General features: G+C 58.5%; 43 protein-coding genes, 3 tRNA genes and 1 pseudogene (1 of these 47 running past the window's edge). 22 read left to right on the forward strand and 25 right to left on the reverse strand.

Annotated elements, in window-relative coordinates; all coding sequences use genetic code 11:
• Window positions 1–283, forward strand: partial view of a TM2 domain-containing protein gene (locus QP109_RS02645; RefSeq protein ID WP_243381284.1) — the 3' portion only. It extends 77 nt beyond the left edge of the window; only the last 283 of its 360 coding nucleotides appear in the window; its start codon lies off the left edge, out of view; the stop codon is at window positions 281–283.
• A gap of 56 nt (window positions 284–339) precedes the next feature.
• Here QP109_RS02645 and recR read toward each other — a convergent pair whose 3' ends face one another.
• The 5 genes from recR to QP109_RS02665 form a co-directional block, all read right to left on the reverse strand.
• Window positions 340–936, reverse strand: coding sequence for a recombination mediator RecR (gene recR, locus QP109_RS02650; protein ID WP_101628513.1), 597 nt, complete (start codon window positions 934–936; stop codon window positions 340–342).
• Window positions 937–938: 2 nt separating this feature from the next.
• Entirely contained in the window at window positions 939–3,794 is a 2,856-nt protein-coding gene (locus QP109_RS02655; protein WP_101628512.1) for a DNA polymerase III subunit gamma and tau, read from the reverse strand.
• Between the two features lie 379 nt (window positions 3,795–4,173).
• Window positions 4,174–4,917, reverse strand: a complete 744-nt coding sequence (gene hemQ / locus QP109_RS09390) for a hydrogen peroxide-dependent heme synthase (protein ID WP_442822568.1) — start codon at window positions 4,915–4,917, stop codon at window positions 4,174–4,176.
• Between the two features lie 109 nt (window positions 4,918–5,026).
• Entirely contained in the window at window positions 5,027–6,289 is a 1,263-nt protein-coding gene (locus tag QP109_RS09395; protein WP_502929270.1) for a ferrochelatase, read from the reverse strand.
• Window positions 6,234–7,433: a glutamyl-tRNA reductase gene (locus tag QP109_RS02665; RefSeq protein WP_285023153.1), complete on the reverse strand. Its 1,200-nt coding sequence runs from the start codon at window positions 7,431–7,433 to the stop codon at window positions 6,234–6,236. The genes QP109_RS09395 and QP109_RS02665 overlap by 56 nt, the downstream gene beginning before the upstream one ends.
• A 152-nt stretch (window positions 7,434–7,585) precedes the next feature.
• Here QP109_RS02665 and hemE point away from each other — a divergent pair, with 152 nt between their 5' ends.
• The 6 genes from hemE (at window position 7,586) to hemL (ending at window position 14,707) form a co-directional block, all read left to right on the forward strand.
• Window positions 7,586–8,695, forward strand: coding sequence for a uroporphyrinogen decarboxylase (gene hemE, locus QP109_RS02670; protein ID WP_285023155.1), 1,110 nt, complete (start codon window positions 7,586–7,588; stop codon window positions 8,693–8,695).
• Window positions 8,692–10,242 (forward strand): protoporphyrinogen/coproporphyrinogen oxidase, encoded by a 1,551-nt coding sequence (locus QP109_RS02675; RefSeq protein WP_285023156.1) that lies wholly within the window; start codon window positions 8,692–8,694, stop codon window positions 10,240–10,242. Before hemE ends, QP109_RS02675 begins: the two co-directional genes overlap by 4 nt.
• 204 nt (window positions 10,243–10,446) lie before the next feature.
• Window positions 10,447–11,463, forward strand: a complete 1,017-nt coding sequence (hemC, locus tag QP109_RS02680) for a hydroxymethylbilane synthase (protein ID WP_285023157.1) — start codon at window positions 10,447–10,449, stop codon at window positions 11,461–11,463.
• Window positions 11,460–12,299: a uroporphyrinogen-III synthase gene (locus tag QP109_RS02685; protein ID WP_285023159.1), complete on the forward strand. Its 840-nt coding sequence runs from the start codon at window positions 11,460–11,462 to the stop codon at window positions 12,297–12,299. The genes hemC and QP109_RS02685 overlap by 4 nt, the downstream gene beginning before the upstream one ends.
• A 6-nt stretch (window positions 12,300–12,305) precedes the next feature.
• Window positions 12,306–13,289 carry a porphobilinogen synthase gene (gene hemB / locus QP109_RS02690; protein WP_285023161.1) on the forward strand — a complete coding sequence of 328 codons (984 nt, stop codon included), beginning with the start codon at window positions 12,306–12,308 and terminating at the stop codon, window positions 13,287–13,289.
• A 98-nt stretch (window positions 13,290–13,387) separates the two neighbouring features.
• Window positions 13,388–14,707 carry a glutamate-1-semialdehyde 2,1-aminomutase gene (hemL, locus tag QP109_RS02695; protein ID WP_285023164.1) on the forward strand — a complete coding sequence of 440 codons (1,320 nt, stop codon included), beginning with the start codon at window positions 13,388–13,390 and terminating at the stop codon, window positions 14,705–14,707.
• A gap of 342 nt (window positions 14,708–15,049) precedes the next feature.
• On the opposite strand, the gene QP109_RS02700 is transcribed toward hemL, so the two are convergent.
• The 5 genes from QP109_RS02700 to QP109_RS02720 form a co-directional block, all read right to left on the reverse strand.
• Entirely contained in the window at window positions 15,050–16,282 is a 1,233-nt protein-coding gene (locus QP109_RS02700) for an N-acetylglucosamine-6-phosphate deacetylase (RefSeq protein ID WP_285023165.1), read from the reverse strand.
• The gene (gene nagB, locus QP109_RS02705; RefSeq protein ID WP_101628502.1) at window positions 16,264–17,040 is read right to left on the reverse strand and encodes a glucosamine-6-phosphate deaminase; all 777 of its coding nucleotides are present in this window, start codon (window positions 17,038–17,040) and stop codon (window positions 16,264–16,266) included. Before nagB ends, QP109_RS02700 begins: the two co-directional genes overlap by 19 nt.
• Window positions 17,041–17,280: 240 nt before the next feature.
• A tRNA-Ser gene (locus QP109_RS02710) sits at window positions 17,281–17,369 on the reverse strand.
• A gap of 321 nt (window positions 17,370–17,690) precedes the next feature.
• A tRNA-Ser gene (locus QP109_RS02715) sits at window positions 17,691–17,777 on the reverse strand.
• A 171-nt stretch (window positions 17,778–17,948) separates the two neighbouring features.
• Window positions 17,949–19,289, reverse strand: coding sequence for an AGE family epimerase/isomerase (locus QP109_RS02720; protein ID WP_285023166.1), 1,341 nt, complete (start codon window positions 19,287–19,289; stop codon window positions 17,949–17,951).
• A gap of 233 nt (window positions 19,290–19,522) precedes the next feature.
• Between QP109_RS02720 and pgm the strand changes: the two genes are divergently transcribed.
• A complete protein-coding gene (gene pgm / locus QP109_RS02725) occupies window positions 19,523–21,193 on the forward strand; it encodes a phosphoglucomutase (alpha-D-glucose-1,6-bisphosphate-dependent) (protein ID WP_285023167.1) in 1,671 nt (556 codons plus the stop codon).
• A 521-nt stretch (window positions 21,194–21,714) separates the two neighbouring features.
• Here the strand turns inward: pgm and QP109_RS02730 are convergent.
• Window positions 21,715–22,005 (reverse strand): annotated as a pseudogene (locus QP109_RS02730) (alcohol dehydrogenase); the annotation flags it as partial.
• Window positions 22,006–22,155: 150 nt separating this feature from the next.
• Here QP109_RS02730 and QP109_RS02735 point away from each other — a divergent pair.
• From QP109_RS02735 to QP109_RS02745, 3 genes are all read left to right on the forward strand, one after another.
• Window positions 22,156–23,445, forward strand: a complete 1,290-nt coding sequence (locus QP109_RS02735) for an MFS transporter (RefSeq protein ID WP_285023168.1) — start codon at window positions 22,156–22,158, stop codon at window positions 23,443–23,445.
• 556 nt (window positions 23,446–24,001) lie between these two features.
• Entirely contained in the window at window positions 24,002–25,081 is a 1,080-nt protein-coding gene (locus QP109_RS02740) for a putative endonuclease domain-containing protein (protein WP_285023169.1), read from the forward strand.
• A 418-nt stretch (window positions 25,082–25,499) separates the two neighbouring features.
• Window positions 25,500–26,801: an App1 family protein phosphatidate phosphatase gene (locus tag QP109_RS02745; RefSeq protein ID WP_285023170.1), complete on the forward strand. Its 1,302-nt coding sequence runs from the start codon at window positions 25,500–25,502 to the stop codon at window positions 26,799–26,801.
• A gap of 438 nt (window positions 26,802–27,239) precedes the next feature.
• Here QP109_RS02745 and QP109_RS02750 read toward each other — a convergent pair whose 3' ends face one another.
• Window positions 27,240–27,935, reverse strand: a complete 696-nt coding sequence (locus QP109_RS02750; protein ID WP_285023172.1) for a LytR C-terminal domain-containing protein — start codon at window positions 27,933–27,935, stop codon at window positions 27,240–27,242.
• 146 nt (window positions 27,936–28,081) lie between these two features.
• Here QP109_RS02750 and QP109_RS02755 point away from each other — a divergent pair, with 146 nt between their 5' ends.
• Window positions 28,082–29,227 carry an acyl-CoA dehydrogenase family protein gene (locus QP109_RS02755; protein ID WP_101628722.1) on the forward strand — a complete coding sequence of 382 codons (1,146 nt, stop codon included), beginning with the start codon at window positions 28,082–28,084 and terminating at the stop codon, window positions 29,225–29,227.
• A 211-nt stretch (window positions 29,228–29,438) separates the two neighbouring features.
• On the opposite strand, the gene QP109_RS02760 is transcribed toward QP109_RS02755, so the two are convergent.
• The 4 genes from QP109_RS02760 to QP109_RS02775 form a co-directional block, all read right to left on the reverse strand.
• Window positions 29,439–31,013: a variant leucine-rich repeat-containing protein gene (locus QP109_RS02760; RefSeq protein WP_285023173.1), complete on the reverse strand. Its 1,575-nt coding sequence runs from the start codon at window positions 31,011–31,013 to the stop codon at window positions 29,439–29,441.
• A 163-nt stretch (window positions 31,014–31,176) separates the two neighbouring features.
• The gene (locus QP109_RS02765) at window positions 31,177–32,019 is read right to left on the reverse strand and encodes an anaerobic ribonucleoside-triphosphate reductase activating protein (RefSeq protein ID WP_285023174.1); all 843 of its coding nucleotides are present in this window, start codon (window positions 32,017–32,019) and stop codon (window positions 31,177–31,179) included.
• Complete coding sequence (locus QP109_RS02770) at window positions 32,016–33,935, reverse strand: ribonucleoside triphosphate reductase (RefSeq protein WP_285023175.1); 1,920 nt, start codon at window positions 33,933–33,935, stop codon at window positions 32,016–32,018. The genes QP109_RS02765 and QP109_RS02770 overlap by 4 nt, the downstream gene beginning before the upstream one ends.
• 279 nt (window positions 33,936–34,214) lie before the next feature.
• Window positions 34,215–35,204, reverse strand: coding sequence for a phosphatase PAP2 family protein (locus QP109_RS02775; protein ID WP_101628725.1), 990 nt, complete (start codon window positions 35,202–35,204; stop codon window positions 34,215–34,217).
• 305 nt (window positions 35,205–35,509) lie between these two features.
• On the opposite strand from QP109_RS02775, the gene QP109_RS02780 reads away from it, so the two are divergent.
• Genes QP109_RS02780 through QP109_RS02790 form a run of 3 tightly spaced genes read left to right on the forward strand, consistent with a single transcriptional unit; the run spans window position 35,510 to window position 39,143 of the window.
• Window positions 35,510–35,971: a YbjN domain-containing protein gene (locus QP109_RS02780; protein ID WP_285023177.1), complete on the forward strand. Its 462-nt coding sequence runs from the start codon at window positions 35,510–35,512 to the stop codon at window positions 35,969–35,971.
• Window positions 35,971–36,450 carry a YbjN domain-containing protein gene (locus tag QP109_RS02785; protein ID WP_285023179.1) on the forward strand — a complete coding sequence of 160 codons (480 nt, stop codon included), beginning with the start codon at window positions 35,971–35,973 and terminating at the stop codon, window positions 36,448–36,450. The genes QP109_RS02780 and QP109_RS02785 overlap by 1 nt, the downstream gene beginning before the upstream one ends.
• The gene (locus QP109_RS02790; protein ID WP_285023181.1) at window positions 36,447–39,143 is read left to right on the forward strand and encodes a DEAD/DEAH box helicase; all 2,697 of its coding nucleotides are present in this window, start codon (window positions 36,447–36,449) and stop codon (window positions 39,141–39,143) included. The genes QP109_RS02785 and QP109_RS02790 overlap by 4 nt, the downstream gene beginning before the upstream one ends.
• Window positions 39,144–39,746: 603 nt before the next feature.
• Here QP109_RS02790 and QP109_RS02795 read toward each other — a convergent pair.
• The 6 genes from QP109_RS02795 to QP109_RS02820 form a co-directional block, all read right to left on the reverse strand.
• Complete coding sequence (locus QP109_RS02795) at window positions 39,747–40,109, reverse strand: Rv3654c family TadE-like protein (RefSeq protein ID WP_243381318.1); 363 nt, start codon at window positions 40,107–40,109, stop codon at window positions 39,747–39,749.
• A 41-nt stretch (window positions 40,110–40,150) separates the two neighbouring features.
• Complete coding sequence (locus QP109_RS02800; RefSeq protein WP_101628747.1) at window positions 40,151–40,480, reverse strand: hypothetical protein; 330 nt, start codon at window positions 40,478–40,480, stop codon at window positions 40,151–40,153.
• Between the two features lie 212 nt (window positions 40,481–40,692).
• Window positions 40,693–40,938 carry a DUF4244 domain-containing protein gene (locus tag QP109_RS02805; protein ID WP_101628748.1) on the reverse strand — a complete coding sequence of 82 codons (246 nt, stop codon included), beginning with the start codon at window positions 40,936–40,938 and terminating at the stop codon, window positions 40,693–40,695.
• A gap of 164 nt (window positions 40,939–41,102) precedes the next feature.
• The gene (locus tag QP109_RS02810) at window positions 41,103–42,350 is read right to left on the reverse strand and encodes a type II secretion system F family protein (protein ID WP_285023185.1); all 1,248 of its coding nucleotides are present in this window, start codon (window positions 42,348–42,350) and stop codon (window positions 41,103–41,105) included.
• Window positions 42,347–43,642 (reverse strand): TadA family conjugal transfer-associated ATPase, encoded by a 1,296-nt coding sequence (locus QP109_RS02815; protein ID WP_285023187.1) that lies wholly within the window; start codon window positions 43,640–43,642, stop codon window positions 42,347–42,349. Before QP109_RS02815 ends, QP109_RS02810 begins: the two co-directional genes overlap by 4 nt.
• Complete coding sequence (locus tag QP109_RS02820; RefSeq protein WP_285023188.1) at window positions 43,642–44,679, reverse strand: CpaE-like family protein; 1,038 nt, start codon at window positions 44,677–44,679, stop codon at window positions 43,642–43,644. Before QP109_RS02820 ends, QP109_RS02815 begins: the two co-directional genes overlap by 1 nt.
• Before the next feature lie 231 nt (window positions 44,680–44,910).
• Between QP109_RS02820 and QP109_RS02825 the strand changes: the two genes are divergently transcribed.
• Window positions 44,911–45,711, forward strand: coding sequence for an HAD family hydrolase (locus QP109_RS02825; RefSeq protein WP_285023190.1), 801 nt, complete (start codon window positions 44,911–44,913; stop codon window positions 45,709–45,711).
• Window positions 45,712–45,805: 94 nt separating this feature from the next.
• On the opposite strand, the gene QP109_RS02830 is transcribed toward QP109_RS02825, so the two are convergent.
• Complete coding sequence (locus QP109_RS02830; RefSeq protein WP_285023192.1) at window positions 45,806–46,669, reverse strand: hypothetical protein; 864 nt, start codon at window positions 46,667–46,669, stop codon at window positions 45,806–45,808.
• Between the two features lie 66 nt (window positions 46,670–46,735).
• On the opposite strand from QP109_RS02830, the gene QP109_RS02835 reads away from it, so the two are divergent.
• The 3 genes from QP109_RS02835 (at window position 46,736) to QP109_RS02845 (ending at window position 49,921) form a co-directional block, all read left to right on the forward strand.
• The gene (locus QP109_RS02835; protein WP_285023193.1) at window positions 46,736–47,692 is read left to right on the forward strand and encodes a hypothetical protein; all 957 of its coding nucleotides are present in this window, start codon (window positions 46,736–46,738) and stop codon (window positions 47,690–47,692) included.
• Between the two features lie 55 nt (window positions 47,693–47,747).
• On the forward strand, window positions 47,748–48,890 hold the full coding sequence (locus QP109_RS02840; protein WP_285023194.1) for a hypothetical protein: 1,143 nt from the start codon (window positions 47,748–47,750) through the stop codon (window positions 48,888–48,890).
• 347 nt (window positions 48,891–49,237) lie between these two features.
• On the forward strand, window positions 49,238–49,921 hold the full coding sequence (locus tag QP109_RS02845; protein WP_040318335.1) for a Crp/Fnr family transcriptional regulator: 684 nt from the start codon (window positions 49,238–49,240) through the stop codon (window positions 49,919–49,921).
• A gap of 134 nt (window positions 49,922–50,055) precedes the next feature.
• Here the strand turns inward: QP109_RS02845 and sp36 are convergent, their stop codons facing one another.
• Together sp36 and QP109_RS02855 are read right to left on the reverse strand one after the other, a co-directional pair.
• Entirely contained in the window at window positions 50,056–50,217 is a 162-nt protein-coding gene (sp36, locus tag QP109_RS02850) for a Sp36 family protein (protein WP_006680451.1), read from the reverse strand.
• 91 nt (window positions 50,218–50,308) lie between these two features.
• Complete coding sequence (locus QP109_RS02855; RefSeq protein ID WP_101628756.1) at window positions 50,309–50,644, reverse strand: WhiB family transcriptional regulator; 336 nt, start codon at window positions 50,642–50,644, stop codon at window positions 50,309–50,311.
• A 160-nt stretch (window positions 50,645–50,804) separates the two neighbouring features.
• On the opposite strand from QP109_RS02855, the gene QP109_RS02860 reads away from it, so the two are divergent.
• The 3 genes from QP109_RS02860 (at window position 50,805) to QP109_RS02870 (ending at window position 54,204) form a co-directional block, all read left to right on the forward strand.
• Window positions 50,805–52,931 carry a transglycosylase domain-containing protein gene (locus QP109_RS02860; RefSeq protein WP_101628757.1) on the forward strand — a complete coding sequence of 709 codons (2,127 nt, stop codon included), beginning with the start codon at window positions 50,805–50,807 and terminating at the stop codon, window positions 52,929–52,931.
• Window positions 52,932–52,940: 9 nt separating this feature from the next.
• Entirely contained in the window at window positions 52,941–53,975 is a 1,035-nt protein-coding gene (locus QP109_RS02865; RefSeq protein ID WP_285023199.1) for a metallophosphoesterase, read from the forward strand.
• A gap of 155 nt (window positions 53,976–54,130) precedes the next feature.
• A tRNA-Pro gene (locus QP109_RS02870) sits at window positions 54,131–54,204 on the forward strand.
• Window positions 54,205–54,361 lie beyond the last annotated feature (157 nt).

Consider the following 54,361-nt stretch of genomic DNA (forward strand, 5'->3'; position numbering starts at 1 on the left):
GGGACAGCCGTACGGCCAGCCTACATTCGCAACCTCCGTTCCGGCGGGCTACCAGCAGAAGTCAAAGATTATCGCCGGTATCCTGGGCATTTTCCTTGGAGGTTTTGGCATCCACAACTTCTACCTTGGTCGCACCACCCGCGCTGTCATTCAGCTGGTTCTGACAATCTTCACCTTCGGTATTGCTTGCCTGTGGGGCTTCATTGAAGGCATCCTCATTCTGGTGTCCGCCCCGGGTAGCGAGTGGCACCGCGACGGCAACGGCATTGAGCTCACCGACTGAGTTTCTTCGTCTTTGTCGGACTTGCAGTTCGAACGAACCGCTCTGGGATGACACTGTCAGCCCAGAGCGGTTCGTCCTTCAAGGGCCCGACCCAAAGTCTTCGAGTCGGCGTATTCAAGGTCGCCACCCATTGGCAAGCCCATGGCAAGACGCGATGTTGAAACGCCGATGCTCTTCAACATTCTGACGATGAACGCAGCGGTTGCGTCGCCTTCGACATTCGGGTTGGTCGCGATAATGACCTCGGTAATCTGATCGTCTTCAAGACGCGACAGCAGTTGACGGATACGGAGTTGCTCGGGGCCGATGCCACGGATCGGGTCGATGACCCCGCCGAGCACGTGGTAGCGTCCGCGGAATACCCGTGACGCTTCGATCGCTTGGATGTCTTTCGGTTCTTCGACGACGCAGATCATTGTGGGGTCACGTCGGACGTCTCTGCAGATAGAACAGGTTTCTTCTTCGGTCAGATTCGCGCACACCGAGCAGTGGTGAACCTTTTTCCGCACTGCCTGAATAGCATCAACGAGTCGAGCAACGTCATCTGGTTCCGCATCCAATACGTGCATGGCCATGCGTTGGGCAGACTTCGGTCCGATTCCGGGAAGCTGACCGAACTCATCAATCAAATCTTGAAGAGCACCTTCGTACATGGTCAGCGTTCACTTCCGTTCGGGATTGTTTCAATGATCTTGCCACCAAGGACGTCGAGGACAACGGGGATTCCGACCATAGTTGTGGTTTCAATATCTTCGTCATCCATTGAGGGCAGGTCTTCACCCATGTCGAGCGGAGCGGAATCCTGACCGTCATCAATAGACCCATCATTATGGGCATCGCTACCAGCGCTATTGTCACCGTTAGCCCAGGAGTCATCTGCAGATTGAGCCGTATCGCCGAAGTCTTCAAAGCTCACCGAGTTCGTCTGAGCAACGGGAGCATCCGCCCACCCACTAGGCGTTGTCACCTGATCGTCGCTCGCATTTTGCGGGTCAAAATCGTCGTAGGTGAAGACGCTCATGGCGCGGCGTACCGGCCCCCCGGTACGCACTGGTTCTACCTGAGTTAAAGACTCGGAGTCTGCCTGATCGTCACCGCGACCATCGGAGGGGCGATCATCGGATGTTGCCGACGAATCCGAGTGAACCTTAAAACCCGGGCTAGAATCCGCAGGCGCCTCGGCGGGATCCGAATCCAACCACCTTGAAGCAGACTCAGCCCCAGCTGACCAAGCGTCATCACGGCTAGGTTGCGGGTCGTTGTGCACCTGTTGCGATTCGCTCAGACCATCCTGCGGTTCAGGTTCACGCGCTTGGGCTGGCTCTTCAACGTCTTCGTGCGGAGTGCGAATAACTACTTCACCCCACGGGTCATCCGACACTACCGGATCAGAGCCGACGTGCGGGGCTGGATTGGGGGAAACACGTGGCGCTGGATCGCCCACGGCCTGTGAACCAACGTCAGGAGCCTGGACAACGCGGTGCTCAAAAGGGGGCGGCTCCGAAACCCATCCAGCATCAGGCTGTCCAGCTCGGTTCGCGGTGTTGTTGAGTGGGACGTTCTGCGTCTGACCTGAATAGGACTGATTGGCGTGAGCCGGATCGGAATATGCATGGTGCGATGCGGGTGCCGAAGGTGCCGTTACTGCCGGCCCTCCCGATGCTTGTCCCACCTGTGCGCTGAGTTCATAGCGCAGACCAGTGACCTCGTAGATCGCGTCGGAGACGATCTGATGTCTGCCACCGCGTTCAAAGTTCGCCATGATTCCTTCGGAGGGGAACACCAACACAAGGTTCGACCCCTCAATCGCACCCAACTGCGCGTTCGTGTTGATCAGCGACCATGCGACGCGACTCATCGAGGCCAGACGGTCAAGCACTTCATTCCATCGAGCTCGAACGATGTCCGCCTGCTTCCCGCCGTTCTGACGTGGTGTCTGGCGAGCTGGTGCTTCAGTTGACGAGGCCGCGCCGACCGACTGAGGCTCTGCCTGTGGCGCAGGCGCGGGCTCTTCAAGCTCAACAGCGGGAGCACTGTTCTGAGACTGGGCGACCGACGAGTCATCCCACGAGGACGAAGCGGTCGGAGCCACATCGGGCCACGAGGAGCCCTGCTGAGGCATTGGGGTAGGAGCATCGGAAACCGGCGCCCCCTCGTAATGCGGAGACGAAGGAGCTTGGGCATGTGCTGCCAGATCCGCCGGCTGGTCCTGCTGGTTCGAATCAGGGCGCGAAGCGCGTTGGGCTGTCTGCGCCAACGCAGCGCGAGCCGCCTGGGGACCAGAAGCTGAAGGGGCGGCACCAATCGGCTTATTTCCAGCATAATCAGCACCGTGATGCTCCCTTGGAGCACCCCCACCGGGCATGCCAACCGTGCCGGGAACCGGCATATCTGCAACAGCCTGACCAGAAGGTGTCGGCACAAGAATGCGCCCAATAAGAAGCTCAAGCTGGAGGCGCGGTGATGTTGCACCGGTCATGGAACGAAGTGCCTCATCGGTCAGATCAGCTGCGCGAGACAGCGGACGCGGACCCCAGTTCACTGCCTGATGGCGCATACGATCAAGACGCTCAGCAGGGATGGATGTCAGCACATCGCCTGCGCCGTCACCTGCGACCGCGATAATCAGCAGGTCACGCAGCGTTTGAAGAAAGTCTTCAACGAAGCGACGCGGATCATGACCAGAATCCACCATGCGTTCAATAACGCGGTAAGCCGCCGCACCGTCGCCACCAGCGAGGCCATCAACAATCTCGTCAAGAAGAGCCGAGTCCGTGTATCCTAGCAGTGAAACAGCGGTTTCATACGTGACAGCTGAGTCGATGGAGCCTGCCATCAACTGATCAAGAACGGAAAGAGTGTCACGCACTGACCCACCACCAGCGCGCATAACCAGTGGCAGAACACCGGAGCCAATGTTGACGTGTTCTTCGTCCGCCAACTGCTGCAGGTAGGGTTCCAACACATCTGGCGGAACCAGACGGAACGGGTAGTGATGGGTACGAGAACGAATCGTTCCGATCACACGCTCTGGTTCTGTCGTTGCGAAGACAAACTTCACGTGCTCTGGGGGTTCTTCCACCAGCTTCAGCAACGCGTTAAAGCCCTGATTTGTAACCATGTGGGCTTCGTCGATGATGAAGATCTTGTAGCGATCACGCACGGGCGCGAAGGTGGCGCGCTCACGCAGGTCACGCGCATCATCAACGCCACCGTGGCTGGCTGCGTCAATTTCGACAACGTCGAGCGACCCCGAACCACCGGTGGCCAGTTCCACGCACGACGGGCAAGTTCCACACGGAGTATCAGTCGGTCCTTGCTTGCAGTTCAGACAGCGGGCCAGAATACGCGCTGACGTGGTCTTTCCACACCCGCGCGGACCCGAAAACAGGTATGCGTGGGTCACTTTGTTTGCACGCAGAGCAGCACGAAGTGGCCCCGTCACATGGTCTTGACCGATGACGGAAGCAAATGTGTCTGGACGATAACGACGATACAGAGCTGTGGTCACAGTCCAACCCTACGTGTACCCATGTAGAAATGCGTTTGTATGCCAGAAAAAATGGGGAGAACCACTCCTCCACATTCACCGTCATTATCGCCTCAATAGCAAGGAAAAGTCACTGTTCAGATTCCGTTTATTCAACGGACGAAAGAATAATCAGATTTCAGTGCTGACCCTTCGCTTTTTCGACTCGCCAGTAGCCCATAAACGCAACCGCACAACGGTCGACTCCCACACTTCGGTGGCCAGGTGCCTGGGCGCGGACTGTTTTCGCGACCATACACGCGAACTTCAAAACAATCGGGCTCGCACCACGGTAGTGGCACGAGCCCGAAAGATTATGTAGTCAGTTTATGTAGTCAGGGACTTCACCCCATCGGGGGTATCACGCCTGCGGCTGAACGTCGGCCCATTCGCCAAGCGAGACGCGGTGACCGGTGTAGAACGGACGGTCCTCGCGCACGTGCAGGCGAGCACGGGTGTAGCGCTGAGCGTGAAGCACACCCTCCAAGCGATCGAGCGTGTCAGCCTCGAATGCGAGAATCCACTCGTAGTCGGACATACCGAATGCGGACAGGGTCGAACCCTTGACATCCGGGTACTGGCTGAAGCCGTTCTTGCCATGCTCGGCCATGATGGCGCTACGCTCTTCGGGCTCCATCAGGTACCAGTCGTAGGAGCGGACAAACGGATAGACGGTGATCCAGTCGCGCGGTGCGACGCCTGCGAAACATGCGGGCACGTGGCGGGTGTTGAATTCTGCGGGAGTGTGCTGGCCCATGACGGACCAGACGGGGATCAGGTAGGCACCCAAGGGCGACGCGAGCAGACCGCGGTAGGCCTTCTGCAACGCGAGCGGATCGTCGGCGAGCCACCACACCAGCAGGTCAGCGTCGGCGCGCAGACCAGCAAGGTCGTAGGTGCCACGCAGTTCCACGCCCTCGGGGGTGATGGCTGCCAGGGTTTCCTCAACCAGAACCTTGCGTTCTGCTTCGTCGGCCGGTAGCGGTGCGCCGGTCTCGAAGACCGAGGTCAGGCCGTAGTGGAAACCGTTGTTGATGGCGTCGATATCGACATCGGTGGCGTCGCGCGGATCCTTGTGCGAGTAGGTCTTTCCGGTCTGGCTCATTGGTTCTCCTTTGATGTGAGCTTTGTGTGAAGCTATTTGATTGTTTGTTTCAGTTGGCGCGGTTGTTCAGCGGGCAGTTTCCTCTGATTGACGAGGCCGCCCACCGTTCTTACTCACGTGGCTTTTCTGGGGCGGGTTCGGTCGGGTGGTGTGCACCACGTGGGCGAGCGTGCGTGGGTAGTTCGCCATTCTTCGCGGCGGTTGGCCCTGCAACGACTGTCTTTCCCGTGTCGAGACCTTCGATCATGCGACAGCAGTGGCTTGTGCATTCGTCCGGCCACGCGCCCAGCGGAAGGGTCGAGGGTTGTTCTGGGTTTTCTCCGCGAGCGCGGGCTGCGCGTTCAAGGATGAGGTCGGCAAGGGATGCGATGAATGCGGGGTGTGTGTCGACGGTGTGCGCGCGGTCGTAGTCGAGTTCCAGGTCGGCCGCAGTTTGCTTGGCTTCGGTGTCGAGGTCAAAGACGACTTCCATGTGGTCGGAAATAAAGCCGATGGGCGCGCATGAGACGGCTTTGATGCCTTCGGCTTTGAGTTCTTCGAGCCGATCATTGATGTCGGGTTCCAGCCAGGATGCGTTCGGGTTGCCCGAACGCGAGCAGAAAGCGAGGTCGTTTTTCAGCGTTCCTGCTTTGAGTCCAAGCTTTTCTTCAACTGCGGGGACGATCAGTTCCATGAGCGCGAGATGCTGGGCCACGTAGTCTGAGCCGGTCTTGTCGGGATTACCGGATCCGCCCTGCATCGGGGTGGGGATGGAGTGGGTGACGAAGACGAGGTGCAAATCGTCGATCGCAATTCCACGATCGAGTAGCGTCTTCACTGATTCGCTAACAACGTCGATCTGGGCGGTAAGAAAGCCGGGAGAATCGTGGTACGAGCGAACCTTATCAACGGTAATGTCCTTGCCCCCATCGGGGAGCAGGGCGAGCGCGTCCGCGACATCTTCGCGGTACTGCCGGCATCCGGAGTACGAGGCGTAGGCAGAGGTCTGCATCATCAGGATTCTGCGGGCACCACCCTGGGCAAGTTCCGCGGTTGTTTCCGACATGAAGGGGTGCCAGTTTCGGTTTCCGAGGCCAATAGTGATGTCCGCGCCTCGTGAGTGCAGTTCCTCGCGCAGAGCTTCTAGCAGGGCCTCGTTGCAGGCGTTGATGGGACTGACTCCCCCGAAATGACCGTAGTGACCGGAGACTTCCAGCAGGCGCTCGTCCGGGATCCCCTTGCCTTTCGTGGCGTTACGCATGAAGGGGAGCACATCGTCGGGGCCGTTCGGGCCACCGTAGGAAACCACGAGAAGCGCATCGTAGGGTGCGGTCAGATCAGTCATTTTCTGCTCCAATTCCAAGGACTCGTTCAAGCGCTTCGAGGTATTCATGTGCATTTCCGTCTGCTACTGCTGCCCTGGCAGTACGGCAGGGCGCGTTCACCAAACGCGCCGCCAAATGGTGGAGGGCTCGAGCAGTGCGCGCGGCCTCGTCCCCAGAAAGGTGAGAAAGAGTGGCACATTCTTCTTCAACGATCGCGTCAACTGCGTTTCTGAGGTTCACAATCGCACGGTCGACATCCGCGCCATGGGCGACGTTGACGAAGGTTGTGACGGCGTCGGCAATGATGGCTTCGGCGATGTCGATGTCTTCGCGTTGGACTGCGGGCAGGCGATCAGAGACGTTGTCCAAGCCGATGCGAACCACCTGGTCTGCTTCGAAATCGTCGATTTCAATATCGGGAACCAACGCAAGATCGACAATGATCAGTGGGCTGTCGGCGCCTCGGGTAGATACGACCGCGCATATCTGCTCTGCGGTCAAGACTGGCTGACCACTGCCTCTGCACGAAACAATGAGGTCCGCGTGGGCAAGCTCGTCGTCAATGGTGTCGGAGACAATCGGGCGGGCGCCGTGCCCCTCACAGAACGCTTCGGCGCGCCCCGATGCTGAGTGGACTCCGATCTCGCGGACGCCATGGTCGCGCAGGGCACTGACAGTTGCACCCGCGTAGGACCCGGTTCCAAAGAGGATGGCGCGTTGGTCGCCGAGGTCGCCTCGCACTTCTTTCGCCAAGTCAAGCGCCACGTGAACAATGGAGCGCCCATGGCCAGCAAGGCTTGTTTTCGCAGCTACTTTGCGTGACACCGCGGACGAGGATTGGAAGAGGCGCGAAAGAGCGGGAGTGATCGTCCCCCGTTGCGTGGCCACTTCAGCTGCGCGACGGACTTGGCCGACAATTTCACGTTCTCCGATGACCATGGAGTCCAAGCCTGAGGCAACGCGAAACAGGTAGGCGACGGCATCGCGACCAGAGCGCGATGTCACCGCGTCGAGTCGCTCATTCAGCGTCACCGGGAATTCAGCGGAGTCAACAACAATATCGACGCGGTTACAGGTCGATATCGTGACCGCACCGTCGATTACTCCGGCTTTGAGGAATTCATCGACAATCGACGGGGTGGTGCGACTAGCCTCGGCCACGGCATCAAGGCCTTGGTCGGAATGGCTGACGGATAAAATATGAATTCCCATTTCGTCGCAATCAAACCATAATTAAACGTATGATTCACAATTTATGTGAAACATTTTGAAAACTCATTTAACGACAATTTGACAGATAAAATAAATGACACTTTGACATAAAAACTAATTGTTGAATCTGTCCCCACCATGTAAGGAAAACCGTGACCCTTTTGGACAACGCGCCCTTGGCGACGAAGGCCGCCACGTCACCCGTGTCCGAGTCTTCGTTCATGCAAGCAGTGTCGGGCCGTCGCCCAGCCACGACCCCCGTCTGGTTTATGCGTCAGGCTGGACGTTCTTTGCCCGAATATCGCGAGCTTCGCGCACGCTCGCAGGCATCAATGTTAGACGTGTGCCTGACTCCCGAATTGGCAAGTGAGGCGACACTACAGCCGGTTCGTCGCCACGGGGTTGATGCAGCGGTGTTCTATTCGGACATCATGGTTCCCCTGCGACTTGCGGGTGTGGATGTGGAGATAGTGGCGGGCGTTGGCCCCGTCATCGCGTCTCCGATTCGTTGCGCGAATGACGTTGATCGTCTGACAGAGCGCGGAGCATCGCTTTCAATCGCGCCCGGAATTGAGCAGATCCGCCAAGCCGTACACATGACGGTTGCCCAGCTCGGGTCCACTCCCCTCATCGGTTTTGGTGGCGCACCTTTTACCCTCGCCTGCTACCTGGTTGCCGGCCAACCTTCGCGCGACCATTGCGAAGCTCGAGCGTTCATGTATTCGGATCCTCAGTCGTGGGATCGGCTGATGACGTGGTGCGCAGATGTCACCGGAGCGTTTATCGCTGAGCAAGTGTCGGCTGGCGCATCAGCCACTCAGCTGTTCGATTCGTGGGTTGGCGTACTGGGCGAAGACGACTACCGGCGCTACGTGTCCCCCTATTCAGCGCGTGCGATCGAGGTTGCCGGTCGCGTCCTGAGTTCAACAACTGGAGCGCACGCCCCGATGATCCATTTCGGCACGGGCACACCGCAGTTGCTGACCGCGATGCATGATGCAGGTGGCGATGTCATCGGCGTTGACCAGCGCATTTCTTTAGACTCAGCATCCGCGCTTTTTGACAATACTGTTCCCCTGCAGGGCAATTTGGATCCCGCCTACCTGACCGTTCCATTCGACATTCTTGAAGAAAAGGTGCGTCAGATTATTCGTCAAGGTAAGGCCGCACCGTCCCACATTTTCAACCTTGCTCACGGCGTTCCAAAGGACACGGATCCAAGCGTTCTGACACGTCTGGTCGAGTTGGTGCATTCGCTATGAGCGCCAAAGATCGCACGATCTCATCGACAAGCGAATTGTCCCGCGATCACTGGGACACGATCGTGATCGGTGGCGGAATTGCTGGACTTGTTTCCGCCTGGGAATCCGTCAAAGCAGGCCAGGCGACCCTGCTTGTTGAATCGCGAGGCTATGTGGGCGGCCAGGTCGCATCGATGATGGTGGGCGCTGCTCACGTCGACATCGGCGCGGAGAGTTTTGCTCCACGAGGCACCGCGGTGACCTCTATGGCTGAAGAGCTGGGGCTGAAAGTCACTGCACCCGGTGGAGGACGCTCGCATTATTTCCTGCCGCCCGTTCCTGATTCTGTCCAAACCACGTGGGGTCTTCACCGGTTCCCATCGGGCTCGATGATGGGTATCCCTTCTAACCCGGCATCGGCAGAAGTCCGGGCAATTCTTGGGGCGCAAGGGGCGATGCGCGCATGCGAAGACTTGACTTTGCCTCCCCACGTCGGCGCCGAATGCGCCGACGTGGCCTCGTTTATTGAAGCCCGCATGGGGCGAGCCACACTTGATCGCTTGGTCCGCCCGCTGGTAGCTGGTATTCACTCGCAGGATCCTGAGAAGCTGGATGTCGACCGTGTACTACCCGGGATGCGCGCTGACCTACTCCATCACAAGAGCCTTGCAAAGGCTGTTGGCGCACGACTGGAAAAGTCCAGCGGGCCGCGTGGCGACGTCAGCATTGAGGGTGGAATGCAGGTTCTGATCGACGCCCTTACAGCTGAGATTCTGGCAAAGGGTGGCATGATTGCGACGCGTTGCGGCGCGGAAGCGATCTGTCGCACGCAGGTCAGTTCCAGCGACTCGAGCACCGTCCAATGGCAGGTGGATATTCGCAATACGACCCCAGCTGGAGCTCCTTCCGCAGAACCACGTCGCACGCCGGTCGGACGTCTACTAACAGCCAGTCGCGTCATTCTGGCTTGTTCGCACGCACCTGCTCTGCGCGTGCTGACCCCTTTGTTCCCGGAAGCCCAAGAATGCGCGTTTGCGCCGGGCGCGCCGATTGTGCGATCTTTCCTCGCTGTTCGAGCAGGCGCACTAGATAGCGCTCCGGTTGGTCCTGGATTGCTGGTTTCGCCGGATATTTCTTCCGTTGCCGAGTGCCCTGTAGGCGCGAAAGCACTTTCTCAGCTGGATGTGAAGTGGGCATGGATTGCCGACGAATTGCGCGAGGCTCACGGGGAGCACGTTCATCTTCTTCGCCTGTCTTACGGTCGACCCGGAGATGAAGATCGAACGCCATCACTGGGCGAGCTTCTGCATGACGCCAGCGTGCTGACCGGCACAGATCTTGGAGCCGAGGACGTGATCGATCACAGGGTGATTCACTGGAATGGCACTTTGGCGCAGGCGACGCCCAACTTGGCTCGTCGAATCAGTGCCCTGCGTCAGAAGGCGGAATCATTGCCCGGCTTGCTGATTTGTGGGGCGTGGGTATCAGGTTCCGGAATCGCCGGCGTGGTGGCAGATACACGTCAGCGCGTACGGGGTGAGAGGCGCTCATTCCTTTTCGACAGGTGAAAAGAATTCATTTAATCCCGAAACGCAAATTACGTAATTACCTATTGTCGAATATTTGTCACATAAATTCCGACTCCCCTACATAGTTTTTAATTCACTCTGTCATAAAAATGATTGAATCCGAAAAATTGCGTGAAGAGAACCGACTTTTGTCAATATCAATTATCGAATTACCCTCATCTCGTCTAATCTGCAATGGTGACCATGAACTCCCCTATCCCCGCTTCCGATACCCCCGTCCTCAAGCTGGGCACGCGGGCTTCGAAGCTTGCCCTCACCCAATCTCAGATGGTGGCGGACGCGATCGAAGAAGCTGGCGCAAATGCGGGCATCTCCGTCCGCGTGGAGCTTGTTCAGATCACGACTCACGGCGACGTTGACCCAACTCCCCTGTCGAAGCTGGGTGGAACCGGGGTATTCGTTGCCCGCCTGCGCGAATCTCTACTTGCTGGCGAATGCGATATCGCCGTGCATTCGTGTAAGGATCTGCCGACCGGCGATATTGACGGTTTGACCCTCGTCGCTATGCCACCGCGCGAAGATGTTCGTGACGCTCTCTGTTCACGAGGTGGCGTGCCGTTGGCAGAGCTTCCAGAAGGTGCAAAGGTTGGCACGGGTTCTCCCAGGCGTAGTGCCCAGATTCTGGCTACCCGCCCCGACATTCAGATCGTCGATATTCGTGGCAATGTTCCGACGCGCCTCGCACGCATCAACGAAGATCTGGACGCCGTCATATTGGCAACCGCAGGGCTCAACCGTTTAGGCATGTCAGAGGCGATTTCACAGTACCTTCCGATCAATCAGATACTTCCTGCCGCCGCCCAAGGGGCACTGGCTGTTGAAGTGCGATCCGACTGGGATCCCGCGTTGATCGCTCTTGTTGCGTCGTTGGATGACCCGGCAACACACATCGGCGTAACTGCAGAGCGCTCGCTCATGAACGCATTGGGTGCCGGATGCGCTGCACCACTTGGAGCGCTTGGCACAATCGACGACGGAGTATTGACCCTGCACGGGCGCGTGATCGCGACCGATGGCAGCCAGGTGCTTGAACGTGTGGCCTCGTGTCCCATTCCCCTGGCCCACGATTCCACGTCCGCGATCTCCACCGAGGCGCACGAGGCCGCAATCTTGCTGGGACGCACGCTTGCGCAAACCCTGCTTAGGGCGGGAGCCGAAGAAGTCGCTGACATACACGCCACGAAGAATCAGGCGAAATGAGCACCGACGCACACGTCTTCATTACGCGCCCACATTCAAAGGAGCGCCCCGACCCGTTTGGGCAGGCAATCGAAGCCCTCTCGACTCCGGACGTGCACGTTCACGCTGAATCTTTGGAACTCACTCGCACCACAGTGAGTGACGAGGAGTGCAAGCGTTTCGCAGATGATCTGATGACCTACGCGTCAACGGGTTCGTGCGGATGGATTCTGTTTACTTCGGCGCGCACGATTCGCGTATGCGCACATCGCATCGAGAGTTTTGTCGATTATATGAAGTGCGTGCACGAAAGAGGCGCGCGCATCGGCGTGGTTGGCCCCGCCACAGCGAAAGCATTGAAAGCGCTCGGCATCGACGCTGATCTGCAATCCGAAGGGTCCGGGGAGGACTTGGCGAACGCTGTTGTCGCTTTCGATCGCGAGCGCAGTGTCCAGACTCGCGAAGTACTACTTCCACAGTCGGCAATCGCCAGGGTTCAGCTTCGCCAGATGCTGAGCGAGACCGGCTATTCGGTCCGTCATTATCCGGTCTACACAACGGTGACGGTCGCTCCGCGTTATTCTCGCAAGCTTGCGACGATGTGCTCGTCCACCTCTGTGACCGCGACGGTCATCACCGCCCCGTCATCAGCACGGGCTTTGAAAGACGTTGCGCACTACTTCTTCCCGCATATTCCCGTCATTGTGTTGGGACAGGCGAGCGCCGCGACGATGGCAGAGATCGCTCCCGAAGCTCAGGTCATTGTCGCCGATCATCCCACTCCTGAAGCGGTTGCCGACTGTGTCAAGCGCATTCTTGAAACACATGCTGGTCATTCACCAAAGAAAGGGATCTGACTTTCCATGACTTCTCCCGCTCCATTCTTCCGCCCCCGCCGAGTTCGACAGTCTGCTGCGATGCGTGGCCTCGTCCGGGAAACTCGAGTGAGCGCTCAGCAACTGATCGCACCCGTGTTCGTCCGCGAAGGCATCGACTCTCCCGTGCCGATCACTTCAATGCCCGGCCAGTTCCAGTTCGACATTGATTCGTTGCGTCGCTACGCAGCCGAGTGCGCCGAAGCTGGCATCGGCGGAATTGACCTGTTTGGTGTGCCCGAGGTGCGTGATCCGAACGGTTCGCAGGCGTGGGCAGAAGGCGGGATTCTGAACCGTGGCATCACTGCCGTTGCCGAAGAAGTGGGCGATGCGCTCGTCATCTGTGCTGACACCTGCCTCGACGAGTTCACTGACCATGGGCACTGCGGTGTCCTCGACGAACAGGGTCGCGTTGACAACGATCCAACCTTAGATCTGTACGTCAAGATGGCTCTGTCTCAGGCTGAAGCCGGCGCCCACATGGTGTCCCCATCGGGGATGATGGACGGCCAGGTGCGCGCAATCCGCGAAGGGCTTGACGATAATGGGCACGCAGATGTTGCCATCCTTGCCTACTCGGCAAAGTACGCGTCCGCGTTCTACGGCCCATTCCGCGAAGCCGTCGACTCGACCCTGAAAGGCGACCGTCGCACCTACCAGCAGGATCCCGCGAACAAGCGCGAAGGCGTACGCGAAGTTCTGCTCGACATCGAGGAAGGGGCTGACATCGTCATGGTCAAGCCCGCGCTTGCCTACCTTGATGTTTTGGCTGAAGTCGCTTCACTGTCGAGCGTCCCAGTCGCCGCCTATCAGGTGTCCGGCGAATACGCCATGGTAGAAGCAGCCGCCGCAAACGGGTGGATCAACCGCGATGCCATCATTGATGAATCCATCACCGCGATCGTGCGCGCAGGCGCTGACATGGTCCTCACCTATTGGGCGCTTGAAGTTGCCACGCGTCTTCAAAAGTAAACCCACGCACCACCCAGAGACACCCGGCAACTGCGCAAAACTGAGCGGCCTCGTCAATTTCTATACAACGTTAGACTGATGAATATACGGAGAACCCGATGACCACCAACGAAGAACTATTCACCCGCGCTTTAGGCGTGATTCCCGGCGGAGTTGATTCTCCCGTGCGCGCGTACGGATCCGTCGGTGGCGTCCCGCCGTTCATCACATCCGCGCAGGGCGCATATGTGAAGGACGCGACTGGGCGCGAATACGTGGACTTGGTGTGTTCGTGGGGACCCGCATTGTTGGGACACTCGCACCCGGCAGTCATCGAAGCCGTTCAGAAGGCGGCAGCGAAAGGCTTGTCGTTTGGTGCGCCGACCGAGGCGGAAGTTGAACTCGCCGAACTGATCCGTTCTAGGGTGAGCGTCGCCGAGCGCGTCCGTTTCGTCTCCACCGGCACTGAAGCCACCATGACCGCCATGCGTCTGGCACGCGGAGCAACCGGTCGCGACCTGATCGTGAAGTTTGCCGGCTGTTACCACGGGCATTCTGACGCCTTGCTTGCGGCCGCAGGATCGGGTGTTGCTACCGGAGGTTTGCCCGGATCCGCTGGCGTGCCGGCTGCGGTCAGCGCTCAGACGATCGTGTTGCCCTACCACGACGAGGTGGCCCTCGAAGAATGCTTTGCCACCCGCGGTCAAGAAATTGCCGCCGTCATCTGCGAAGGTGCGCCGGCCAATATGGGCGTTGTTGACCCCGGATCGTTCAACCTAGCGATTCGTCGCGTCACTGAAAAGTACGGTGCGCTGATGATCTTGGACGAGGTATTGACCGGCTTCCGGGTTTCTGCCGGCGGAATGTGGGGCTTGCGTTCAGTATCCGAAGGTGGTTGGTCACCCGATCTTTTCACGTTCGGGAAGGTTGTCGGTGGCGGTATGCCACTGGCAGCGGTCGGCGGACGGGCAGATGTGATGAACCTGCTGGCTCCGCTCGGTCCCGTCTATCAGGCAGGAACCCTGTCCGGCAATCCGCTGGCGACCGCAGCCGGTATTGCCACCCTGAAGCTTGCCGATCAGGGCGTGTACGACCATGTTGACTCAGCCGCGCAGACGGTCATCGACATCGTGTCGTCTGCCCTTGTCGCCGAGGGTGTCCCCTTCGGCGTTCAGCGCGCCGGTTCACTGTTCTCCATCGCATTTGGGGACGAGGCCGCGCAGGCTCCACTGATCAACTACGCTCAAATGCAGGCGCAGGATACGTGGCGTCACCCGGCGTTCTTCCACGCTTTCCTTGATGCCGGTGTTTCCTTGCCACCGTCGCTCTTTGAAGCGTGGTTCGTGTCAGCCTCGCACGGCGAACGGGAGTTTGAAGCAATTGCCGCGGCGGCTCCCGTAGCGGCGCGCGCAGCTGCACGCGCCGTAAAGCCACAGTGAAGGCTCGCCTGCACCCCCACAATCTGACGAGAATGCCAGAGCACTACCCTTTGATAGGACGTGCCCGCTACCTGGTTTCCCAGGTAGCGGGCACGTTTGGGTATTAACCCCACATCTTTCTGCACGCTTCTTCTACGCGAGTATCTTTAGGGAGCTACGGCTTAGACGGGCTCGTAGAAGTCACGACTCATACATGCGCCGTAGCCCGCGGAAGCATTCCAACACGACACACAATTCGGGCATGAGGCCCACGTATGCCCTACAAGCCACGGTGTCCCCGCTGACGTGCTCGTCAACGGGGACACCGTGCGCTCAATGCGTGAAAACAGCGACCAGATTGGCCTACTTCAGACGCTGGCCTTCCCTGTAGACCTCAGCAACCTCAAAGTCCTCGGTAAAGACAACGGCATTCAGGACGACACCAGGCTCGAAAGTGAGGGTCACGCCAGCGCGTCCCTCGATTCCGAGCACCGTGGCGGGCGCACCAACGCCTGCGCGAACAACTTGTTCGATGCTCAAGAATCCGCCTCGCACCAAGCGTTGCAGTTCCTCGGCGATACGGGCCGTGCCACCGGCAATCGTGTCCGTTCCTGCAAGAACAGCAACACCGTCGGTGATATCCACGTCCAAGCCACCGAGCTGGTAATTACCATCGGGCATACCAGCGCCCGCCATCGCGTCGGTCACGAAGACAACGCCGTGCGGGTTTTCAGGCTCGACGAAGCGGACGACGTCGGACACCAAGTCAGCGTCCACGTGGATCGTGTCAGCAACCAGTTCAACGGCGACCTCACCCGCGCGAGCGGCAGCGAGCAATTCACGGACGGGACCGGGAGCGCGATGCGTGATCCCAGGCATTGCATTGAACAGGTGCGTCGCAGTCTGTGGCAGAGTCTTGAATCCGATCTGCTTCGCGTAGGCGGTCGTCTCGGCGATAACCTCGCGAGTACGAGGCCCCGACGACACCGTGTGCCCCCACGACGGGATTGCGCCATAGTCCAACAGGAGCTTTGCAGCCTCGGTAGCACCTTCCACTTCGGGAGCAATCGTCATCGTGCGAATGTAGCCCTTGCCCGCTTCAAGCCACGTGCGTAGCTCATCAAGGTCAGGGTTACGTACCGCTTCCGGATTCTGCGCACCGCACTTGTGAGGCGAAATGTACGGGCCCTCCATGTGAATGCCGATCAGATCACCGGACTCGCAGGCTACGACCAGTTCGCGGATCGCCGGCAACGGGTCCACCAACGACACCGTTGACGCCAGCATTGCCGTCGTCCCCATCTGACGGTGAGCATTAATCGCCGTCATGATCTTTTCAAACGTCGGCTCATCCGGGAACGAGCATCCCCCGCCACCGTGGCAGTGAATGTCAATGAAACCTGGAGTAATCCAGCCCTTCACGGACTCGTCATACGGCAGAACCTCGACAACGCGACCATCCTTCACAACCAGGCCGGAACCAAGCGTGTGACCGTCAGCGTCCAGTACCTGCCCGCTGAGAGTGACGACAGAGTCCTCGTCGACCAGTCCGCTGACTGAGAGTGCACCCGCGGAGCTCATCGCAGGATCTCCCACGCGTTCGTGTACACGTCCTTGTGGGCGAGCTTTGAGGCAGCTGCTTCGTCGAGCAGAACCGTGACGCTGGGGTGCATCTGGATGATGGACGCCGGCCAGAGAGCCGAAACGCCACCCTCGATCATCGCTGCAACCGCGTCAGCTTTGCCTTCTCCGGTGACGATCATCAGCAGGTGCTTCGCGTCCATGATCGTGCCCAGGCCCTGCGTCATGCAACGGGTCGGAACCTGGCTCATGTCGCCGTCGAAGAACCGAGAGTTGTCTTCGCGAGTCTGCTTGGTCAACGCATCAACGTGCGTGCGCGACACCAGCGAACCGCCCGGTTCATTGAAGCCGATATGACCGTCTGAACCGATGCCGAGGATCTGCAGGGTCACGCCACCGGCAGCCTTGATTGCCTCGTCATAACCCTTCGCTGCAGCCTCAAGATCGTCGGCGAAACCGTTGGGAACATTGAGGTTTTCTTCGGTCAGGCCGGTCTTGTCATCACCGACGAGCTCGCGGGACAGGACCTTACGGTAGCCCTCCGGATGGTCCTCGGCAATACCGACATACTCGTCAAGCGCGAACGCCTTGAAATCCGTCAGAGAGAACGTCCCCGCTGCATGAGCATCGCGAATACGAGCATAAAGAGCCAAGGGAGTAGAACCCGTAGCAACGCCCAGCGTCTTCACGTCGGCGACCGACAGGACATCAATCAATTCCTTGATAGCGACGTCTGCAACTTCGTCAGCCGTCTTAAAAATACCGATCTGCATGGTGTGGGACTCCTTTGATGACCTAAGTGCGTCTTTTAACCGGTGACATCAGTTTATGATTTGGACGATTATCGCGGAATACGTTCACCGCATGTACGAAGCGCGGTGGAATTATGTCCATAACGTAACGCCGATCATGCCACAGGAACCGGCGACCACAACAAACCCCGCCATTCGTTGAAATGGACTAGCCTCCAAAAGTTGGACTGGTTTAATTCTAGGCGGTTAGCGCTTCAAGGGCGGAGACGGCGGGATTCGAACCCGCGGTACGCTTCAACACGTACACACCCTTAGCAGGGGTGCGCTTTCAGCCACTCAGCCACGTCTCCAGTACGGAAGTACCCACTAATCCTAACGGGTTTCGATGCCGTGAGGGAAATTGGCGCATCGAAATCACATTACGAAAGCATTGGCACTCCCCGATGGAGAGAACTCGGCTCAGTCGAGCCGAGTTCTCTCCTCCTCAGGAACGTTCAACTGTTACGAACGTTCAACCGTTACCGAGTCTTCATCCTTGCGACGACGAGATGTCAGTGCACCAACACCCGCTAGAGCAATAAGCACTACCAGCACCGCCCCATCGACGACATACGAGGTGCACAAAAAAGTGTCGCGACATTGCACACACAATGTCGCGACACATATCAGAGCGGAGGGCGAGGGATTCGAACCCCCGGTGCCATTGCTGACACAACGGTTTTCAAGACCGTCACCTTCGGCCGCTCGGTCAGCCCTCCAGTGGGATTCAGAGTACATGAAAAACATTCAAAACTCAGAACCGAACAAACACCTGGGGCCGCGGAATGTATCACGATGACACAATCCGCGGCCCCACGGTCAGCGAGAAGATCAGTCAAGCGTGGCCGGCCTCGTCAATCAGTAACGGAACCAACACCCAACTGAGATTCTCAGTGGCGGAAGTGGAACAGGTTCCACGACTTCTTATCCGACGGTGCCTCTTCCGGATGATCCAACAGTCCGCGCGACAGGGAGGACGCGTAGGGCGGCCAGAGCGGAACTCGGACGGCAAGCATCGCCTGAACAGCGTGGTACACATCCCAGCGCGACGACTTCGCTGCAACAACGGACTGGTTGTGCGCGTCGAGGCGACGAACCCAGCGTCCCGGCTGAGAAATCAGATAGTCATTAGCGAAATCAAGGAAGGAACGGTAGCAGTGTTCAAAGTGCTCAACCTCGCCGGGAGTGACACCATCATCCAGGTAGGCACGACGTAGGGACGCCGCCGCGGTAATGCCTTCACAGACAACCCACTGCTGGTGTTCATCTTCTCCCGGGACGGGCTCACCCATGCCATCAACGCAGGTGGCGAAACCGGGTTCGCCGTCGCAACGTCGCCAGCCATCAACGCGGGCGCGTTCGAATAGTTCGAGGCCCATTTCCATCAGATAGTCGGGCACGGTGCGATCCATAGAGCGTAGGCCGGCACGAATCTGCAGGGCAAGACGCGACCACTGCAGAGCATGTCCGGTGACGTAGCCGTGGTAGACGCGACGCCCGTCGGTCTGCCCCTGAGGTTCTCCGGTCAGCGCCCGCCATGAGTTGTCGTAATACTCGGGCAGGCGCCAGTTGTTCGCGGACGCTGTGTGATACGTGAAGGCCGCCATTGCCTCGGCGCGTTCGAGCCAGACGGGGTCGGTGGTCGCTTCGGCGGCAGCAAGATAGGCCTCGGCAGTGTGAAGCAGAGTGCCCATAGCGCGTACCGGCAACGCTTGCGTGAATGCTTCGTCGAATTGATCAACGACCAGGCCATTTGGTTCGATCCAGTGGCGTTCTTGGTCGTGGAGCAGGGTGGTCAGCAGTTCGTGGGCAGCTGGGCGGTTGGCAACCGTGGCCGCGGCAACACCAAGGATCACGTACGCGTTGTGATACTGCGACTTGTCACGGACGGCGTCATCCCACGGAACGCCGTGTCCGTCGGCGTCGGGTTCAGGCTTGATGGAGGTCCACATGCCACCATTGACGGGGTCAACGAAGTAGCGATTCATGCACTTGATGGCGTGGTCGGCGTAGCGACGTGTGCCAGGCAGGCCCATCAGAACACCCAGCGAAAAGACGTATGCCATTCGCGCGGTGACGGCAAGGTCGATGCTTCGGGTCGGGTCAGGTTCGCCCTGATCGGTCAGGTGCGCGAAGCCCGTGGGCACAATCGCCCCTTCTGCTTCGGCGATTAACGCTTGCATTTGGGCTGATAGCCACCTGTTGTGCTCAATAGAGTCGAACCACCCCACGAGGGCCTCCTGCATCATCTTCGTTGCATGGTCGCGTACGCGCACCGGCGTGACCGGCGTTACATATACTAGCGGTATTGGTGCCTCATCTGCGAATTCGGTTCACGAATACTGTCACTTTTCGCTTTTCATTCATCGACGAGGCCGGCTCCACTTACCTATTCATCTGCTCATTTTGTTTCGCCAGTCGAAAATGACTCCCCATTTCGGCGCTCGAGTGTCAAACTGTAACCATGCATGAAAGAGCTGGCACCATCGCCCTTCCAGAAGACCTCATTAACGTCGACGAGGTCGTTTCCGCTTACTACGACATCGAGCCTGATCCGGCCACTGTCGAACAGCGCGTCTCATTCGGTACGTCCGGTCACCGCGGATCGAGCCTGAATGGCACCTTCAATGAAGCACACATCGTTGCAACCACCGCAGCGATCATTGAGTACCGTGCAGCCCAGGGTTTTGATGGCCCGCTGTTTATCGGTCGCGATACCCACGCTTTAAGCGAGCCCGCCTGGCGCACTGCTCTTGAAGTTCTGGCTGCCGCCGGTGTGCGCGTGAAGATTGATGCTCGTAATTCCTACACGCCCACCCCGGCGGTTTCTGTTGCCATCCTTGGCGCCAATGGCGCGCCCAAGGCTCTGCGCACATCCGGCCCGGGCTTGGCTGATGGCATTGTTGTTACCCCGTCGCACAATCCGCCGCGCGATGGTGGTTTCAAGTACAACCCGCCTCACGGCGGTCCGGCTGATACGGACGCCACCGGTTGGATCGCGAACCGCGCAAACCAGATTCTAGAAGATGGCTGGCGCAAGGTTCCGCGCATCATCGGCACCTCGTTGTTCAACGATGAGCACCTGGAGAAGTTCGACTACTTGACCTACTACGTCGACCAGCTGGATACCGTCATTGATATTGACGCGATTCGTCGCGCCAATGTTCGTATCGGTGCCGATCCGCTGGGTGGTGCATCGGTTGACTACTGGGCAGCGATTGCTGAGCGTTACGACCTGGATCTGACGGTTGTGAACCCGACCGTTGATCCGGCATGGCCGTTCATGACGCTGGACTGGGATGGCAAGATCCGCATGGACTGCTCGTCCGAATACGCAATGGCCTCCCTACGTCAGGTAATGACGCCGGACGCTGATGACAAGACTCCGTATGACATTGCTACCGGTAATGATGCTGACTCAGACCGTCACGGCATCGTCACCCCCGACGGTCTGATGAACCCGAACCACTACTTGGCAGTTGCGATTGAGTACCTGTTCACACACCGCCCGAATTGGCCGGCGGATGCTGCGATCGGCAAGACCCTTGTTTCGTCGTCGTTAATTGACCGCGTTGCTGAGCACATCGGCCGAAAGCTGATCGAGGTTCCGGTTGGCTTCAAGTACTTCGTCCCCGGTCTACTTGATGCGTCGGTCGCTTTTGGTGGCGAGGAATCTGCCGGAGCTTCCTTCCTGCGCAAGGATGGCACGGTCTGGTCGACGGATAAGGATGGCATCATCCTTGCTCTGCTGGCTTCCGAAATCACGGCTGTCACCGGTAAGACGCCATCGCAGTTGCACGATGATCAGGTTGCTCGCTTCGGTGCTTCGGCATACGCCCGTATTGACGCGGTTGCAAACCGTGAAGAGAAGGCAAAGCTTGCAGCCCTGTCGTCTGACGACGTGACTGCAACGGAGCTTGCTGGCGAGGCCATCACTGCGAAGCTGGTGCGCGCCCCGGGTAACGACGCTGCGATCGGTGGCCTGAAGGTGACGACCGAGTCCGCATGGTTCGCCGCTCGCCCGTCCGGCACCGAGGACGTCTACAAGATCTACGCCGAGTCCTTCAAGGGCGCTGAGCATCTTGCCCAGGTCCAGGAGGCCGCGAAGAAGGTTGTGTCTGACGCCCTTGGCTAAGTCTGAGTAGCAAGACATTCGCTTGACGAGGCCGGCGGGATTCACCAGAATCCCGCCGGCCTCCTGTGTTGCGAAACCGATCTGACCCAGCAGGGATACTCACCGCCACATGGGCTAAGAAGGCACAGCTCAGTAGCCTCGTTAAGAACGGCCTTGCCGTGACAGCTTCGTCCCTGCTATCAGCCGTGCGAATCCTTAAAACCATGCCTACCGACACCTACATAGAAAACGCCTGGAAACAAGCCAGACTGAAACACCAAACCGATGGAATTATCCCAAAATGGGCAGACGTCATCGCATGGAGCGAACTACACCACTCCACCCCCTACAACAACACCTGGGACTACCTCCCCAACACAATTTGTCCTTTAACCCTGGATTTTCCGGCACGATTATTAACCCTGTCGTGGATCGTTGCGCTGAAGAATGTTGCTGCTAGCAAGCGCTCTTGTAATAGATATAGGACTGCCCTCGTTGTTGAGAACCAACAGCGAGGGCAGTTGATTGGTCTAGGAGTGGCGTTACAGGCTCATGTCCACAATTGGGTGGCCTTGGATCTTTTGGTCGCGTAGCGCCTTGTAGCCTTCGTCAGCTTGTTCAAGTGAGAACTGCTTAGAGACGATCTCCTTGTAGTTAATGACGCCTTCAGAGGCCAGCTCAACTACCGCAGGTAGGTCTTGGCGGGTGCGTGCGCCGTATGAGCCGAGGATGGATTGGGAGCGGCGTACCGTGCGGTTAATCTCCACTCCTGCGGTCTGCACGCCAGCGCCCAAGCCGATGGGTACTATGCGGCCGCCGTCAGCAAGCGCATCCGCGTGTGAGGCCTCGAAACCGGCCACGACAACTTCGTCAACCACGCCATAAGTTACGTCGAAAGGGCCAACAGGGAACCTTCGAGGTCACCGAATAGGGGTGAGCAACCCCTCCATGAGGCCAGTTCACCACATCGCTAGAATGCAAAGGTGTTCAAGTCATACGCGGAAGTTCTACGCCTCAACAGCGCATGGAAATTCTCGATCTCCGGGCTCATCCTGCGACTGCCCATGTCGATGATCGGTATATCCATCATCCTGCTGATCAAGGCAACCTACGGCAACTACACCCTTGCCGGCCTAGTATCCGCCGTGAACATCATCGCGACAGCTCTGGTCGCACCCACGCTGTCCCGATTGGTCGATCAATACGGCCAAACAAAAATCATGGTGCCATCCCTGATCATTTCTGTCGCTAGCGTGTCCGGCATGCTTGCGGTCGCACTGCTTCATGCGTATCCCGGCCTCGTCTGCCTTTTCGCGGCACTTGCCGGAGCTACCTGGGGATCCCCTTCCGCGCTCGTCCGCTCACGCTGGGCAAAAACCGTACGACGCCCCAGCCAACTCACCACCGCATACGCCTACGAATCCGCGATGGACGAAGTCGTCTACACGCTCGGCCCCGTACTCTCGACAGTCCTGGGCACCGTTTTCCACCCAGCACTCGGCATCATCCTGATCGTCGTCTTTGTCCTCATTGGAGGCCTCGGATTCTTTAGCCAGCGCGCAACCGAACCTGAACCCTCGCCTCGACCCACCGGTCACCGCCGTTCATCCGTGATCCGTACACCTGCCGTCATTGTCCTCGCCCTTACCTACGTCGGCGCTGGCATGATGTTCGGAGCAAACGACGTTGCCGTCGTCGACTTCGCGGACGCACTCGGCCACCCGGCAATGTCGGGCGTCCTGCTCGCACTCTTCTCGCTAGGATCAATGTTCGCTGCGCTCGTCTATGGTTCGCGCACCTGGCAAGCCCCCATGTGGAAGCTCTACGCGATCGGCGTCTTCGCACTCGCCATCGGGTCAAGCACGTACCTTCTGGCACACTCACTCCCCGTCATGGCCGTCATCATGCTGATCGCAGGCGTCGCATGCGCGCCCACCATGACGAACGTCAATATGATCGTCGCGCGAGTCGTCCCCTCTGAATCCCTCACCGAAGGACTCACCTGGATGTCGACCTCCCTCAACCTCGGCTTGTCCATCGGATCAGCGCTTGCCGGCCCTGCCGTGGACGCGCGCGGATCGCACGGCGGATATCTGTTCATGGTGGTCGCAGCCTGGCTAATGGTGCTGGTTATGCTGGCTGGACTGAAGATCGTGCGTAATGCGACGAGTGGCGCAACCTCGACTGCCGAAGTGGCACCCGTGCCGGACGAAAGCAACACCCCCTCCGCGTCAGGCCATGCAACGCAGGAGCAGGGCGCAGACGGACAGTAAAGCTTCAACTGCGCATTGCTTGGACCTACACGTACTGCACCTAGGGCGACGGATCTGGGGTTTTCAGGGCAAAAATGTCGCGTCAGGTGCAGCCGGGAACAGAAAACCCGCCTCCGCGTCGCACCAACTACACCCCACGCGACGAAACCAAGCCCTCAGACACTAATCCGTCGCGTCAGGTGTAGCCCGGAGCAGACACGAACAAATTGCCCCGACAAGGTGCGCACAAGCTCCCAAACAGCCTAAAGATTGCTTGATCCGCGCAACACTCATGGTTTGACCTCACCTAAGCAGGCGCGGCCTCGTACCACGAGCGAACCCGCACGCCTGCCACCAACACACGACTCTTCCGACCCGAATACCAACCACCACGAGGGGTGCTCACACGCCCCCATCCCGAACAAGTTTCCATCAAACCACCACCTCTCCCATAGCCCACAGAGAACCCCCACTTCACAACCTAAGACCAGAGTTATCCACAAAATGCAGAAAACATCTCTTATCCACAAGTACCTACTTCGCACACAACACTATTTCAGCAACATAAGGATCATGAGTGCAGATCCGCCAACAAGAAGGGGGGGGGGAGGAGATGGCACCGCACATTAACGGAGCACTCGTTTCACACTTCCTGATTCAAACTGGGCGAGGTGTAAGAAGACCCTCGACTGGGACGATTCTCATCGCACGTAGCATCCACCTCAAAACCGAAGTCTTTGAGCTCTTCACCCTGCCTTATCAGCGCAAACAAATCATAGAAATCGCCCGAACGCTGGCGGTATTGATACGACACCCAAATCTCATGGCCATAGGCCGAAGCGCGGCACTCCTTAGAGGGCTATCCTTTCCTCAGCCACTTGACGGAAGCACACCCGCCATCGAACTAGCCGACCTCCACAAACACAAGCGCAGAGCACAGGTCCTACCCGCGGTTATCTTCGAAGGTCAGGTCATTTCTGAAAGCACACGAGCCTTGGTCCGCTCCGGTGCTTTTACCTCGACACAAGCCGAACAACGCGGATCATTTTGGGTTCAACAACCCATAGACATGATTATTTCTGCGGCATGTATCGACGGAAAAGAACAAGCATTTGTGCTGGCCTGCACGGGTTTACGACACCTACTTCGGATAGGTTGGTACGACCATGCGACAAAAGAAGCCACCGAGCAGACTCGCCGGCGTCTCCTGCAACGCCTTGAAACTGAAAGAGACTCGGGAACCAAAATCCGACGAGCACGTTGGATTCTTCAAAACGCAAACCCTGGATGTGAGTCTCCTGGTGAAGCACTCATGCTGTACCAACTGCTCAGCGCAGGAATTGGCGGCTGGGAAACCCAATATCACGTCACTATCAACGAGTTGCATTACTTCCTCGATCTCGCACTACCCGATCTCATGATTGCGTTTGAATTCGACGGACGAGCGAAATACGGCAATACATTGGAAGAAGTCCACCGCTCTGAAGAGGAAGAACGTCGACGACAGCGCGTACTCGAATCCCTCGGATGGACAATCATCCGAGTCCGATGGACTGACCTCTATCACCCCGAGCAATACATCGGAGAATTCAAGGAGCGTTGCGCAAGGCATGGATACAAACTTCCTTACTGCGCCCCGCCACGGCGATCTCACTGAGAATAATGAGAATAATGAGAGCAGTCTAAGACGAGGTGACTTCGCAACCAGTGCCGATGAGATTCGGCGGGCTTGGGAGTATGTGGTGACATCCAGGTGTTCTGTTGCACTAGTTGCTAGCATCTGACGACGTTTGCGGAGATCCGGTGGCGTCGCGTGGCACGTACTGCACCTAGGGCGACGAATCTGCGGTTTTCAGGGCAAAAGTGTCGCGTCAGGTGCAGTCGGGGCCAAGAAACCCGCCTTACCACAGCACCAACTACACCCCACGCGACGGAACCACACAATTCAGGGCAAAAATGTCGCGTCAGGTGCAGTTGGTGCCAAGAAACCCGACCGTAGCCACTGCCACAACGCAGGAGCAGGACGCGGACGGGCAGCAAATCGGGCACAATGGAAGCTAACCCTCAGGAGATACATGTTCGCCGAACCGCTTATCGATGACGAAACCCCGTCATTTCTGCTCGCACTGACCTCGTCAGTTGGCGAGGCGAGCTCCCGTATCCTCGCACGTGCATTGGAAGAGTGGGGCTTCATCCCCGGCATTGTCGGGTTCGGTGGCCACGGCTCCACGCGTAGAGCGCGCATCCTGGGGCGCGTAATCATGGAACGCACCGCCGACCAGCGTTCGTGGCTGGTCGAGCGACGCGGGTGGCGTCAGTTCTTTGATGCCCAGGTTCCTCGTCAGCCTGTTCTGGTCACGGTTGGTCGCCAACGTCGAATTACTTTCGCTGATCGCGGTGGCTACATTGACCTGACCGTCGAGGGGCATGGTCTGACGCCGGGCTGGCATGACGCGTGGATTCAGGTTCTACACGAGGGGGATCTTCATACCCTAGGCATCGGCGAGGGCGAGAGCCTGACAACGCAAGATGCCCTCCGCCTGTCGGGGCAGACGGGACACGGGTCGCAGAGGATCCGCGCGGGGAAGCCCGTTCGCGTTTCCCTACGCATCGCTGGTGATAACGAAAAGTTTGGCGTCGTGTCTGACATTGATGACACGGTGATGGTGACGATGCTCCCGCGTTTGCTCACTGCCGCGAGGCATTCCTTCGTTGACCGTGTGTCGTCGCGAGAGGCTGTTCCTGGGATGGCGGGCTTCCTGACGTGTTTAGCGGACATGGCGCACCGCCAAGCTTCGGCTGAATCGACAGTCCCCCAAGCTTCGACTCACACGCAAGCCACCCACCCCCAAACCAAAGGCAAGCAAACTCCCGTAACCTCAGCTGACCCGCAAACCCCCCAGACTTCCGCCGACTCCCAGCACGAGGCGTTGCACGCCCCTCTTATCTACCTGTCGACGGGCGCGTGGAATGTTGTGCCCGCACTTCGCGACTTCCTGGGTCGCCTGAATTACCCGCGTGGCGGGTTCTTGATGACGGATTTTGGGCCGTCGAATACGGGTTGGTTCCGCTCGGGTTTTGAGCATAAGCGTCGAGAGTTGCGAAGGCTTGCTCGGATGTTCCCGTCGATGAAGTGGTATTTGGTTGGCGATGATGGGCAGCGCGATCCGGAGATTTACGCTGAGTTCGCGCGTGAGCATCCTGAGAATGTTGCGGGGATTGCGATCCGCTCATTGTCGGAGATTGAGCAGTTCATGTCGCACGGTACTTTCGAATGTCTGTATCCGGATGCGTTGCGCACGGTGCCGAGTTCGATTCCGGTGTGGTTCGGCTCAGATGGGGACGCGTTGGGGGAGCATTTCCGTTCCGTGTTCTAGGGTGCTGGGGTACGAGGCCGCGCCTGCTGAGGTGAGGTCAACCATGAGTGTTGCGCGGGTCAAGCAATCTTTGGGCTGTGTGGGAGCTTGTTTGTACCTTGTCGGGGCGATGTGTTTGTGTCTGCTCCGGACTGCACTTGGTGCGACATTTTCGCGCCAAAGGGCTTGGATGTGTCGCGTGGGGTGTAGGTGGTGCCGTGGTAAGGCGGGTTTTCTGCTCCCGGCTGCACCTGAGGCGACACTTTGCCCTGAAAACCGCAGATCCGTCGCGCTAGGTGCAGTTCGTGTAGTTCCAGGCACCGCGCAGACGTAGCTTTACTGCCCGTCCACGTCCTGCTCCTGCGTTGCATGACCCAACGCGGATGGAGTGTTGCTTTCCTCCGGCACAGGTGCCACGTCGACGGTCGAGGAGGCACCGGACTCAGGGGTTTCGCCCGATTATCCGGACTGGCCAGACTGTGCGCCGGACTGGCCAGACTGTGCGCCGGACTGGCCAGACTGTGCGCCGGACTGCCCGCCGTTTGCGATCCGCTCAAGATCATCGTCAGACAGGGGCAGGCACTGGGCAGGAGCTGTAAGAGCATCGGTGGAGTTGAGGATTTGCTGGATTTCATCAGCATTCAATGCACCGTCATAGAACGTGCCCAGCAGAACGGTGACAGATTTGTCGGTTGCGTCGGTCAGGATGACCTTCGAGTTCGGGAAGAATCGCGCGACCGTGTATGCGTCAACAACGCCAGCGATGCCGGTATCAATTTCAACAGTTCCAGCGTATTCGGTGGAATAGTTGCCCGGTTCAGCGGGAGCGAAGCCTGCTGCGGTCAGCATTTCTGTTACCTCAGAGGCTATGCCTTGACGCGACGTGGTGTTCAGAACTTGGACTTTCACCGATGCGGGGTCAACCGGGAGTGTTTCTTCCGGTGGGCACGGCACTTTACCGCTGGTGGCGAACTTTTCTGCTTTCGAGAAGGAGTTGCCGAAGGGAACTGGAACAATTCCCGTCAGGACCAGCGCGCTGAGCAATGCAAGAACAAGCATGACGACGATCGTCACGGCGAACGTCACGTTTTGGCGACGCTGGCGTTCTTGAAGGAAGCGCTGACGAGGGCTAAGTGCGGGATGCGGTTGACTCACGTCTTTAACCTACTCGAAAAGTGCCCGATTCGGCGGGTTCGCAACACAACTATGGTCTGTCGTACGTTCGCTTTTGAAAGCCGAAGTGCAGTTTCGTCCAGAAAGAGTAGCGTGTTAGGGAAAGCTAACTGTGTGAAAGGACCACGATGGGTTTCCTCTCTGATGACCTGCTTGCTCGTATTCACGAGCGCGCTACCGTTCACGACCAAGAGAACACGTTCCCGACAGATGATCTGGCTGACCTGCGCGACGCTGGTTACCTAGCCGCTTTTGTTCCGAAGGAATACGGTGGCGCTGGCCTGAGCCTCGTCGAAATTGCAGCGGAGCAGACGCGACTTGCGAAGGCAGCTCCGGGCACGGCGCTTGGCATCAATATGCACCACATCATCGTGGGCCTCGGCCGTCACCTCGTGCGCAACGGAAACGATCGCGGCGAACTGATCCTGCGCGACGCGGCTGCCGGTGAGCTTTTCGGTTTCGGCATTTCCGAGCCGGGCAACGACTTGGTTCTTTTCGGTTCGATCACGAAGGCGACGCCGGATGGCGAGGGTGGCTACTCGTTCGAGGGTACGAAGGTCTTCACGTCTCTTGCTCCCGTGTGGACGCGCTTGCTGACCTTCGGTCGCGATGATTCGAGCGAGGACGGCCCACACTCGGTGTTCGGCATCATGCACCGCGAAGATGGCGGTTTCACGATCAAGGATGATTGGGACACGCTCGGTATGCGTGCAACCCAGTCGAATACGACGATCCTCGAGGGTGCTCACGTGCCCGCTGATCGTATTCTGACTCGTTGCGAGCCCGGCCCGTCGAAGGATCCGGTTGTTTTCGGCATCTTCTCGAACTTCGAAATTCTGCTGGGCGCCACCTACCAGGGCGTGGGTGAGCGTGCGGTTGAGGTCGCTGCCGAACACGTGAAGACTCGCACGTCGGTGAAGAACCAGACGGTCTACTCGAACGATCCGGATATTCGTTGGCGTATCGCCGAGGCCGCGTTGGCAATGAACGCGGTTGGCCCGCAGATCCGCGAGCTTGCTCGCGACATTGATGCCGGTGTTGACCGTGGTCCGATCTGGATGCCACAGTTGTCGGCGGCAAAGAATGCTTCCGCCGAGGCCACTCTTCGCGCAGTTGAGCAGGCAATTCGCGCGTGCGGTGGCTCGTCCTACTACAACCGTCACGAGCTGTCTCGCCTCTACCGTGATGCTCTCGCCGGCCTCTTCCAGCCATCGGATCAAGAATCACTGCACGGCGCGTGGGCGAACGTGGTCCTTGGCCCGATCGAAAAGTAAGGCTCACCTCGACACAAGCGGGAAGACTACGCGGATCAGCCAGTCGGTGCAGATAGTCCAGTTCGCAGTTTTCCCCAATTGACGAGGCCGGCGCCCCTCACACCACGACAGTGTGTGAGGGGCGCCGGTGCGTTTCAGGGGTGCGAGCCTATGAGGCGCTCGCGTGTTCCCTACTCGCGTGTTCCCTAGTTGTGGCACTCAGACATGGAGTTCACTGGTTCCAGATGAACTGGGACGGCAGGATTTCACCTTTGGTATCGAACATCCAGCCTTCGCGAGCAATAGCGAAGGACTTGCCGGAAATCGTGTTCCAGCAGGAGATACCGTCTTGAGTTGAGATGCAGGCGACATTTCCGTTCTTCACGTACGAACCGTACGCGAGGGAGCTGATGTATTTGCCGTTCATCGGCGGGGCAATGTTGGCGCAGGCATAATTCGTGTTCTTGGAGTCGACAGTGAAGAGTGCGCCTCGGTTGTCACCACACACCTCATACCCGGCCGCGCCAGTCCAGTGGGTTTCATTGATCTGGCAGGAAACCATGTCTCCGCCAAGAGTGCAGATGATATTACCGGACGGAGCTGAGAACGTATCAGCAACCTCGGCGCTTGACGGTGCCGGATACTTTTCTTTTACCTCTGGCTTGGCCGACTGCGGTTGCTCGGGAGTTTGCGTCTGCGAATGTGTCTGAGCCGACTGCGTCATTGAATCAGCGGACGTGTCGCTCGACGAACCTGAATTAAACCAACCGGCGAATGCTCCAGCAACTCCAATAGCAAGAACGATCGCGATCACCGCCAGGAGGGCCAGAATGATCACCAGTGATTTGTTCGTGGAGTTCTTTGCAGGCTGCATTGGCACCTCCTGAACGGGGTATTGTCCCTGATAGTTCATGGACTGTTGGTATCCCTGTTGCGGGATTGCACCTGCGGGCATGTAGCCGACGGGCATCTGCCCCTGAGTGGGCATGGTGGATTGGGGGTGCGTCGGCGCATACGCTGGCGTTTGCGCATATTGAGTTCCCTGATCCACTGCGGGGAATGAATCTGTTTCGCTTGCCTGAGGGTCATTCACCGTGGGGAGTACCGTCGTATGATCGCCATCTTCGGCATTCACGGTCGATTCTGGGAAGATGCTTTGACGGACGGGGGTTTCTTCGACTTGTTCGGGCGCGGGTTGTTCTGCGTCAATACCTTCGCTGGCAATCGCGTCAGAATCAGCATCGGGAGCAGTGTACTCAGCTATCTGCTGCGACTCGACGGCGACCTCTTCGGTTTCTCCAGTTTCGGGCTCTTCTGCATCAGCCTGTTCGGATTCGTCTTCTTCAGTTTCCGTAACCTCAGACACCGGTTCGTCAACTGCCAGTTCTTCGGACGTAGCTACGACGGTCTCGGGCTGAAGGGTGACGTGGTCAACCGTGGTTTCTGGCTCTTCTTCGACCTGAGTAGGCTCAAGAGTAACGTCCTTTGCCGGCTCGTGTACCTGAGTTTCCAGCTGTTCAATCGCATCAACAAACGTTTGGGTTGACGCATCGGTCGGCTGAGCCGTAGGTGCGCTAGCTGGCACAGCCCCCGCATCGAATGCGCGACGCTGTGCGACTGCGGCTACAACCTCTGGATTGCCAAGTGACTCCATCCAGTCAAGCAGGCCTGCGTAGGCATTCGGGTGGGCTGCGATTGCTGTATGCAAGTCTGGACGCACCGCAGCAATCAGACGAAGATCCTCTGCGCTGGTGTTGGGGTCCGCGACAGCGAGTACCGCATCGGGAGCATTTTCAGGCGTAGCCATGGCATTCCTTCATATCTTTGACAAGAGTTGTCTTGCGACCATTGCGCTTGTGCAATCCACTCTAGCGTTCACCATGGGCCAATCGCGGTGTTCGTGCACGTGAAACGATCTGCATTCACCTCATGTCCGCTCTATGAAGGTACGTCACCGACAGCTAGGGCATTCAAGCAAGCCGGCGCGTGAAGGTTTCAAAGCCGAGCGCCTCGCACGCATCCGCGAGCGCCAGTACTTGCTCATCCCATCCCGCTTGTTCGGCGACGAAGGTATCGGGGGTTCCTTGGGCGCGAGCCTGCTGGAGCGCGAACGAGGCTACCCCGCGCTCTTTGAGAGCGAGAGCGACATCCAATCCATCCCCCGGCCCTCCGGGGTAGACGGTCAGTCGGACCTCGTAATCAACTCCGGCAACGACAGGCGTAACGTGCGCGCGGGTCCCGGCCTCGTCCCCCACGACTCGGCTGGCGTGCGCACCGCGACGCGCATCATCGGCGTATTCGAGCAGGATGTCGAGGGCTTCCCACGCTTTTTCTCCGCTGGCGGGGCGGGCGACGACGGACGGGTAGTTCTCGGGGAGTGCCTTGATATCCAGGCCGACCCAGTCGACGAGCCCTTCTTCGAGGAGGGTGCGAAGGCGCGCGGGATAAGCGCCCGCGGTGTGCAGTCCGACGGCAAATCCTAGGTCTCGAACACGTCGCATTGCGGGGATGAGCGCCAACTGACGTGTCGCTTCCCCGCCAGAGAAGACGACGCCGTCAAGTAGGTCGTGCCGTCGCGCGAGTAGGCGTTCCAAAGCATCCCACGCGACGACGCCCGGGATTCTCGGGTCGAGGATCGCACAATTCTGACAGTACGCGCACTCCCACGGGCACCCCTGGCAGAAGACGGACGCGACGAACTTTCCCGGCCAGTCCACCGTCGACATGGGGACAAGTCCCGCGATTTGCAGGTCGTCGGGGGTAAATTCACGAGGCCCGGAAGCGAGCGTCAGACCGATTTGACCAGTGTTCACCGCTCGCCAACCGGCGGGAACGCAGACACCAATTCGCCGTGGTGGGAAGCGGCATCCTCGCTGAACATTGTGCGCTCAGCGTATTCGCCCTTCTTGCCGATATTGAAGGACTGGACTGGGCGGAAGTAGCCCATGACGCGGGTCCAGACCTCGCACTGCTGGGGCTCGCGATCCGGGTGGGCGGCGGCGCACTTTTCGCACGTCTCATGCTCGCCAGCCAAGTAGCCGTGAACAGGGCAAATGGAGAAGGTCGGCGTGATCGTGATGTACGGGACCTTGAACGCAGTCAGGGAACGGCGAACCAATTCCTTGCACGCTGCGCCGGACGAAATACGCTCACCCATGTACAGGTGCAGAACCGTGCCACCCGTGTACTTCGACTGCAGGACTTCCTGATCCTCCAAAGCCTGGAAGGGGTCGTCCGTGTAGGAAACGGGAAGCTGGGACGAGTTCGTGTAGTACGGCTCGGTCGCGGTTCCCGCCTGCAGGATGCCCGGGTAGCGCTTGCCATCTTCCTTCGCGAAACGGTAGGTCGTACCTTCAGCCGGCGTCGCTTCGAGGTTGTAGAGGTGGCCTGTGGCTTCCTGAAGCTCCACCATGCGATCGCGAATATGGTCGAGGATGCGGACGCACATGTCGAAACCGCGTTCATCGGTCAGGTCGTAATCGTCGTGGCTGAAGTTTCGGACCATCTCGTTCATGCCGTTCACGCCGACCGTTGAGAAGTGGTTGTCTAGGCTTCCCAGGTAGCGACGAGAGTACGGGAACAGACCGCGATCCATGTGGAACTGGATCGTTTCGCGCTTCAATTCAAGGGACTGTGAGGCAAGGTCAATGAGGTGATCGAGTTCAGCGATGAGGGCTGCTTCGTCACCGGCGAAACGGTAACCGAGACGCGCCATGTTGATCGTCACCACGCCGATTGAACCCGTCAATTCTGCCGAGCCAAACAGACCGTTGCCGCGCTTGAGCAGTTCGCGCAGGTCAAGCTGCAGGCGGCAGCACATCGAGCGGATCATGTGCGGGTCAAGGTCGGAGTTGATGAAGTTCTGGAAGTAGGGCAGGCCGTACTTCGCCGTCATTTCGAACAGGCGATCCGTGTTCGGCGTATCCCAATCAAAATCCGGGGTGATGTTGTAGGTCGGGATCGGGAAGGTGAAGACGCGACCGTCGGCGTCACCACCGGTCATGACCTCGATGAAGGCCTGGTTGATGAGGTCCATTTCATGCTGGAGCTCGCCGTAGGTGAAATCGCAGACCTCGTCGGCGATCAGCGGGTATTCCTCTGCCAGGTCATCCGGGCACGTCCAGTCGAAGGTGAGGTTCGTGAACGGGCACTGGCTACCCCAGCGCGACGGAACGTTGAGGTTGTAGATCAGTTCTTGCATGCACTGGACGATCTCGTCGTACTCCATGTTGTCCAGGCGGACGAAGGGCGCCATGTAGGTGTCGAACGAGGAGAACGCTTGAGCGCCGGCCCATTCATTCTGCAGGGTGCCAAGGAAGTTCACGATCTGGCCGCATGCGGAAGAGAAGTGTGCGGGCGGGCCGGAAGCAATCGCACCACCCACACCGTTGAAGCCTTCCTGGATCAGGCGCTTCAGCGACCAGCCTGCGCAGTAGCCGGCGAACATGTCGAGGTCGTGGATATGGTAGTCACCCCGGCGGTGCGCTTCGCCAATTTCGGAGGTGTAGACCTGTTCGAGCCAGTAGTTCGCAATGATCTTGCCGGCTGAATTCAGGATCAGGCCACCGAGCGAGTATCCCTGGTTCGCGTTTGCGTTGACTCGCCAGTCAGAACGGTCGAGGTATTCGTCGACAGTTCCCAGCGCATCAACGTCATAGCGCAATTGGGTGCTGGTGTTTTCCGCGAGCGGGGATAGTGTGGATGGCGAGGCTTTTTCAGGGGCGTTCATTGGTTGACCTTTGGCGATTCTTCGTTGAGGAAAAGCTCTGACCAGTGGAAACGGTGCGTTCCCAACGGTCAGACACGAACGCAAACACTACATCTAGTGCTTGCGCGAAACGCTCACCACTATATGTAGTTGCTCAAGTGAAATCGAGTCTCTTTGACGCAACACGCCCTAGTATCTTTCGATCACGACACACACCAACGCAAAAACGGGACCAACGTCCCGATCGTCGTTTTGAAGGCGGGCGAGTGTCGACTCTAGGCACGCGCCGGATAACACAAATTAGCGTTCGTTCCCACTGAGTGAATCGACCTCATCAATGACCCAGCCGGAAATCACAACAACCCACAGTGTGCCCGCGATAGCCAGAATGCGCGCGCGACTGGGAGATTCTTCAAGGAACTCGGCGAAGCCGTATCCGGACGGTCCGGGGTTTGCGACCGCTGACACGTCTACGCCCGCAAGCGCCACAACTGTCAAGATCGAGGCAACGATAAAGCCAATCACCAAGGCCATTGCGACGTACGTGCGCATCCCGCCGATATGTCGTGTGCGGTGTTCAATCGGCGCCAATGCCAGCGCCCAGGCGCCACAAATCAGGAACGCGACAACGACGTCCGCGATCCGGTGCCACGCTGAGATCATCACCGATATCCCCATCAGGGCAGTCCACACCCAGCCAACCCACGCTGAAGGTGCGCGAAGCCACGGTGGCGCAACCATGACCAGAGCAAGCGCGATCGCCATGGCAACTGTTGTATGCCCAGATGGCAGGGAGTTTGCAACGTCTGTTGTCACGCCGAGGTTTGGCCGATCCAGCAGGTATTTTGCGATCTGAGTTGTTGCGTTAGCCCCGATCACGACAAACATTGCTCGACCCGCCAATGTTGGGCGACGACGGATCACTGCCACAACAAACACGATTGCGCCGACGATGATCATCACGGGAACAGATGCAATGGATGTGATCAGATGCGTCAGGTTGCCTGCGCTGTCACTCCAGCGGATCGCGGCTTCCATGAACAGGGTGTCCAGAGCCTGCCCAGCGGGCGTCGTGACGGCGACATAGCTGATAACAACTGCGCCGATCACACATGCGATCGCCGAAACGATCCTTCGACGAAGCCGGCGCGCATACCAGTGGCCCGTTGACGTCCCGCGGGCAGGTGCCTGGCTAGTTGGGGACGAGGCCGCGCCTGCTTGCGTGCCTCGTGGTCGATTGAGGCGCGATGGTTGAGGCTGGCGCGCTTGGGGAACGTTTGGGCGTTGCATACGCGTGTCACCTCTTCGTGCCTGTTGCCTTGAACTGTCCGCTTCATCTGGTGAAAGTGTCGAAGCAGGACTCTGGGACTGTCCGCACCATTTTCGTGGTCTATACAAGTAAACGGTACGCACATACCTTATCGATAACCCGCCCATATCCGCTGAACAGAGCGGGTCAGGCGTGAACAAGCGCGCTTGAACGCGCCGGCGTACGCATACTTCGATAGAGTAAACCAACTCTTTCGAACGTCGTTCGCCGAATCACGATCCGTGGCGATGGACGGCCTCGTTCCTTCATCTTCAGGAGAATCTGAATGCCCACGACGACGCCCGTCAACACCGAGCGGATTCGGCAGTTGCTTTCCGATCGCGATGTTTCGTTCGGGGAATACGGCGAGGCCGAACTCGCGATCCCGACGCGCAACGCCGTTTTCTTCTGGAATATGTCGAACCCGCAGGTGTTGCAGTTGCGTGCTCAGTGGCGAGGAATTGCCACCGACGACGCTCAGTTCACCGCACTGGTCAACGAGGTTTCGGCGTGCAACTCGTCGCGCATCCTGCCCAAGGCATACCTTGCTCCGCTCGAAGATGCCGGGAAGTTCGGCCTGATTGCCGAGTGCAATGTGGTCGCGTCGCAGGGGTTCACGAAGGCTCAGCTGGATGCGTTCTGGGAATCGTCGATGTCGATGATCCTGACGTTTATTACCGACTTGGAAGCAGCACTTCCGGAATTCATCACGTGGTCTGACGAGCTTGATATTCAGGAGGACAACTGATGAGCGCTCCCTTTGCCGTCCCAAACGATGATCAGACTCCCTACCCGATTACTTTCGACCGTCTGCTCAAGGCATTCTCAGATAAGAACTTCCAGTTGGAACAAGTCAGCGAAGGCCGTGTTGCCGGCGCCATGTTCGATACGACGCCATTCCTCATCATGCTGGATACGTCGAACCGTTTCATCACGATCCGCGCGATGTGGGCAGCCGACATTCCGCTTGCGTCATCAAGCCAGCAAGTTTTTGCCGCCGCAGATTCGTGGAACCGCGAAATGTACTTCCCGACCGTCTACTCAATGCCGGACGAGGATGGCAACCTACAGGTGTGCGCTGATTTCAGCATCGACACGATCGCCGGGATCTCGAACGACCAGCTGTCCGAAAACATTGACGCAGGTATTTCGACGGGACTGAAGGCAATCGAATACATGAAGCAGGCCGCCGAGCAGACTCTCGGTTGGACTGACCCACGCAAGTGAACGAGGTTCCCGCGTCGGGTATAGCCGGTCAATCCGGTGGTGAAACACCTGCGCGCACCGACGCCTCCTTCACCCCAATTCCGTCCCCGAATACCGGTGATCTTGCGCGTCTGCTGATGGATATCGGTGCGGGCGATGATCGTCTGATCGATATGCACGTCATCGAAGGGCGGGCCGAGCGCACCGCTGAGTGGCCCACCTGGGTTGCACTCGACGTTGTAGAAGCATGGAAAGCACGAGGTGCTCTTCGCCCTTGGTCTCATCAGGTTGAGGCGCTGGATTCCATCGCGTCCGGCAATGATGTTGTCCTCGCGACGGGCACAGGGTCTGGTAAGTCTGCACCAGCATGGACCCCGATCCTCTCTGATCTGGTGAACGCCGAAGACTCTGGGCGTATTTCGCAGATTCGTCGTCGCCCGACCTGCCTGTATATTTCGCCGACGAAGGCATTGGCCGCCGACCAAATGGCAAACCTGGGTGCGTTACTGTCAGCTGCGCCCTCTGATTCTGCTCTGCGTCAGGTTCGCGCGGTGACCGCAGACGGTGATACTCCGCGGGAAACAAAGGATTGGGCACGAGCCAACGCCGACATTATTGCGACGAACCCGGACTACCTGCACTACGTGATGCTCCCCGGCCACGAACGCTGGACGCGATTCCTGGCTTCCTTGAAATACATCGTCATTGACGAACTTCACCATTGGCGAGGCGTCGTCGGCGCACACATTTCGCTGGTCATCCGCCGTCTGCTCCGCATCGCGCACCATCTGGGTGCTGATCCGATCATGATCATGCTGTCGGCGACAATCCGCGATCCCGAGGCCGTTGGCCAAGCTATGACCGGACGCCCATGCATCGGCGTGACTCATGATGGTTCGCCCGCTTCAGACCACCAGTTGTTCCTCTGGCAGGGGCGCCTCGTCCCCGATGAGGCCGAAGTGGATATGAGCGCATTCTTGAAAGCGGTCGCAGGGGAAGAGACCGTTTTGGAAGCGCCGATGCGTCGCGTTTCTGCGCAGACCGAGGCCGCGTCCCTGACTGCCGCGATGATCGAAAAGGGCGCGAGTCTTCTGACATTTGTTCGTTCACGTGCGGGTGCTGAGTCGGTTGCTGCGCAGGTTCGGAATTCGCTCTCGTCCCATGGTTCGCCTCTGGCCGGGCGTGTTGCCGCGTACCGCGGTGGCTTTTTACCTGAGGAGCGTCGCGCCTTGGAATCAGCGTTGCGAAGCGGGCGATTGCGTGCGGTTGCCACCACGTCTGCTCTGGAGTTGGGGCTCGATATCTCCGGTTTGAACGCGACGGTAACTGCAGGCTGGCCGGGGACGCGCGCGTCGCTCTGGCAGCAGATTGGTCGCGCCGGGCGCGCAGGGGAAGCGGGCGTTTCTGTTCTGGTTGCGTCCGATAACCCGATGGATGAATACCTTGTTCACCACCCAGATCAGATTTTTGCCCCCGTCGAAGCAAACGTCATCGATGCCACCAACCCGTGGGTGTTGGCGCCTCATTTGTGTGCGGCAGCCTCGGAAATCCCGCTGTCACCCGAGCGCACAGATAGTGAAGACCTGGCGCTGTTTGGAGCCTCGTTCCCACTTCTTGCACGCCAGCTTGCCGACGAGGGCTACCTTCGCGAACGACCAACCGGCTGGTACTGGGACGCCACCCGTCAAGAGAGGCCCGCCGACCTGACTGACCTGCGAGGCGGGGCGGGAGACGTGCAGATTATCGACGCACGCACAGGCGCGGTGATCGGCACGATGGACGCCGGATCCGCAGATGCACACCTTTTTGCCGACGCGATTTACGTGCATCAGGGGCGGACGTACCACGTCGTGGAGTATTCGCCGATGACGAGCGCCGCGCCTGCCAAGGAAGCGCGAAGTGGCGGGGGCATGCCACGGGAGCGGAGTGCGGGCGCGCTCGCACAGCCGGCCGGTGATTCTTTTGGGGGCCAACCCGACGCCGGCACCTCGTCCGCTCGGCCTAGACCTATCTCTTACATCGCGCCACCGGCCCCTGAGGAGAAGCAACGGATTGCGCTCGTCGAAGAGGTCCGCACTCCTCTGCGCACGCGTGCCAAGCAACGTGTGTCCGTGTCGATCACGTCGGTTGACGACACGTGGACGTCCGACGATGGGCTTGTGACCTGGTCGTTTGGCAGTGTGGACGTGTCGACGCGCGTGACTGACTACGACCTGTTGCGCCTGCCGAGGCTTGAGTTCATTCGCAACATCGAGCTCCAGCTGCCAACGCATACTCTGCCAACGAAAGCGGTCTGGCACGAATTATCGCCGGCCGCTCAGGTGCAGTTGCGCGAATTAGGAATCGGGAACGAGGATCTGTCTGGAACGTTGCACGCGGCCGAACATACATCGATTGGGCTCCTGCCCCTTTTGGCTACGTGTGATCGCTGGGATTTGGGTGGCCTGTCAACCGCGGAACATGATGACACAGGTCTGCCGACCGTGTTTGTGCACGATGCGTTCCGTGGTGGAGCTGGGTATGCTTCCGCTGGATTTGAGAACGCAGGCAAGTGGATGCGGATGGTGCTTTCAACCCTGGAATCCTGCGACTGCGAGGACGGGTGCCCGAGGTGCGTTCAAAGTCCGAAGTGTGGGAATGGGAATGAGCCACTGTCGAAGGCTGGCGCCATTGTTCTGACGCGGTTCCTTGCCGAGCGTGCGCCGGGAGCCTGAAGCTTTTCTTTGTGCAACTGAGCTTTTCGAGAGTGTGGTCTGATCCTGGCAATACGCCACGTGATGGTGGCGTAGATGCTCCAAAGGGCCAAACCTTGCGGCTTGGCCCTTTAGAGCATCCCATCAACACAGAAAGAGTCTCCCGATAGCGTCTCCTCAACAATTCCGTCGGCAGTGACGAACCCTTGTGGTTCGTTCGCCGTATTCCTTTGTGATGACTATTAATGTAGACACCCAACCTGAGAAGACCACTGAATCTAGCTATGAAAATGCTGTGGGTTGAAGGCTATGGCTTGAAGGAGCAACCAAAACCGTCAGCCTCTACCCGCAACCAGATACTCACTGGGTACAACCACACATAAACAAGGTAGCTTAGATACCACAAGGGGCTAAGCCTTACGGCTTAGCCCCTTGTGGTATCCCATCAACACAGTCAAGTCTTCGAATAGCGCCCTTTCCGTCAGTTACGAAGCGTCCAATTCCTTCGTATCTGCTTTCCTCTTGATGCCTACTACAGTAGCGAGCTCTCCTTGGGAAACCATTGAGTCTTCCTTAAAGTTCTCTGGGATTTTCTCCCTTCAAACATCAGGTCTCACATTCACCTCACTCGTTCACAGGCCCGGCACGCGCACGGGAACGAAGCGTCACCGGAATACTCATGACAACAACCGACTGTCTGACAACAATTCGAGTATCCGACTCGACCACTTCGCAACTCTCGAGATCCGCATCGTTACGAGCCACCACGTCGCCCGCCAGCTCACACGGTCTGGACCCCACGTCTTCCCATTGCGCAGTCGCCGACGCATCCGCGCCCGCGAGCGCCCCAAGGTCAGCGATCGCATCCAGACGAGCTTTCGCCGAATAGAGTGCACCAGCGAACACAATGACCAGCAGGCAGATCAGCGCCAGCGCACAGATGGCGGTAACGAGGATCGTGCCCGAGCCCTCTTCCTTTTCCAGCACCCGTCTACGAGGTCCCCGATTGGGCGGTGTAGTGCACGCTCTCATGGCACCAACGAGTCCTTTTTGGCTCTGATCGTGCACGTGTTGTCGCCAATGGTCAGTCCTGAAATCGCATGCCCTGAATACGTGGCGCGAGCTTCAACCCACTCACCGTTTTCGACAACTGAAACACTTGCCCCTTTGTGGGCAAGAGAGCCCAATGCTGTCGCTCCAACTTGGGTTGGATTCGCTACTCCCATCATCGCGGCACGCGCTGCTTCACTTGCCGAATGGCACAAGCTCTGACGCGCCAACACTGTGGAGGCAACACCTAACACCAGTGCCAGCATCAATGCGATGGCAACAAAACCGATTGCCAATTCGACCGTCACTGAACCTGTTTCATCGCGACTCCGCTGTGTCCGTTTTGCCCCATCGGCTACACGAGCATGGAAGTGCCTGAAATGCGTATCTCCACGCACACACCAGGCGAATCGCACCTTTTCGAGCCCTCGTTTCCACAGACGCTGACAAGGCCAACGCGGTTTCCTTTCGATTCCCCGTGGGGAGGGGTATAGGCCCCTCCCCACTTCCACGTCAGTACTCACAATGACAGTGCCTGAGTGATGATGTTTTGAAGCAGTCCTTTCACGACCCCGGACTTCAAAACGACAATCAGGAGTCCAGCCAATCCAGCAGTGGCAACCGCACCGATTGCATACTCGACTGTCGTCGACCCTTCTTCTAAGTCCTGGTTGCCCTTCGGCATGACTTTCGTGACGAGCGCCGACGTGACGTCATGCACCGCCAGTTGCCCCTCGATCGTCTTTGTCGTGAGCGTGTCTAACATGATGTTCTCCTTTTTGTCCGATGACCCCGAATGTTCTCCGGGAGTTCAATGGTCAAATGTCTGCTCGAACTTTGCGAACGGACGAAAGCGATTGTGTGGATAAGTTCTGGCCCAGAGATTGGCCTGTGAATAACTCAGGGTGATGGAGGCGAAAACATGCCTCTTTACCCAAGTCCGATAATCCCGTCGCCCATTATTAGATGAACAACGATCGGCCCTAGCCCGAGCGTCAAGAAGGCTGGTAACAGCAGGGATCCAAGGGGGACAACAAGCGTCACGCCGAGCGCTTCAGCGCGAGTCCTCGCTTCTGCAAGACGACGAGCACGTATCTGGCGAGCAGTGCGAGACAGCAAGTCGTCTGGAGCGATCCCATCGACCCACGCCGAGTGAAGAGCAAGCGCTAGCTGATCTGTGGCCTTCTCTTCCCAAGCTCGTTCCCATGACACTCCGAGCCGTAGCTCGCGCCCGATTCGGGCAAGCTGATTATCACGGGTCGCCTCCCCCAACGATTCGATCACGCTAGGGATTGCTGCACCTGATTCGAGGACAGCTCGCGCAAGATCGCAGGCAAGAGCAGGATCAATTGCTTCTTCTTTACCACGAGCCCTTCCCATCAGGTAGCGGCTCAGAAAGTAGGCGCTGACCATGCACGTGAGCCCCACAATTGCCAGAACAGTTCCAATTCCGCCTGAAACAAACTGTTTCAAGGGCTCAGCGCCTAACGCTTGCGCTGCTATCACTCCCATCAGTGGCATTGCCAGCAGGATTCGCGTTGACATGCGGGAGCCTTCTGATGCGATCCGGCGAGCTTCTTCCACGGCCTCCGCATCTTCTAAACCATCAGCAACCGCATCGAGGATATGCGCCAGCGGGGCGCCCGTTGCTCCGCTTAAACGGCAGGCTGAATCCAGCGCCTTTGAGGCATGAATAACCCCACTACCCTGAACGGAACGTATCCACCTCCCAAGACTCGCTTCCTTCAGAGAACGGGGAATACGGTGCCCGATGCTTTTCAAGCCGATGATGTCCATCAAGACCAGGGGCGTCCCTACTTCGTCAATCCCAGCGAACGCCACATCGGGAATGAACCGTTTCCACGAAGTCTCCCAAGCAACACCGGTCGGCGCACCTCCGCGCAATCTGCCGGCCACGTCCGCGACAAGAAGGGCAAGGTGCGCGCCATCGAGCTGTGTGAACGGCGAACGCCACGGAGGGGTTCGGTGGCGCCGAGCCGAACTACCCGGCACAGAAGAGATGCTGGGGCGTCCAGCATTGTCACGATCGTGCGATGACTTCTTGATTCCGACTGTTTTGCCCCACGCTTTCACCAGGTTCTTTTCATGTCTGACCTGCGCATACTCAAGAAGAATCCAGGTAGTGACTGCGACGCAGCAGGCAACAAGGCTGATCATGGCGTACCGCCGTCCAGCCCGCACAGGCGCTGTATGTCGGGCCAGGCGCTACCGAAATGGGCTGTCCCGTCTTGGCTCACCTCAAGCGCAAGCTCACACTCAAGCTCACCGCCCTGACGTTTCAATATGCCGATTTGCCCGACCCATCGCCCAGGTAGCTGAGCCTGTTCCACGCCAGACGCATCAGTGTGCGGCCCTGCTTCGTCAGAGGGCTGAGAAACCTGGGGTTTTATGGCACTGCGACGCATATGAATGACCGCATCAAACGCTGCGACCGATTGGTTAATGACCGCAGAATCACTGAGTCCCGCAAGGCCTCCCAGCGCATGTAAGCGGGCGGGAACATCCTCGGCAGAGTTTGCGTGCAGGGTGGCCCATCCGCCGTCGTGCCCAGTGTTGAACGCGAGCATGACGTCGCGAACTTCCGGACCACGGCATTCACCAAGAATCAGACGGTCGGGCCTCATTCGCATGGCTGCTCGCACGAGCTCCGACAGACTGATCCCACCCTTGCCCTGCACATTCGGGTGCCGTTCGACAAGGGATACAGCGTGAGCGTGATCCGGGTGGAGTTCCGGAATTTCTTCGATACAAACGATTCGCTCGTCGCCTGGGACAAGCGACAGCAGGGCTGAAAGGAGCGTCGTTTTTCCACTGCCGGTTGCCCCGGAAATCAGAACGTTGGCACGACGAGCACACAATGCGCGAAGCACCTGAGCCACAACGGGAGCAACCGACCCGCACTCCTCCATTTCACTCAGTCCCATCCCGCGAGCGCGCGGGGTTCTCAGCGAGATGAGTGTCCCGGATGCGCTGGGGGAAGGAAGGACGGCGTGGAGTCGGATTCCTCCTTCGAGTGTTCCGTCAACGATGGGACTGGCATCGTCAAGGCGTTTCCCGCAGGCGGCCGCCATATGTACGGCGAGGGCGCGTGTTTGACTGTCCGTTGAATGTGAAAACTCGCGTTCTTCCAACCCAAAACCGCGGTCGATCCACGCGTGAGTGGAGTTGATGAGCACGTCGGTGACTCCGTTGATTGCCAGTAGGCGGGCGACTTCCGGCCCGGTTCCCTGCGCGAGAGTTCGGATTCTTTCGTGAAGGTGTCGCATTTCGTCGACGCCCGCGCCGGGGCGAGCGCTTTCTGCGACGGCTTTTTCGAGGTCGCCGTGTGTTGCCAGGTGTCGCAGTGTTCGCTCTTCAATTTCTTGACGGCTCAGTCGCCATCCGTCTTCGGGTGGATTCTGAGCTTTCTGACGAGGCGCGCTTTCGGGGGCGTGGGGCGTGAAGAACATCAGAGCTCACCCTCACCGATTCCAAGCTCGTGGAACAGGCGACGACAGTGCGCCTGTATTGCTCGCTTGAGCGTCAAGACCGGGGCGTTAGTCAGCGCGCGGATGTTCCCACTATTCCCCGTCGTAGTCAGCAGTACGCAAGGCAGGCAAGACTGAAGTGGCCACAACGTCAGCGAGCACGCGCACTGGGTGGCGCCCTGGCGGTCTGCTCGTCCGATCAATACGAGTGCGCTCGCATGTGCACTCACGCAGGCGGCCGACCTCTCGTCCCACCGCCCACAGTCAACTACGCACCCGTGTCCGGCCTTGTTCAGACTTGAAATGACCGCGCCTAAGCGAGAGTCCAGTGGCGTAGCGACCCCAAGCCCATCCCCCGCTAACACGCTGACACCTTGGACGATGGGCAGGGTGCGCGCAAGTTCGGGTGAGTACGCTACTTCCCCGTACGCCAGATCCGCCCATCGCACGCCACGGCTCTCCGGTAGGTCTGCGCACGATGGAGCTGGTGCGTGTCCGCTTGCGTCAATGAGTACGAGGCCGCGCTCACGCGCGAGTTGGTGCGCAATCGAGCTGGTCCCAACTCCCCCGTTCCACCCAGCGACGCAGATGCATGGGCGGGGTGGATACGTCGAAGACAGTGCTGTAGCTTCCGTTTCTTTGCGCGGTTGTCCAGCGTGTTCACGAAGGATGGCGCGAAGAAGGTCCTCGTCTTCAGGAAGGTGGAATTGGCCGTGAGCTCCCACTTCGATGCGGGTGCTTCCCAGCCTGCCAATCGCGTACGGTCCGGCAATAACAAGAAGAGGCGAAGAGTAAGGTGTCCGGCCTCGTTCGTCTGCGTCCTCGACCCATGAGTGCGCATCACCCACCTGGATGTCCACGTGCTCGCGCGCAATCATGCGACGCACGAAGCGCTCATCGTTGCGGGTAAGACCGTCGAGAATCAGACGCGCAGTGCCGGGCGCACACTCTGGCTTCACCGTCCCGAATCTGCCCAGCCCACGCCGAGCACCCCAGACGAAAGTATTGCGTTTACCCATCGCGTTTCCTCCAACACACCCGCCGAGCCTCACTGAAAAGACCCGACTCGTTGGACGCACTCTTGCACTGCGAACAGGCAGATTCCACGTGAGAGGAGTGAAATTGTGGAAGACTAATCTGATACCAATCGACCTGTGGATAAGTGGGGTCACAAGCCCCGAAATTCCACCAAATACGTCAGTGCCGACTCCAATCCGTCCCGCTGACAGTCAAATGGCAAGGAGCACGTGATGATTCAACCCCCGCTTCAGCGCAATTCAGCTGCCTTCTTTGATCTTGATAAGACGATCCTTGCCACGTCGTCCTCGATTGCTCTTCAGAGCTCCTTCGTTGACGCCGGCCTCCTGTCGCGCCGAGCTGCCGCCATGTCCGTCCTCGTCCACCTTCCCTACCTGCTCAAAGGCGCAGATGAAAAGCGGATGGACAAGATGGCTGAAGCGATCGGTGACCTGGCCAAAGGCATGAATGCTTCCCTCCTTGAAGCGACCGTTGAATCCTCCATCGGTCACGCGATTAACCCGGTGTGTTTCACGCAGGCACTCGAAGAAATCCAGTTCCACCATGACCAGATGCGACCCGTTGTTGTTGCGTCCGCATCTGTCATTGAAATCGTCCGCCCGATTGGCAAGATGCTGGGTGCTGACGCCTGCATCGGCTCGATCGCTGAAGTGAATGACGACGGTGAGTACACGGGCACCGTGCTCCACTACAATCAGGCGGCGAACAAGGCAGCGGCCTGCGAAGAGCTTGCCGCCAAACGCGGGTGGAATATGGATGAGTGCTGGGCGTACTCCGATTCTGTTTCTGATATTCCTCTGCTGTCTGCCGTCGGCCACCCGATCGCCGTCAACCCTGACAAGGGCTTGCGTGAGGCAGCCGTGAAGAACGGGTGGGAGATCATGCGTTTCACTTCGACCGCAGCTGTTCACCGAACGATTCCCACGCCGTCGCGTCGTACGCTCGCCATGATCGGCGCGGGTGTGGCGATTGGCGCGGCCACCGTAGGGTATGTGACCGCAAAGCGCGCCTAAGTACTGGGGCAACTCGTAACCTGCGAGTTTCTGGGCTAAGTCACCCTTAATCGCCTACTGTCGGACCTACCTGTTATTTGACGAGCCTTGCGATCTAGCTGAGTCTGCCAGCTTGGACGTGGAAAGCAATGTCAGCGCCAACCTTCGCGCCGTATGCGAACGTGCGCATCGAATGGACAAGCCACCTGGCAACGCTTTCCTCGCTGGCGCCCACCCAACCGCCGAGCGCACGCGAGGCTTCCGCTTGGTTCTCAGCATCGAAGGCTGAAATCACTGCGACGCCCGTGGGTTCAACTCCTTGGGTGACCAGAAGCCATCGCGCAAGCCCATACCCGACCGCGCTGGATGCTGGATCAAAGACGGTGCGAAACCGGAAGTGCGCAACCAGGCAGGCTGCTTTCACAAGCGCCGGTAATTGCCCATTGATCAGCGTCATCGCATATGCAAGTGCACCGCCGTCGTGCGGAATTGCTACGTGCCCAACATCCAGTCTTCCCGATTCGACGAGGCCGGAACAGGCATCTCGGTGGAGTCCCGCGATCAAGGCCGGAAGTGGCCGAGGGGTTTTTCGGGTGGGAACTCGAGTATTTAAAGGGTCAAAACCTGCCCTGAGGTTCGCTTGGGACCTCCAAATCCCCAGTGCCAAGTCCATTGCCGGATCGCGGGTGGCACCCGACGCGGTGCGTTCATTGGTGACAGCAGACCGAGGCGCGTCATTCATTGAGGCGATACGCATGTCGTCAACATTTGTTCTGGCGCCACACATGATCGCAATCGCTGTTGCCTCACGGACTGACGCTTCGGCGCGAGCTTCTTCCCAACCGCGACGCAGTCCCTCGTGAAAGCGCAACGTGGTGAACGCCTTCACGGTGTCGTCGCAGGCCAGACGTACTTCTTCGCGGGCACTCGCACCGGTGATGACGGCAAGCGTGGGGTCAACAAGGGGATCGATAGTCACTTCTTCAGACTACTTGCCGGTGGCCACTGGGCGGGTATACGCCCGGATGTGCGACATACTTGAGGCATGAATCTTCGTCCGTCCTCGCGTTCTGAGCACGTGCGCAGTGGCGTATATGCCCTTGTTTTTGCGCCCGTCGCCCTGATCTTCATGGGGTCGTCAATGGCTGATTTACAGGCGCAAGCCGCCGTTGGTCTGCCACTGGCTTCGGTCGAAGGTTTGATCGGTGTCGCGTTGGCGACGATTATCTTGGCCTTGGTGTCACTGAACTGCGAGGAGTCGCCCGCCGGAATGTACGTGACGTCCGCACTTTCAATTCCGATTGGGCTGAGCCAAGCAGCCGGTTACCTGCGCGTTCCACTCTTGCAGTCGACGATTTTTGATCTGCCGGATATGCGTTCGTCGGTCCTATGGAGCCTCTACCCCCTGTCGGTCACTCTAATCACCGGATGTGCCGCGGTTGCACTGACGTATGCGCGCTACCCGGCAGTCACAATCAATTCTCTGGTTCCCTATCCTGCAATTACAGGGCATCGGCACACGTGGGTGGCCTCGTTGTCGATCCCCGCAACGCTGATTGCGTCGGCGCTCTTTGTCTTAGCGGCACCGAATGACACCAGCGCGGTGAGCGCGAACGGACTGTCCGCACTGGAGCCGGCGATGGGAACGCACGCTCTCGAAACGATCATCGCCGCGATTCTCTTGGGTTTAACTGCTCTGGTCGCACGTTTTTCGTTGACCGGCCCGCAGGCTGGCGCGTGGCTGATCATGGTGGTTCCCACGTACATGTTGGTTCCGCTCTGGTCGTCGATCACGGGTTCCGTGGTCACTCCGGGACCCTCGGTGACGACTCAGCTGGCGCTTGCGTCTCCCGTCATTGCGTCCCTGGGGTGTCTGTTGGGCGCCTCCACAATGGGCATCTACTTGGCACGACAGCGGGTCAGCGTGGGGGACGAGGCAACCCAGCTTGATACACAGCGTGACCAAAACAATGGTGACGAAACGCGCCTAGCGGATAAATAAGCCGAAAGTCCGGCATTTTTCTCGATAGTGTGTACCTACAAGCAGGAGGAGCACCATGTCTGATCAGGATTTCACACCACCCAAGGACGATGACTTCGTCGCACCCGAAACATCCGAATACTTCAGCGATGAACCGATGATGGCCGAAGGTGAAGCTACCAATAGCGCAGCACTTCCGCTGACCGGCGAAGAGGTTGACCTTCCGGGTGAAATCTCAAGCGCGGACGACATTATCGGCGAATCGTCTGTTGTTCAGACCGGCCAGATTGAGCCCGTGATTCTGACCCCGCACACGACCACCATCCCCGTGATGACGGACGAAAATCCTGCGATCGTCATCGACCCGGTTTCGGATCCGACTCCGACTCCGCGCGACGTGATGGCGAATCGTGTTGGCACTCCCGCTACCGACGCGACCCCCGCAACTCCCGCTTCGGTTGAAGCATCAACCGTTCAGCGTCGTTCCTTTATGACGGCCACTCCGCTTGAAGAGGTCGAGGAAGAAGCTGAAACCACGTGGAAGCCCCGCGAAGAGGCCGTTGAAACGACCGAACCGGAGCAGCCTTTCGTTGCGACGACTCCAACTTCGCTTGATGATTCGATCTTTGAAGGCGCAACCCTGACAGCAGAAATGCCGTCGCGCGCCGGAGCCCACTGGGGTTCCCTGCTCTCGTTCTTCATCCTGGCACCGATCGCCTGGTATTTGGCCGCGGATGCTGGCTCGCGCATGACGAATGCGATGACGGGCGCTCCGACACCCGACACTCCTCTTGTGTCGACGCTGGCACTGGGTGAGCTTCTGGTTGCAATTGTGATCGGCATTGCTCTGCTGATCGCTGCGTGCAAGTCCTCACTTGGCCCCTGGTTCTCCGGTGTGATTACCACGATCATCGGTTTGCCGTGGCTGGTTGTTCCGGCCATGACCGCCGAATACACCAAGCCGGTTTTGACATGGCTGTACAACTGGAACACGGTGGGCGCGAACTTCACGCACCACGTCCAGCTTGCCGGTTATTCCGGTCGATTCCTTCTGATGGGTATTGCCATGATCTTCATTGGCATCCTGTCCCACCGAGTCCGTCGCACCGGTCGCGCCGAAGAGGTCCTGCGTTCCGAGGTCGAAAAGGTGAACCCGACCAGCGCTCACTACACTGCGCGCGCACGTCGCAAGGCGGAAAAGGCCGCTGGCCTGCGCTGAAGATCCTGATCATGCTCTCCCCGGTGGGTGCGCGCTTTTGCGTGCACCCACCGGCGTTTTTATGCCCAGACTATGCGCAATAAGCACAGATGAACAGTGATTAAACAAAGACGATCGAGGAATAAAACAGATCGCCTGCTCGTTGGGATCAACGCACAAACGCTCGCAGATTTGGCGGTTATATGCGCGTTTTCGGCGTGTCCACACGGTTTCTTCACCTAGTAACGGTCAACAGGGCATACTGTGTGGTGTATATCAGTCTCGTATGTTCTATGGCACACGAGTGCTCAGATAATGGTTTCGACCTCGTTACCCACGAGGCCACGAGCAGAAAGGAGCCCCGCCACATGATTGGTGACGGTAACTTCATCAGCCAAGTCCCGCTGTTCGGCGGCCTCGATGATTCCCAGCAGATTTCCCTGCAACAGAAGATGGGCCACACGACCCTGCGTCGTGGCGAGACTCTCTTCGACGAGGGCGACCTTGGCGATCGCCTCTACATCATCACCGAAGGCAAGGTGAAGCTCGGTCACACGTCAAACGATGGTCGTGAGTCCCTGCTTGCAGTCCTCGGCCCCGGTGAAATCATTGGTGAACTGACCCTGTTCGATCCGGGCCCGCGTTCCACCACCGCAACCGCCGTTTCCCCGGTTTCGCTACTCCACCTGGACCACGAAGACCTCATGGAAATCCTCGACACGAACCCGACCCTGGCAAAGCACATGCTGAAGGCACTCGCCCAGCGTCTGCGTCGCACCAACGAGTCCCTGTCCGACCTAGTCTTCTCCGACGTTCCCGGTCGCGTGGCAAAGGCTCTGCTGGATCTGGCAGATCGCTTCGGCACTGCATCCGACAAGGGCGTTCACGTTCCTCACGACCTGACCCAGGAAGAGCTTGCTCAGCTGGTTGGCGCTTCGCGCGAAACCGTGAACAAGTCGCTCGCCGACTTCGTCTCCCGTGGCTGGATCCGCCTGGAAGGTCGCGCAGTGACCCTGCTCGATGTTGACCGCTTGGCACGTCGCGCGCGCTGATCTGACAGGGTAACCCTCAGGGTTTATCCTTCATTAGACGCAACCGGGGGCTCGGAACTTTCGTTCCGAGCCCCCCAGTCGTATTCAGTCTGTTAATCCGTCAGCGAAACGCCAACCGATCAGGCCATCACAGCTCAGTCCTCGATCGGTCGCTTCAAGTAGGCAACCAGATTCTCTGAACCGGTCGGACCGGGGATCACCTGAACGAGCTCCCAGCCGTCAGAACCCCACTGGTCAAGAATTGCTTTCGTGGCATGCGTAAGCAACGGAATCGTTGCATATTCCCATTTAGTCATGGCTCAATCCTACGTTCTTCACTGCCACACCTTCCACGACGGCCACGCCATCGTGGCCTCGTCAATCAGTGGCATCAAACGAAACTGACGTTCACCCGCGAACGTGCGCAAGAACTCGCGGAACCTTCGCTGCACGAATTTCAGCAGCCAGCGGATCCGGGGAAGACTCCAGCCAGACCCGCCAATTCTCAACGGTCGTGTAGTGGCGAAGCATCGCGCGACGCTCACGCTCTGTCAACCCACCCCACACGCCAAAATTGGCTTCGGACTGCAGGGCGTCAGCAAGACATTCCAAACGGACCTCGCACTGCAAACAACGCAGGCGTACCTGGCGCTGCGCAGCGCCTTGAACAAATGAAGCATCAGGTTCAGAGTTTGCACACAGCGCCTTTGCTACCCAACTCTGATCCTGGTCAATGGTGGTCATGAATATGCACTTCCAAATCGCTCGCCCATGAGCTTTCACCTGTGACGATACACACATCCACAGTAATTAACAAACCGAAGACGTCTCGCCTTGGCAGAGAGTCACACAAAAAGAAGCGTCTACTCACTGCAGAGCGCTCACCAACACGTATTCTTAACCTATGTCGCATAATCACTCGCGCCTTATCCGGCCCGCACAGCTCGTCGCGCTGCTCGTGGCATTCGTGTCCACGTCAGCACTCATCGGCGTACTCGGGGCAGGCATGCTCGTCCCGCTCACCGGATCTCTCGCGCTCGCAACAAAGTCGATGCCGGAAGTTTTCAACGACCTCCCCAGCGAAATTGAAGTCGTCGAGCCCGCAGAAGAATCGCACATGCTCGATTCAACAGGCGCAGTGATTGCACGCTTCTACGACAAACAGCGCATCGTCGTCCCCTCGGCAAACATCGCCGACATCATGAAGCAAGCCATCGTCGCAGTCGAAGACAAGCGCTTCTACGAACACGACGGCGTTGACGCAACCGGCATCGCCCGCGCATTCGTCAATAACCTGGCCGAAACCGGCACCCAGGGCGCATCCACCATTACGCAGCAGTACGTTCGAAACGCCCTCCTTGAAAAGGGCTACTTGGAAGGCGACGCTGAACAGGTCAACGCGGCAACCGAACAGACCGCAGCCCGCAAGCTCCGCGAGATCAAATACGCTCTCGCCCTTGAACGGAAGCTGGACAAAGATCAGGTCCTCACCGGTTACCTGAATATCGCGCCCTTCGGTCCCATCACCTACGGTGTCGAAGCTGCATCGCAGCGATACTTCTCCAAGAGCGCCTCTGAAATCAACTACCTCGAAGCAGCACTGCTCGCAGGCTTGGTCCAGTCCCCCGTTGAATACAATCCTCTGTCCTACCCTGAAGCAGCAAAAGAACGTCGCGACCTTGTTCTTGGCTTGATGCTTGACCAGGAAGTCATCACGCAAGAGGAATACGACGCGGGCGTCGCCACCGCCATTGAAGACATGCTGAACCCGAACGTCTCCGCCGAAGGTTGCTCCGGCGCATCGGGCTCCTCCGCATACTTCTGCGACTACGTCCTGTCACAGTTCCTTGCCGATGACACCTACGGCGATACGTCCGCGAAGCGCGAACACATGCTGAAGACCGCGGGCATCACGATCCGCACCACGCTTGATCCGACGAAGCAAGCGATCGCTTGGAACTCACTGACCGGCGCGATCCCCGTCGATGACGCCTCCGACGTTGATACCGCACTGGTGTCCGTTGAGCCCAGCACCGGACACATCCTAGTGATGAGCCAGAACACCAACTACGGTGTTGAAGCCGGCCAGACCATGGCAAACTACGCCGCCAATGGCCAGTTCCAGGTCGGCTCGACCTACAAGGTCTTCACTCTGTTGCAATGGTTCAAGGAAGGCCACAGCGCCTACGAAACCGTTGGTTCAGCAAACCGCTACTACGGTTCGAACGCCTTCCACTGTGGCGATCAAGCGATCAACACCGGCGCCTACAACGTCGTCGACCTTCCCGGCAAGGACGGCGCAATGAACGTCATTCGCGCAACCGGCTTGTCGGTTAACCAAGCATTCGTGAACATGGCATCGCGCGTCGACTTCTGTCAGATCTTCCAGACCGCCTACGACCTTGGCGTAACCCAGAACGGCGAGGTCGCCGACCTCTTCCCGGCAAACATCTTGGGCACCTCGTCAACGAACCCGCTTGAAGTTGCCGGCGCTTTCGCTGCGATCGCGAACAGCGGTAACTACTGCAAGCCGAACGCGATCCTGTCGGTCACCGACCGCGATGAAAACACGCTGAAGGAATACGCGCCCGAATGTAGCCAGATCATCCCCGAAACCGCCGCCCAGCAGACGGCAACGACGTTGACACAGGCCGTGGGCCGGTACTACACGTCCACACAAATCGCTGACGGCCGTCAGTTCGCGGGCAAGTCGGGTACAACGGATAACAACTCGAACACGTGGATGAGCGGTTTCACCCCCTCTCTGGCCACCTCGGCATGGGTTGGCCACGCGAACGCTTCAACCCAGCCCGTTCAAGACGTGACCATCAACGGCGTCTACTACGCCCAGCTTTACGGTGAGACCTTCGTTGGTCGCACCATCTGGGCACCCTACATGTCAGCCGTTTTGGCGGGCACTCCGATCGAGCCCATGCCGATGGTCAGCATCGGTTCCCCCGCCCCGCAGCCTCGTACTCAGCAGCCAGCAGCTCAGGCAACCGAACAGTACGAAGAGGAAGACTCCGAATAAGGCAGACCCATGACGTACGGCGTGCACACAACTGCCCTCAACATCGCTGGGAGCGCGTTCAAGGGCGTCGGCTACACGACCCTCGGCATGGGGTTGGCAGGGGCGTCAGCGCTCGCCTGGGGCTCGTTTGAACGACGCTGGCCAACATTACGGCACGTCCACATCACCTTGGATCCATCGCGCAATATCCAGCCACTGACAATCCTTCACGTCTCTGACCTGCACATGTTTCCCGGCCAAAACTTCATCGAGGATTTCCTCAGCAAAGTTACGGCCACAAACCACATTGATTTCGTCGTCTCTACCGGCGATAACTTTTCTAGTGTGGACGGCCTCGTCCCCCTGATGCGCGCCTACACACCACTGCTGGACTACCCCGGCGCCTACGTGCTCGGCTCGAATGACTACTATTCGCAGATGCCGAAGAGCTGGGCACGCTACCTTGTCGGCGGACACCCTCGAAAGGCGCGAACAACGCCGAACCTGCCGTGGACTGAGCTGACTTCCGCCTTCCACGAAGCCGGCTGGACGAACCTGAATAACCGCGCAGATACGCTTTCGATTCCCGTTGTCTTAGCACCGGTTGCGCACGTCTCGTCTTCGTCGACCATCGCACCTAATGCTTCTTCACATTCTATTCACGAGGCCGCGCACACTTCCCAAACGCTCAGCTTTATCGGGACCGACGACGCGCACCTCAACCGCGATCGACTTCCCATCCCGTTGGATTCGTGGGCGGACCAGCAGAACCTGCGTATCGGACTCACGCACGCTCCATATACGCGCGTTTTGAATGCCATGACGGACGCTGGAGCCGACCTTATCTTCGCCGGTCACACGCACGGCGGTCAGATTGGACTTCCCGGCTTTGGAGCGATCGTGACGAACTGCGACGTCCCACGGAAATACGCGAAGGGGCTGCACTCGTGGCGATATGGCACGCACCAGTCCTTCGTCAATGTCAGTGCCGGACTGGGGACGTCGCGCTACGCGCAGGTTCGTATCGCAACACGCCCCGAGGCCACTCTTCTTTCAATCGCATAGCGTTCACGTAGCCCGTTCGGATAGCGCTACCGCGAATGATTGCCGCGCATTTAGGCTGAGCGCTCAGATCGGGCACTGTGACTTATTCGGCAGGCTCTACGAGGCTTTCCGTTTTGTCATCTGAGACTTTGACTCGCTATACTCAAACAGTCGCACGGGGTGTGGCGCAGTTTGGTAGCGCGCTTCGTTCGGGACGAAGAGGTCGTGGGTTCAAATCCCGCCACCCCGACTCGTGTGAGATCCTCCGGCACTGCAAGGTGTCGGAGGCTTTTTCATTTTTTGGCGACGGAGAACTTAAACGACAAATGTGGGTTAAACGACAAAATGTGTGTTTTTGTTGGCGTGTCGGGATTAGAGTTGGCCTTTTCGGATGCCGAGTGAGTGGT

The sequence above is a fragment of the Pauljensenia sp. UMB9872 genome (assembly GCF_030212665.1).
In the GTDB taxonomy this organism is placed as follows: domain Bacteria; phylum Actinomycetota; class Actinomycetes; order Actinomycetales; family Actinomycetaceae; genus Pauljensenia; species Pauljensenia turicensis_B.

Coding starts and splice junctions, on each gene's coding strand:
- recR (WP_101628513.1), bottom strand. CDS start 936: ATGTACGAAGGTGCTCTTCAAGATTTGATTGATGAGTTCGGTCAGCTT.
- hemQ (WP_442822568.1), bottom strand. CDS start 4,917: ATGAGCCAGACCGGAAAGACCTACTCGCACAAGGATCCGCGCGACGCC.
- QP109_RS09395 (WP_502929270.1), bottom strand. CDS start 6,289: ATGAATACCTCGAAGCGCTTGAACGAGTCCTTGGAATTGGAGCAGAAA.
- QP109_RS02665 (WP_285023153.1), bottom strand. CDS start 7,433: ATGGGAATTCATATTTTATCCGTCAGCCATTCCGACCAAGGCCTTGAT.
- QP109_RS02675 (WP_285023156.1), top strand. CDS start 8,692: ATGAGCGCCAAAGATCGCACGATCTCATCGACAAGCGAATTGTCCCGC.
- hemC (WP_285023157.1), top strand. CDS start 10,447: ATGAACTCCCCTATCCCCGCTTCCGATACCCCCGTCCTCAAGCTGGGC.
- QP109_RS02685 (WP_285023159.1), top strand. CDS start 11,460: ATGAGCACCGACGCACACGTCTTCATTACGCGCCCACATTCAAAGGAG.
- hemB (WP_285023161.1), top strand. CDS start 12,306: ATGACTTCTCCCGCTCCATTCTTCCGCCCCCGCCGAGTTCGACAGTCT.
- hemL (WP_285023164.1), top strand. CDS start 13,388: ATGACCACCAACGAAGAACTATTCACCCGCGCTTTAGGCGTGATTCCC.
- nagB (WP_101628502.1), bottom strand. CDS start 17,040: ATGCAGATCGGTATTTTTAAGACGGCTGACGAAGTTGCAGACGTCGCT.
- pgm (WP_285023167.1), top strand. CDS start 19,523: ATGCATGAAAGAGCTGGCACCATCGCCCTTCCAGAAGACCTCATTAAC.
- QP109_RS02745 (WP_285023170.1), top strand. CDS start 25,500: ATGTTCGCCGAACCGCTTATCGATGACGAAACCCCGTCATTTCTGCTC.
- QP109_RS02755 (WP_101628722.1), top strand. CDS start 28,082: ATGGGTTTCCTCTCTGATGACCTGCTTGCTCGTATTCACGAGCGCGCT.
- QP109_RS02760 (WP_285023173.1), bottom strand. CDS start 31,013: ATGGCTACGCCTGAAAATGCTCCCGATGCGGTACTCGCTGTCGCGGAC.
- QP109_RS02770 (WP_285023175.1), bottom strand. CDS start 33,935: ATGAACGCCCCTGAAAAAGCCTCGCCATCCACACTATCCCCGCTCGCG.
- QP109_RS02775 (WP_101628725.1), bottom strand. CDS start 35,204: ATGCAACGCCCAAACGTTCCCCAAGCGCGCCAGCCTCAACCATCGCGC.
- QP109_RS02780 (WP_285023177.1), top strand. CDS start 35,510: ATGCCCACGACGACGCCCGTCAACACCGAGCGGATTCGGCAGTTGCTT.
- QP109_RS02785 (WP_285023179.1), top strand. CDS start 35,971: ATGAGCGCTCCCTTTGCCGTCCCAAACGATGATCAGACTCCCTACCCG.
- QP109_RS02805 (WP_101628748.1), bottom strand. CDS start 40,938: ATGTTAGACACGCTCACGACAAAGACGATCGAGGGGCAACTGGCGGTG.
- QP109_RS02810 (WP_285023185.1), bottom strand. CDS start 42,350: ATGATCAGCCTTGTTGCCTGCTGCGTCGCAGTCACTACCTGGATTCTT.
- QP109_RS02815 (WP_285023187.1), bottom strand. CDS start 43,642: ATGTTCTTCACGCCCCACGCCCCCGAAAGCGCGCCTCGTCAGAAAGCT.
- QP109_RS02820 (WP_285023188.1), bottom strand. CDS start 44,679: ATGGGTAAACGCAATACTTTCGTCTGGGGTGCTCGGCGTGGGCTGGGC.
- QP109_RS02825 (WP_285023190.1), top strand. CDS start 44,911: ATGATTCAACCCCCGCTTCAGCGCAATTCAGCTGCCTTCTTTGATCTT.
- QP109_RS02835 (WP_285023193.1), top strand. CDS start 46,736: ATGAATCTTCGTCCGTCCTCGCGTTCTGAGCACGTGCGCAGTGGCGTA.
- QP109_RS02840 (WP_285023194.1), top strand. CDS start 47,748: ATGTCTGATCAGGATTTCACACCACCCAAGGACGATGACTTCGTCGCA.
- QP109_RS02845 (WP_040318335.1), top strand. CDS start 49,238: ATGATTGGTGACGGTAACTTCATCAGCCAAGTCCCGCTGTTCGGCGGC.
- sp36 (WP_006680451.1), bottom strand. CDS start 50,217: ATGACTAAATGGGAATATGCAACGATTCCGTTGCTTACGCATGCCACG.
- QP109_RS02855 (WP_101628756.1), bottom strand. CDS start 50,644: ATGACCACCATTGACCAGGATCAGAGTTGGGTAGCAAAGGCGCTGTGT.
- QP109_RS02860 (WP_101628757.1), top strand. CDS start 50,805: ATGTCGCATAATCACTCGCGCCTTATCCGGCCCGCACAGCTCGTCGCG.
- QP109_RS02865 (WP_285023199.1), top strand. CDS start 52,941: ATGACGTACGGCGTGCACACAACTGCCCTCAACATCGCTGGGAGCGCG.